This is a genomic window from Microbacterium sp. 70-16 (assembly GCF_001898315.1).
GTDB lineage: Bacteria > Actinomycetota > Actinomycetes > Actinomycetales > Microbacteriaceae > Microbacterium.
On sequence record NZ_MKTQ01000011.1, the window covers coordinates 1 to 56986 of the forward strand.

General features: G+C 69.2%; 51 protein-coding genes (1 of these 51 cut by a window edge). 33 read left to right on the forward strand and 18 right to left on the reverse strand.

The genetic code is table 11. The annotated features are described in order from the left end of the window. Positions 1–794 precede the first annotated feature (794 nt). The 6 genes from BGO46_RS04180 to BGO46_RS04205 form a co-directional block, all read right to left on the reverse strand. The gene (locus BGO46_RS04180; protein ID WP_292675448.1) at positions 795–1109 is read right to left on the reverse strand and encodes a hypothetical protein; all 315 of its coding nucleotides are present in this window, start codon (positions 1107–1109) and stop codon (positions 795–797) included. A gap of 180 nt (positions 1110–1289) precedes the next feature. Next, positions 1290–1565, reverse strand: coding sequence for a metal-sensitive transcriptional regulator (locus BGO46_RS04185; protein WP_292675450.1), 276 nt, complete (start codon positions 1563–1565; stop codon positions 1290–1292). Between the two features lie 13 nt (positions 1566–1578). Further along, positions 1579–1800, reverse strand: a complete 222-nt coding sequence (locus tag BGO46_RS04190) for a hypothetical protein (RefSeq protein ID WP_292675453.1) — start codon at positions 1798–1800, stop codon at positions 1579–1581. Between the two features lie 46 nt (positions 1801–1846). Then, positions 1847–3538 carry an FAD-dependent oxidoreductase gene (locus BGO46_RS04195; RefSeq protein ID WP_292675456.1) on the reverse strand — a complete coding sequence of 564 codons (1692 nt, stop codon included), beginning with the start codon at positions 3536–3538 and terminating at the stop codon, positions 1847–1849. Then, entirely contained in the window at positions 3535–3915 is a 381-nt protein-coding gene (gene trxA / locus BGO46_RS04200; RefSeq protein ID WP_292675458.1) for a thioredoxin, read from the reverse strand. The genes BGO46_RS04195 and trxA overlap by 4 nt, the downstream gene beginning before the upstream one ends. An 82-nt stretch (positions 3916–3997) precedes the next feature. After that, positions 3998–4132, reverse strand: coding sequence for a hypothetical protein (locus BGO46_RS04205; protein WP_292675462.1), 135 nt, complete (start codon positions 4130–4132; stop codon positions 3998–4000). A gap of 123 nt (positions 4133–4255) precedes the next feature. On the opposite strand from BGO46_RS04205, the gene BGO46_RS04210 reads away from it, so the two are divergent. Next, the gene (locus tag BGO46_RS04210) at positions 4256–4834 is read left to right on the forward strand and encodes a hypothetical protein (protein ID WP_292675464.1); all 579 of its coding nucleotides are present in this window, start codon (positions 4256–4258) and stop codon (positions 4832–4834) included. Here the strand turns inward: BGO46_RS04210 and BGO46_RS04215 are convergent. The 3 genes from BGO46_RS04215 to BGO46_RS04225 form a co-directional block, all read right to left on the reverse strand. Further along, positions 4831–5388, reverse strand: a complete 558-nt coding sequence (locus BGO46_RS04215) for an SRPBCC domain-containing protein (RefSeq protein WP_292675467.1) — start codon at positions 5386–5388, stop codon at positions 4831–4833. The genes BGO46_RS04210 and BGO46_RS04215 overlap by 4 nt on opposite strands. Next, positions 5385–5948 carry a TetR/AcrR family transcriptional regulator gene (locus tag BGO46_RS04220; RefSeq protein WP_292675470.1) on the reverse strand — a complete coding sequence of 188 codons (564 nt, stop codon included), beginning with the start codon at positions 5946–5948 and terminating at the stop codon, positions 5385–5387. The genes BGO46_RS04215 and BGO46_RS04220 overlap by 4 nt, the downstream gene beginning before the upstream one ends. A 91-nt stretch (positions 5949–6039) precedes the next feature. Next, entirely contained in the window at positions 6040–6300 is a 261-nt protein-coding gene (locus tag BGO46_RS04225; RefSeq protein WP_292675473.1) for a hypothetical protein, read from the reverse strand. A 281-nt stretch (positions 6301–6581) separates the two neighbouring features. Here BGO46_RS04225 and BGO46_RS04230 point away from each other — a divergent pair, with 281 nt between their 5' ends. From BGO46_RS04230 to BGO46_RS04250, 5 genes are all read left to right on the forward strand, one after another. After that, a complete protein-coding gene (locus tag BGO46_RS04230) occupies positions 6582–8468 on the forward strand; it encodes a heavy metal translocating P-type ATPase (protein ID WP_292675475.1) in 1887 nt (628 codons plus the stop codon). Positions 8469–8620: 152 nt separating this feature from the next. Next, positions 8621–9571, forward strand: coding sequence for an ABC transporter ATP-binding protein (locus BGO46_RS04235; RefSeq protein ID WP_292675477.1), 951 nt, complete (start codon positions 8621–8623; stop codon positions 9569–9571). A 4-nt stretch (positions 9572–9575) separates the two neighbouring features. Beyond that, on the forward strand, positions 9576–10355 hold the full coding sequence (locus BGO46_RS04240; protein WP_292675479.1) for an ABC transporter permease: 780 nt from the start codon (positions 9576–9578) through the stop codon (positions 10353–10355). Between the two features lie 10 nt (positions 10356–10365). After that, positions 10366–11658 carry a histidine kinase gene (locus tag BGO46_RS04245; RefSeq protein ID WP_292675482.1) on the forward strand — a complete coding sequence of 431 codons (1293 nt, stop codon included), beginning with the start codon at positions 10366–10368 and terminating at the stop codon, positions 11656–11658. Beyond that, the gene (locus BGO46_RS04250) at positions 11655–12299 is read left to right on the forward strand and encodes a response regulator transcription factor (protein ID WP_292675485.1); all 645 of its coding nucleotides are present in this window, start codon (positions 11655–11657) and stop codon (positions 12297–12299) included. The genes BGO46_RS04245 and BGO46_RS04250 overlap by 4 nt, the downstream gene beginning before the upstream one ends. A gap of 542 nt (positions 12300–12841) precedes the next feature. On the opposite strand, the gene BGO46_RS04255 is transcribed toward BGO46_RS04250, so the two are convergent. Next, complete coding sequence (locus tag BGO46_RS04255; protein ID WP_292675488.1) at positions 12842–13795, reverse strand: WYL domain-containing protein; 954 nt, start codon at positions 13793–13795, stop codon at positions 12842–12844. Positions 13796–13900: 105 nt separating this feature from the next. On the opposite strand from BGO46_RS04255, the gene BGO46_RS04260 reads away from it, so the two are divergent. Further along, the gene (locus BGO46_RS04260; protein WP_292675491.1) at positions 13901–14368 is read left to right on the forward strand and encodes a VOC family protein; all 468 of its coding nucleotides are present in this window, start codon (positions 13901–13903) and stop codon (positions 14366–14368) included. 434 nt (positions 14369–14802) lie between these two features. On the opposite strand, the gene BGO46_RS04265 is transcribed toward BGO46_RS04260, so the two are convergent. Beyond that, a complete protein-coding gene (locus BGO46_RS04265; protein ID WP_292675494.1) occupies positions 14803–15489 on the reverse strand; it encodes a type 1 glutamine amidotransferase domain-containing protein in 687 nt (228 codons plus the stop codon). Positions 15490–15600: 111 nt separating this feature from the next. Between BGO46_RS04265 and BGO46_RS04270 the strand changes: the two genes are divergently transcribed. Next, positions 15601–16500 (forward strand): LysR family transcriptional regulator, encoded by a 900-nt coding sequence (locus tag BGO46_RS04270; protein WP_292675497.1) that lies wholly within the window; start codon positions 15601–15603, stop codon positions 16498–16500. Positions 16501–16635: 135 nt separating this feature from the next. Here the strand turns inward: BGO46_RS04270 and BGO46_RS04275 are convergent, their stop codons facing one another. After that, positions 16636–17058 (reverse strand): GNAT family N-acetyltransferase, encoded by a 423-nt coding sequence (locus tag BGO46_RS04275; RefSeq protein WP_292675499.1) that lies wholly within the window; start codon positions 17056–17058, stop codon positions 16636–16638. A gap of 479 nt (positions 17059–17537) precedes the next feature. Between BGO46_RS04275 and BGO46_RS04280 the strand changes: the two genes are divergently transcribed. From BGO46_RS04280 to BGO46_RS04290, 3 genes are read left to right on the forward strand one after another with little or no spacing between them, the layout of a single operon-like run. Further along, the gene (locus BGO46_RS04280) at positions 17538–17957 is read left to right on the forward strand and encodes a hypothetical protein (RefSeq protein WP_292675502.1); all 420 of its coding nucleotides are present in this window, start codon (positions 17538–17540) and stop codon (positions 17955–17957) included. Next, positions 17957–18178 (forward strand): helix-turn-helix transcriptional regulator, encoded by a 222-nt coding sequence (locus BGO46_RS04285; protein ID WP_292675504.1) that lies wholly within the window; start codon positions 17957–17959, stop codon positions 18176–18178. The genes BGO46_RS04280 and BGO46_RS04285 overlap by 1 nt, the downstream gene beginning before the upstream one ends. Next, a complete protein-coding gene (locus BGO46_RS04290; protein ID WP_292675507.1) occupies positions 18175–19134 on the forward strand; it encodes an NAD(P)-dependent alcohol dehydrogenase in 960 nt (319 codons plus the stop codon). The genes BGO46_RS04285 and BGO46_RS04290 overlap by 4 nt, the downstream gene beginning before the upstream one ends. A gap of 188 nt (positions 19135–19322) precedes the next feature. Here the strand turns inward: BGO46_RS04290 and BGO46_RS04295 are convergent, their stop codons facing one another. Continuing rightward, positions 19323–21011, reverse strand: coding sequence for an acyl-CoA dehydrogenase family protein (locus BGO46_RS04295; RefSeq protein WP_292675509.1), 1689 nt, complete (start codon positions 21009–21011; stop codon positions 19323–19325). A gap of 136 nt (positions 21012–21147) precedes the next feature. Between BGO46_RS04295 and BGO46_RS04300 the strand changes: the two genes are divergently transcribed. From BGO46_RS04300 to BGO46_RS04315, 4 genes are all read left to right on the forward strand, one after another. Next, the gene (locus tag BGO46_RS04300; protein ID WP_292675511.1) at positions 21148–21534 is read left to right on the forward strand and encodes a DUF1304 domain-containing protein; all 387 of its coding nucleotides are present in this window, start codon (positions 21148–21150) and stop codon (positions 21532–21534) included. A 128-nt stretch (positions 21535–21662) separates the two neighbouring features. Then, on the forward strand, positions 21663–24623 hold the full coding sequence (locus BGO46_RS04305; protein ID WP_292675514.1) for a YhgE/Pip domain-containing protein: 2961 nt from the start codon (positions 21663–21665) through the stop codon (positions 24621–24623). Next, entirely contained in the window at positions 24620–26806 is a 2187-nt protein-coding gene (locus BGO46_RS04310; RefSeq protein ID WP_292675517.1) for a YhgE/Pip domain-containing protein, read from the forward strand. The genes BGO46_RS04305 and BGO46_RS04310 overlap by 4 nt, the downstream gene beginning before the upstream one ends. A 1-nt stretch (position 26807) precedes the next feature. Next, positions 26808–27476 (forward strand): TetR/AcrR family transcriptional regulator, encoded by a 669-nt coding sequence (locus tag BGO46_RS04315; protein ID WP_292675520.1) that lies wholly within the window; start codon positions 26808–26810, stop codon positions 27474–27476. Positions 27477–27683: 207 nt separating this feature from the next. Here the strand turns inward: BGO46_RS04315 and BGO46_RS04320 are convergent, their stop codons facing one another. Both BGO46_RS04320 and BGO46_RS04325 read right to left on the reverse strand, forming a co-directional pair. Further along, the gene (locus BGO46_RS04320) at positions 27684–29081 is read right to left on the reverse strand and encodes an NAD(P)/FAD-dependent oxidoreductase (protein WP_292675525.1); all 1398 of its coding nucleotides are present in this window, start codon (positions 29079–29081) and stop codon (positions 27684–27686) included. Between the two features lie 32 nt (positions 29082–29113). Continuing rightward, positions 29114–30364: an alpha/beta fold hydrolase gene (locus BGO46_RS04325; RefSeq protein WP_292675528.1), complete on the reverse strand. Its 1251-nt coding sequence runs from the start codon at positions 30362–30364 to the stop codon at positions 29114–29116. 232 nt (positions 30365–30596) lie between these two features. Here BGO46_RS04325 and BGO46_RS04330 point away from each other — a divergent pair, with 232 nt between their 5' ends. Beyond that, positions 30597–31499 (forward strand): hypothetical protein, encoded by a 903-nt coding sequence (locus BGO46_RS04330; RefSeq protein WP_292675531.1) that lies wholly within the window; start codon positions 30597–30599, stop codon positions 31497–31499. A 90-nt stretch (positions 31500–31589) separates the two neighbouring features. On the opposite strand, the gene nrdI is transcribed toward BGO46_RS04330, so the two are convergent. Then, positions 31590–32042, reverse strand: coding sequence for a class Ib ribonucleoside-diphosphate reductase assembly flavoprotein NrdI (gene nrdI, locus BGO46_RS04335; RefSeq protein ID WP_292675533.1), 453 nt, complete (start codon positions 32040–32042; stop codon positions 31590–31592). A gap of 206 nt (positions 32043–32248) precedes the next feature. Here nrdI and adhE point away from each other — a divergent pair, with 206 nt between their 5' ends. The 15 genes from adhE to BGO46_RS04410 all read left to right on the forward strand — a co-directional run bounded on the left by adhE (position 32249) and on the right by BGO46_RS04410 (position 52665). Next, positions 32249–34966: a bifunctional acetaldehyde-CoA/alcohol dehydrogenase gene (adhE, locus tag BGO46_RS04340; RefSeq protein ID WP_292675536.1), complete on the forward strand. Its 2718-nt coding sequence runs from the start codon at positions 32249–32251 to the stop codon at positions 34964–34966. Positions 34967–35040: 74 nt separating this feature from the next. Then, positions 35041–35337, forward strand: coding sequence for a DUF1905 domain-containing protein (locus BGO46_RS04345; protein ID WP_292675539.1), 297 nt, complete (start codon positions 35041–35043; stop codon positions 35335–35337). A 365-nt stretch (positions 35338–35702) separates the two neighbouring features. Beyond that, positions 35703–37808 (forward strand): GspE/PulE family protein, encoded by a 2106-nt coding sequence (locus tag BGO46_RS04350; protein WP_292675542.1) that lies wholly within the window; start codon positions 35703–35705, stop codon positions 37806–37808. A gap of 43 nt (positions 37809–37851) precedes the next feature. After that, positions 37852–39588 (forward strand): type IV pilus twitching motility protein PilT, encoded by a 1737-nt coding sequence (locus BGO46_RS04355; protein ID WP_292675546.1) that lies wholly within the window; start codon positions 37852–37854, stop codon positions 39586–39588. Continuing rightward, positions 39585–40832, forward strand: coding sequence for a type II secretion system F family protein (locus BGO46_RS04360; protein WP_292675549.1), 1248 nt, complete (start codon positions 39585–39587; stop codon positions 40830–40832). Before BGO46_RS04355 ends, BGO46_RS04360 begins: the two co-directional genes overlap by 4 nt. A 134-nt stretch (positions 40833–40966) precedes the next feature. Next, the gene (locus BGO46_RS04365) at positions 40967–41437 is read left to right on the forward strand and encodes a prepilin-type N-terminal cleavage/methylation domain-containing protein (protein WP_292675552.1); all 471 of its coding nucleotides are present in this window, start codon (positions 40967–40969) and stop codon (positions 41435–41437) included. Between the two features lie 98 nt (positions 41438–41535). Next, entirely contained in the window at positions 41536–42891 is a 1356-nt protein-coding gene (locus tag BGO46_RS04370; RefSeq protein ID WP_292675554.1) for a carboxypeptidase regulatory-like domain-containing protein, read from the forward strand. Positions 42892–42899: 8 nt separating this feature from the next. Next, positions 42900–43586 carry a type II secretion system protein gene (locus BGO46_RS04375; RefSeq protein WP_292675557.1) on the forward strand — a complete coding sequence of 229 codons (687 nt, stop codon included), beginning with the start codon at positions 42900–42902 and terminating at the stop codon, positions 43584–43586. A gap of 3 nt (positions 43587–43589) precedes the next feature. Continuing rightward, positions 43590–45467 (forward strand): hypothetical protein, encoded by a 1878-nt coding sequence (locus BGO46_RS04380; protein WP_292675560.1) that lies wholly within the window; start codon positions 43590–43592, stop codon positions 45465–45467. Continuing rightward, a complete protein-coding gene (locus tag BGO46_RS04385; RefSeq protein WP_292675563.1) occupies positions 45464–46279 on the forward strand; it encodes an A24 family peptidase in 816 nt (271 codons plus the stop codon). Before BGO46_RS04380 ends, BGO46_RS04385 begins: the two co-directional genes overlap by 4 nt. 55 nt (positions 46280–46334) lie before the next feature. Beyond that, on the forward strand, positions 46335–47519 hold the full coding sequence (pilM, locus tag BGO46_RS04390; RefSeq protein ID WP_292675566.1) for a pilus assembly protein PilM: 1185 nt from the start codon (positions 46335–46337) through the stop codon (positions 47517–47519). Then, positions 47516–48373, forward strand: coding sequence for a hypothetical protein (locus tag BGO46_RS04395; RefSeq protein WP_292675570.1), 858 nt, complete (start codon positions 47516–47518; stop codon positions 48371–48373). The genes pilM and BGO46_RS04395 overlap by 4 nt, the downstream gene beginning before the upstream one ends. A 1-nt stretch (position 48374) precedes the next feature. After that, positions 48375–48941 carry a type 4a pilus biogenesis protein PilO gene (gene pilO / locus BGO46_RS04400; RefSeq protein ID WP_292675573.1) on the forward strand — a complete coding sequence of 189 codons (567 nt, stop codon included), beginning with the start codon at positions 48375–48377 and terminating at the stop codon, positions 48939–48941. Positions 48942–49029: 88 nt separating this feature from the next. Next, complete coding sequence (locus tag BGO46_RS04405; RefSeq protein ID WP_292675576.1) at positions 49030–50073, forward strand: YihY/virulence factor BrkB family protein; 1044 nt, start codon at positions 49030–49032, stop codon at positions 50071–50073. Between the two features lie 147 nt (positions 50074–50220). Further along, entirely contained in the window at positions 50221–52665 is a 2445-nt protein-coding gene (locus BGO46_RS04410) for a glycogen/starch/alpha-glucan phosphorylase (RefSeq protein WP_292675761.1), read from the forward strand. Between the two features lie 23 nt (positions 52666–52688). On the opposite strand, the gene BGO46_RS04415 is transcribed toward BGO46_RS04410, so the two are convergent. Further along, on the reverse strand, positions 52689–53423 hold the full coding sequence (locus BGO46_RS04415; RefSeq protein WP_292675579.1) for a glutamine amidotransferase: 735 nt from the start codon (positions 53421–53423) through the stop codon (positions 52689–52691). Beyond that, positions 53420–54388, reverse strand: coding sequence for a LysR family transcriptional regulator (locus BGO46_RS04420; protein ID WP_366246792.1), 969 nt, complete (start codon positions 54386–54388; stop codon positions 53420–53422). Before BGO46_RS04420 ends, BGO46_RS04415 begins: the two co-directional genes overlap by 4 nt. Positions 54389–54536: 148 nt before the next feature. Between BGO46_RS04420 and BGO46_RS04425 the strand changes: the two genes are divergently transcribed. Together BGO46_RS04425 and BGO46_RS04430 are read left to right on the forward strand one after the other, a co-directional pair. Next, positions 54537–55475 (forward strand): NAD(P)-binding domain-containing protein, encoded by a 939-nt coding sequence (locus BGO46_RS04425; RefSeq protein WP_292675581.1) that lies wholly within the window; start codon positions 54537–54539, stop codon positions 55473–55475. Between the two features lie 35 nt (positions 55476–55510). Further along, a protein-coding gene (locus BGO46_RS04430) for a CoA-acylating methylmalonate-semialdehyde dehydrogenase (protein ID WP_292675584.1) crosses the window boundary here: on the forward strand, positions 55511–56986 show its 5' portion. Its footprint extends 45 nt past the window's final position; the window shows 1476 of its 1521 coding nt (coding positions 1–1476); the start codon lies at positions 55511–55513; the stop codon falls past the right edge of the window.

The following is a 56986-nucleotide window of genomic DNA, read 5'->3' on the forward strand; positions in this document are numbered from 1 at the left end:
AGATGGGCAGTGTGAGAACTTCCATCCTGGAAGACCTCGACGTCTATCCGCGAACCAGCCGCCGACCCTCGACTACACCCTCAACTGCGAAGAGCCATAAAACCAGTGTGGCGTGTGGCAGCGACGTTCAAACTGCGCCAGTTGCTGGCCGAAATTCCACCCCAGCCTTGATGATCGCCGTTCGCATGGTCTCCTGATCCGCGTTGAGGGGCTCGGACACCTCTGAGAGCGAGCGACCGGATTCGTAGAGCGTGCTTGCCTGGCCCACCTGTTCGGGAACCATCGGCTGTTGGCTTACGACGGCATTATTGGTGCGGGGATACCAAGATCGTGGATTCGGCGACACCGAACTCGGCGGAAAGGGCGGTCGTCGTCTCGCCGACTGCATACCCCGCAATCGCCAAGTCTCGGGCTTTGTCGTTCAATCGAGTTCGCTTGCGGCGGGCGCGCGGAGTATCGCGAGGGGGCTTAGTGCGCAACGAGCCTCAGGTTTACCCTGCCGGCGGCGTGAGATGACATCAGGGCAGCCGGGCACGCAACGTTCCTAGAGGGGACCAAAAGGGGACCAGAATCATGCAAACCATGCATCTCGTGACGTGCCCTGCATGATCTGATCCGCGGAACTACGCGGTTTTCCGCTCGAACGGAGCCGTTTGGACGCCTGGGGGTCAAGGGGTCGCAGGTTCAAATCCTGTCATCCCGACTGGGAGAGGAGGACAATAGGGAAGTTCAAACCTATTGTCCTCCTCTAGGTTGTGCGCCAGGTGGCGAGAACCCCGTTGCCTCTGGGGCCGTCAGATGCGGATGTACGCGGCGCCTTCGAACTGGGCTTCGACGAGCACGGTGGCGGCGGAGGGGATGACCTCGACTACTGCGCGTAGTGAGGCGGCGTCGATGCCGCGGCGTTGGAGGCCGATCGCGCAGGCCTCGACGCCGGGCGGTGCCTGGCCTTCGCGGAGTCCGTCGAGGGCTGGGCCGTTGACGATCACGCGCACCTCGGCGTCAGGGAACGCGTCGCGCAGTGATTGAGCTGTGGAGACTGCGCGGTCGAGGTCGCCTGGGTCGTCGCTGACGTGTACGACGACGCGGCGGGATCCGTCGGCGTTCATCGTCCGAACAGTTTCGCGAAGAAGCCTGTGCCCTTTTCGCTTTGGTGGCCCTGGCAGCGCTGCGACGCGGGTACTCCACGCATGACTTGGTCGACGTGTTGTCCGCATCCGGACCAGGTGGTCTTGCCGCACTTTCGGCAGGTAACGGCGTAACACATGGGTTGCTCCTTCTTCGTGTGATCAGGCGAGCATGAGGAAGAGCTTCTCGAGCTCTTCGGTGGTCAGACCCTGTTGATCGCGGGCGGCATCCGGGTCGGCGATACAGTCCTTCATCGCGGTCGCGACGATCGCGAAGCCGGCGCGATCGAGCGCGCTCGACACGGCCGAGAGCTGTGTCACGACCTCACGGCACGGGCGTTCGCTCTCGACCGCTGCGATAACGGCGTCGAGTTGGCCGCGGGCGCGGCGGAGGCGGTTGATGATGCGTTTGTGCGCTTCGGCATCGGTCGTGCTCATGAGAGGTGTCCCTTCAGGGTCGGGAGTGATTGTTGATGGGCTGGCGGGCCTCGTCGTCGCCGAGCGTATTCGCCGGCGCCTGCGCATCCCGGCGCACGAGCAACTGCGTCGGGCACCAGCCGGCCACCGCGCCGACCGTGAGGAATGTCGCACACGCGCCGGCGGGGAGGGCGCACCACGGCCGGTCGAGCGAGCTCAGCGAGAACGCTCCGAGAAAGACCGCGGTGAGGGCCATCAGTATGCGCTCCGACCTGCTCCGAGAGCAGGATGTCGCAGCGAGCCTACGCATCCGCGAGCACTCCGGGTTGCTCGAGCACCTCGGCCTGGCGCTCGCCGAGCCAGGCACGCAGTGTCAGCATGCCGCCCGACAGCGAGGCGGAGTCGAAGCCCGCCTGGGCCACCACGCGGTGGGCGATCGCCGACCGCACGCCCGACTGGCACATGACGCGCACCGGCCGGCCGGCCGCGGCGTCGTGCACCTCGCCGAGGCGCTCCCGCAGCTCGGTGTGCGGGATGTTGAGCGAGCCGGGGACGGCGCCGGTGGCGTACTCGGACCGTGTGCGCACGTCGAGGATCAGCGCGTTCTCCCGCGCTGCGTCGAGCTCCTCCGGGTACCAGAGCCGCAGCGTGCCGGTCAGTACGTTCTCGCCGACCATGCCCGTGAGGTTGATCGGATCCTTCGCCTGCCCGTAGGGCGGGGAATAGGCGAGATCCAGGTCGATGAGGTCGTCGACGCGCAGGCCCGCGCGGATCGCGGTCGCCAGCACGTCGATGCGCTTGTCGACGCCTTCGGTGCCGGCCGCCTGGGCGCCGAGCAGCAGGCCGTCGGCGGTGCGGATCTGCACGACGAGGTGCACCTGGGCGGCGCCTGGGAAATAGCCCGCGTGCTGATTCGGGTGCAGATGCAGGGTTCGGTAGTCGATGCCCGCGGCATCCAGCGCCGCACGGTTCGCGCCGGTGAGCGCGGCGGTGAGCTCGCCGACCCGCACGATCGCCGTGCCGATCGGGCGGGGGACGGCCCGCGCCTCGTCGGGGCGCAGGATGTCGTCGGCTACCAAACGCCCGGCGCGGTTCGCGGGACCCGCGAGGGCCACCGGACGACGGATGCCGGTGACCGAGTCGACCGAGACGGTGGCGTCGCCTACCGCCCATACGCCCGGGGCGGAGGTGTGGCCGTGCGCGTCGACGACGATCGCGCCGCGCTCGCAGGCGATGCCCGCCGCCTCGAAGGGCGCTGTGTCGGGGCGCACGCCGACCGAGAGCACGACGATGTCGGCCGCGAGTCGGGTGCCGTCGGCGAGCACAACCGTGTCGGCATCCGCCGCGTGCTCGACGCTCGCGGCCGCGATTCCGGTGCGCACCTCGATCCCGAGCTCGCCGAGCTGTTGCGTGATGAGCCAGGCCAGCTCCGCCTCGAGCGGCGGGAGCGGGTGTGGGGCGAGCTCGACGACGGAGACCTCCAAGCCTTGTCGGGCCAGCGCCTCCGCGGCCTCGATCCCGATGAAGCCGGCGCCGAGCACGACGGCCCGCCGAGCCCCCGCGTGCACCTCGTCACGGAGGGCGACAGCATCCTCCACGGTGCGCAACGTCCGCACTCGGGGGGAGTTGAGGCCCGGCAGTGGGGGGCGGAGGGCGGAGGCACCTGGCGAGAGCACGAGCGCGTCGTAGGACAGCTCGTAGGCGCCCTCCTCCGTGTGCACCGACACGGTCTTCGCGGCCGTGTCGAGGGCCGTGACCTCGCTGCAGGTGCGCACGTCGAGGTCGAGAGCCGCCCGCAACGACGCAGGGGTTTGCACCAGTAGCGACCGCTCGTCGGGGATCTCCCCGCCCACGAAGTACGGCAGACCGCAGTTTGCAAATGATACGTGCGCCCCGCGTTCAAGCACGACGATCTCGGCGGTCTCGTCGAGTCGGCGGGCGCGGGCGGCGCAGCTCATGCCTCCGGCGACGCCGCCGACGATCACGATCCTCATCGCATGGCCTCCTGCTCCGACTTCTGCGCGGCGACCTGTGCGCGCACGGCGTCCATGTTCAGGCCGCGCACGCCCGCGATCAACTGGTCGAGCTGCGGCGCGCCGAGAGCGCCGGGCTGCGAGAAGACCAGCACGCCCTCGCGGAACACCATGAGCGTGGGGATCGAGGAGATGCGGAAGGCGGCCGAGAGCTCGCGTTGATCCTCGGTGTCGACTTTGCCGAAAACGATGTCGGGATGCTGCTCGGAGGCCTTCTCAAGAACGGGCGCGAACATCCGGCAGGGGCCGCACCACGCGGCCCAGAAGTCGAGGAACACGATGTCGTTCTGGTCTACGACGTCGTGGAACCCCTGGATGGTGATCTCTTGGGTGGCCATGTCGGGTCTTTCGTTTCGTGTTGTCAGTCGAAGACGGTGAGTCCGGTCGCCGTCGCCGCGTCGGACGTGCCGCGTGTCCTGCTCACGCGGCACCCGCGCCGTTGTGTCCCGGGCAACGGTCCGCCTCGGGCACGCCCCACAGCGCCTCTTCGACGTGCTGTCCGCAGCCCGTCCACGTCGCCTTGCCGCACTCCGCGCAGGTCACTCTGCTGCACATCTCCCACTCCTTCGCTGCAAAACCCCTAAACCCCCGGGGGTATGCAAACGATACCCCCGGGGGTTTACTGATTGCAAGTTCGGTTGGGTGATTCGTCGGGGCCAGGGGTGGGAAACTGGTCGCGTGACGTCACGAGCGGACTATCGACGGGACTTCGGCGAGCGGTTCCTGCCCCGAATCGCCGCCGCTGCCGAGGAGGCAGGGTTCACCGCGTCGGCGCCCGCGGGTGCCCGGCGATGGGAATGGGTGACGCACACGTCGGAGACGGTGAGGAGTGAGATCCTCCTCTCCGAGATGACGGGCAGAGACGTTCGCGACGGCTTGGACTTTCAGGCGTACGGCGCAATCTCTCTCGGCGAGGTCGAACAGCAGTTGCGCGACGACGGTGAGCGGCACCCGGATGCCGCGACCCTGATGGCGCCACTGCGCGCCTGGGGATCGGCGTTCAGCCGGGACGCGTGGTATCGCTTGCGATGGAACACCGACCCGGAACGCCAGACCGATGCGTTGGTCCGCGACCTGCGCTCCTTCGCTGCGTTCGCGGAGGCGATTCGCGATGTGTCCGATCTGAGAGCCGCGCGCTTGGCGCGCTCTCGCATCCGCCGCCACGTCGTCTCGGGGCTGGCGCCGAACTACACCACGGCGGACGTCGCCACGCTCATCACACGGATGAACGCGAGGGTGGAAGCGAGCGGCGCTTAGGAATCGGTGACGGCTTTCTCGGTGCGCTCCTTAAGTGAGGCATTCATCGCCTCGAACTCGCCCAGCGTGTTCTCGTCGAGCCAGGCCGCCATGAATGGGATGAGGATGCCGCGAAAACTCTCGGACTGAGTGAGTCGTGTGCCACCGCTCGGCAACTCTTCGAGAACGAAGCGATGCTCGCCGTCGAAGAGGCCCACGACGACGAGATGTCCCTCCCAGCGCAGCTCCCTGCCCGGCGTCGCGGCGAGCACCGTCGGCTTGATGTCGAAGCCGTCCTCGGCGGTGCGGAAGCTCAGCACTTCGCCGACGGCGGGAGTGCCACGCATGCCGAGCAGCGACGGGTTCCATTCGGGATAGGCCTCGAAATCGGTCAAGACCGACCAGAGGTCGGCCGGTGAGGCATCCATCTCGATGCTCGCGGAGATCACGTGAGGATGCGCGCGCTGCCACAGCGCGGCGATCACGAGGGTGACGAGAGCGACGCCGGCGATGAGGAGCGCGACCGCGCGCCGGCGTCGCTGGTTCGGACCTGCCTGGGGCGTGGTGACGGTCATGCAGGACCTCCCGTGAGATTCAGGGTCCACAGCACCCGGTCGACGACCGCGGTGACGTACTCGTCGCCCAGTGGGGCATCCGTCACGAGCACGCGGTAGTACAGCGGACCGATGAGGAGGTCGAGGACGACGTCGATGTCGACGTGCTCATCGCCCAACGTGGCGCGGAGGGCGCTCGCCGCCGCCGCCCGACGCGACTGCCACAGTTCCGTCACTTGCGCACGCAGACTCTCGTCGCGCGCCGCAGCCGCGGCGAGCTCGGCGACGACACGCCGCATGGGAGCAGGGTCGAGATCGCGCGCGAGGGGCGTGACAAGGGCGAGAACCCGCGTTCGCAGGTCGCCCTCGGTGAGAATCGGAACCTCGCGTTGCCACGAGACGAGGAGCGCCACGACCACGTGCTCGACGCTCGGGAAGCGTCGGTAGATCGTGGTTTTCGCAACTCCGGTCTTCGCGGCGATCTCCTCCATGCTCAGCGCGTCGTATCCGCGCGCGAGCAGGATCTCCTCTGCGTCACGCAACAGCGCGACGTCGACTTCCGGGTTTCTCGGGCGGGCCATGTCATTACGCTACGTGAGTAGCGGAATTGTCGCAAGGCGCAACGCTGAACCCCGGAACGGCTGGTGGGCCCGGGCGAGCTGTGGGCGCGACTCAACGACTGACCGAGCGGCGCACGTGCGAGACGCCGAGCCGGCCGAAGTGCACGATGGCGAAGATCGCCACGATCGCGGCCCACGCGTAGAGAACCCACGATCCGATGTACAGCATGTTCACACCCGTGTCGTCGACGGTGTCGGTGTGCGTCCAGATCCAGTCGCTGAGCAGAAAGAACGCCGTGGCGACGAGTGCCATGCCCACCGCAATAGCCAGCGTCACCAGGGGTGTACGGATGCCGGCGGATGCCTCGCTCATGGCTGTCACGTTATCGGGGCGAGGCCGTGGCGTCCACGGTCGAGGTGGGTGGCGTCGTCGCGGCTGCCACCCGGCGCATAACTCAGGCAGAATCGCAGTTTCGGCGCTGATTCGGGTTCACACGCGCTGATCTGCCTGAGTTATGCGCCGCGCGCTAGCGAGGCCGGGCGAGACCGGGCGACGCCGGGCGGTGCCGGGCCGCGCGACACGGGCCGGCGCCGCGGCGCCAGGCAAGCCTCACCATCCTGGAAAACCCCCGCTGACCGGGCCAAGCTGAAGGCATGCGCGCACTTCGGCTGCTCTGGCGATACCCCGTCATCACGGCGACGGTGGTCGTGCTCGCGCTCGTGCTCATCCTGCATGCGACGGGCCAGCAGAGTGCCGGGCGCTGGATCGCGACCGCGTACGTCGCGGTCATCGTCGTGTGGACGCTCGTGGGCATGATCCGCGACGTCATCCGCGGCCAGATCGGCCTCGACGTGCTGGCCGTCGTCGCGATGGTCGCGACGATCGCCGTCGGCGAGTACCTCGCGTCGCTGATCATCGTGCTGATGCTGTCGGGCGGTGAAGCGCTCGAAGACTTCGCCGCGCGGCGCGCGAAGCGCGACCTGACTGCCCTGCTCGACCGATCGCCGCGCATCGCACACGTGCTCGTGCACCCGCAGTCCGAGTCGGACGAGGTGCAGGATGCCGCGGTCGATGACGTCGTCATCGGTGACGTGCTGCTGGTGCGCCCCTCCGAGATCGTGCCGGTCGATGGCATCCTGCTCAGTGACACGGGCACCTTCGACGAGTCGTCGCTCACCGGCGAGAGCATGCCCGTGACGCGCGAGGCCGGGGGAGAAGTGCTGTCGGGAGCGATCAACGGCACGCGTGCCGTGCGGATCCGCGCGTTGCGTCGCAGCGCCGACAGCCAGTACCAGCAGATCATCGCGCTCGTGAACGCCGCCCAGGATTCGCGCGCCCCCGTCGTGCGGCTGGCCGACCGGTTCGCCGTCCCCTTCACGGCCGTGTCGCTCGTGCTCGCGGGCACGGCGTGGGCACTGTCGGGCGATTCGACACGCTTCGCCGAGGTGCTCGTGCTCGCCACGCCCTGTCCGCTGCTGATCGCGGCGCCGGTCGCCTTCTTGGGCGGCCTCTCGCGTGCCGCCAAGCGCGGGCTCATCATGAAGGGCGGCGCCGTCATCGAGCAGCTCGCCCGCGTGCGGTCGGCCGCCTTCGACAAGACCGGCACGCTCACCGTCGGCAGGCCCGAACTGGTCGACGTCCGCCCCGCAGAGGGCTTCGACGCCGACGATGTGCTGCAGTTGGCAGCGTCGGCCGAGCAGTACTCGTCGCACGTGCTGGCGGAGGGCATCCGACGCGCAGCGCGCGAGCGCGGCCTGGAGCTGCTGGGCGCCGACAGCGCCAGCGAAGTCGCGACGAACGGCGTGACGGCCGTGATCGAAGGGCGCACGATCGTCGTCGGCAAGCCCGCCTACGTCGCACCGGACGAGCCGCGCCCCCGCATCGACGCGGGCCAGGCCGCCGCGTACGTCAGCGTCGACGGCCGGTTCGCCGGTGTGCTCGTGCTCGCCGACGCGGCGCGTCCGGAGTCGGCCGGGGTCATCTCGTGGCTGCGCGCGCACGGCGTCGAGCGCATAGCGATGCTCACCGGCGACATGCGCACGACCGCGGAATCGATCGCCGGTCAGGTCGGCATCGACGAGATCCACGCCGAGCTGCTCCCGCCCGAAAAGGTGCAGCTCGCAGCGGGACTGCGGCCACGCCCCATGATGATGGTGGGCGACGGAGTCAACGATGCGCCCGTGCTCGCGGCATCCGACATCGGCATCGCGATGGGCGCGAAGGGTGCCACCGCGGCGGGAGAGGCGGCGGATATCGTCGTCCTCGTCGACTCGCTCGATCGGGTCGTCGACGGCGTCGCCATCGGGCGCCACACGGTGCGCGTCGCGCTGACGGCGATCTGGATCGGCATCGCCCTCAGCATCGGCCTCATGATCATCGCGATGACCGGCGTCATCCCCGCCGTCGTCGGCGCGCTCACGCAAGAGCTCGTCGACCTGGCGACGATCCTCTACGCGCTGCGCGCTCTCAGCGGCCCGCCGACGGGCCTGGCCGTTGGGCGCGAGCCGACGCGTGTTGTCGCTGCGCGCGTGGGTGACTGACCGTTTGCGTCGGGTCGGCTGAGGGTGAGAGGGATGCCCGGGCGAAGGCGGGGCGGATGCCCGGGGCATCCGCCGCCCACGTGACACGTATCACGCCGCATCGGTGACACCGGCCTCCTGACCTGCCGCACGGCGGAGGCCAGAGTGGGACCATGATCACCGAAACGGAAGCTCTCACCCCGACGACGTCGGCGGCGACCGACGACGTCATCGTCCTCGACGACCTTCACCGCAGCTACGGCCTCGGCGAACGCACCGTCACCGCCGTCGACGGCGTCGACCTGACGGTGCGCCGCGGCGAGATCGTCGCCCTGCTCGGCCCCAACGGCGCCGGCAAGACGACGACCCTCGACATGCTGCTGGGACTCACCGACCCGAGCTCGGGCAGCGTGCGCGTGTTCGGGCAGAAGGCGGCGCAGGCCGCGGCATCCGGCCGGATCGCCGCTGTGCTGCAGACCGGCGGCCTGCTCTCCGACCTGACCGTCCGCGAGACGGTCGAGGTCATCGCGTCGCTGCACGGCCGCGCCGCGCTCAGCCGCGTGCCCGACGTCTTGGCCCGCGCCGACCTCACACAACTCTCGCGTCGGCGCATCTCGAAGTGCTCGGGCGGAGAGCAGCAGCGCGTCAAGTTCGCGCTCGCGCTTGTCGCCGATCCCGACATCCTGGTGCTCGACGAGCCGACCGCCGGCATGGACGTCACCGCGCGCCGCCACTTCTGGGACGTCATGCGCGCCGATGCAGACGCCGGGCGCACGATCGTCTTCGCGACGCACTACCTCGAAGAGGCCGAGCAGTTCGCCCGCCGCACGGTCGTGATGCACCGCGGAAAGATCGTGGCGGATGCCCCGACCGCGAGCCTGCGCGCAAGCCTCGGCGCGCGCCTGCTCGCCGCAACCCTGCCGGCCACCGGCGCCGACGCGCTCATGGCGACGCTCGGCGCGACCGAGGGCGTCACCGAGTTGCGGGTCGACGCCGAGCGCGTGAGCCTGCGCGCGGCCGACTCGGATGCCGTGGCATCCATCCTTCTGAACGCCGGCGCTCATGATCTCGAGATCGCCGCGCCCACACTCGAAACCGCCTTCACGGCACTGACGGAGGACTGACATCATGTCGAACGCACTCGCGGCTGCCCCGCGGATCTCGCCCACCATGCTGCGCGTCGAGGCGATGCGCCAGCTGCGCAACCCCTACACCCTCGCTTTCACGCTCGGGATGCCCGTCGCGATGTACCTGCTGTTCGGCGCCGGCATGGGCTACGGCTCGCAGTCGGCGGGGCACGGCAACGTCTCGTTCTACGTCATGGTGTCGATGGCCGCCTACGGCACGACCGTCGCGATGAGCTCGATCACCTCGCTCGCTGCGACCGAGGCCAAGCAGGGCTGGGGGCGCCAGCTCGCGATGACGCCGCTCGGCACGATCGGGTACGCGGCGACCAAGCTCATCACCGCCGTGTCGTTCGCAGCGCTCGCGGTGGCCGCGGTGTTCGTCGCGGGACTCATCACCGGTGCCGAGGCCGAGGATGCGTGGCGCTGGTTCGCGTGCGCCGGGATCATCCTCGGCGTCGGGCTCATGTTCGGGCTGTACGGGCTCGGCGTCGGACTGTTCTTCAACTCCGACACGGCCGCGGCCCTGGCATCCATCTCGCTGACGTTCTTCGCGTTCTTCGGCAACGTCTTCATCCCGCTCGACGGCACGATGCTCGACATCGCCCGGTTCACGCCGATGTACGGCTACGTCGCGCTGAGCCGCTGGCCGCTCAATGACGGCCTGCTCACGACCGGGCAGACCGAGTCGCTGTGGGTCGTGCTGCTGAACATCGTCGCGTGGGTCGTCGTCTTCTCGGTGCTCGTCGCCGCGGGTGTCAAGCGGTCACGCTCGCGCCGATAGGGTCGGAGCCATGACCGACGAGGTGGCGCCCGGCCGCGACGACGCGAAGATCGTCGCGGCCGCCGGCGCGCCTCCGGCGGCGTGGGCGGCGCGCGGCGCGCGGGGCTCGCGGGGGTCACGCCGCTGGCGCGGCGGGCGCGGGTCGGGTCATCGCGATGCGGGCCAGGTCTGGGAGAAGTACGGCTGGATGATGGCCGTCGTCTGGCTCGTGTTCCTGATCTACCCGGTGATGGGCCTCGTGCGGTCGACGGCGGATGTCGCCTGGATCGTCACCGGCTGGGTCGGCCTCGTGGCGTTCGCTGTCGTCTACGTCTGCGGGTTCATCAACGGCATGAGCGGGTCGGGTGGGGGACTGACGACGCCGCCCAAGGCAATCCAGTGGACAGCATTCGCCGGGCTCATCGTGTGCGCGGCATGCACCGTTCCGGCCGTCGGCGCGAACGCCCTGAGCTTCGTCCCGTTCATCATGTCGTTCGCCTCGTACGGGCTCACGCGCATCGCGCACTGGGTGACGACGGGCGTCGGCATCGCCATCACCGCCGCCGTGTCGCTGTGGGTGCCCGGCGAGTCGGACTACCTGTCGGTGCTCGCGATCGTCGTGTTGCTGGGCGTCGTGAACACGGTGTCGACGTCGCTGATCATCCGGTCGGACGAGGCCGAGAAACTCGGTCTCGAACTGGCGACGAGCGAGGGACGCGAGGCCGTCGCGCGCGACGTGCACGACCTGATCGGGCATTCGCTCACGGTCGTGCGCATGAAGGCGCAGCTCGCGCGGCGGCTCATCGATGCCGACCCCGAGCGGGCCAAAGCCGAGCTCGCCGACATCGAGGCGCTGACCGCCGAGGCGATCGCGGGAGTGCGCGAGACCGTCGCGGGCGTGCGCAGCGCGACGCTCGCCGACCAACTCGCATCGAGTCGTGACGTGCTGAAGGATGCCGGGGTGACGCTCCGCCTCGAGGGTGACGTCGCGGCGCTGTCGCCCGCGCAGTCGCTGACGGCGAGCTGGATCCTGCGCGAGGCGACGACCAATGTGCTGCGGCACGCGCACGCGACGGCGGTCGTCGTGCGGATCACGCCGGGCGGGCTGTCGGTGACCGACGATGGGGCGGGGATCTTCTCTGGATCTGGTGGTTCGGGTTCTGGTGCCGAGTCTGAGACTGGGTCTGGGTCTGGTGACGCGGCCGTCTCGGGTGTGGAGGGCAATGGCATCCGGGGAATGCGCGAACGCGCCGCGATGGCCGGGGCGGTGCTGTCGATGACGGCGGCGCAGCCGCATGGGACCCGGGTGGCGGTGACGTGGTGAGCGCGGGCGACGCCGCGGCCGGGGGTGGGGCCGGGCCGATCCGGCTCGTGCTCGCCGACGATCAGGCGATGCTGCGCGGTGCGCTCGCGGCGCTGCTCGACCTCGAGCCCGACATGCAGGTGGTCGGCGCCGCAAGTGACGGGGCCGAGGCGGTGCGCGTCGTGACCGAGACCCGGCCGGACGTCTGCCTCATGGACATCCAGATGCCCGGCATGGACGGCATCGAGGCGACCCGTGCCGTGCGCGCGGCGAGTCCCGACACGCGGGTGCTGATCGTGACGACGTTCGCGCGCCCGGGCTATCTGCGTGCGGCGCTGGATGCCGGTGCCGCGGGCTTCGTCGTGAAGGATGCCCCCGTCGACGAGCTCGCCGACGCCGTGCGGCGCATCCACGCGGGGCTGCGGGTCGTCGACCCGGCGCTAGCCGAGGCGAGCCTGTTCGAGGGCGCCAACCCGCTGAGTGACCGCGAGCGGCAGATCCTGCGGCTCGCCGCCGACGGGCGCAGCGCCGCCGCGATCGCCGCCGAGGTGTTCCTGTCGGCCGGAACCGTGCGCAACAACCTGTCGGCCGCCATCGGCAAGGTCGGCGCGAGCAACCGGGCATCCGCCGTGCGCATCGCCCAGGACAACGGCTGGATCTGAGGGCTCCCTGCTCGGGGCGTCGGAGGTCGCGTCTGCTCGCTGTGGGGTGCTGGTCGTGGCATCCTACTGGCGCGGTGATTCTGGTGGCGCGTCCTCATCGCGTGCGTGATTTCGATGGCGCAAATGAGTGCCTCGCGCGGTCTGAGGGGCGCAATTGCGCCATCCATTTCTGGGGCCGCTGACTTGGATGGCGCAAATGCGCGCCTCGGATGCCTCGAGGGGCGCGATCGCGCCAACCATTTGCGGGTTGGGGGGATCGAGGTGGCATCCGCGACTACCTCGGGTGCCTCGAGCTGGTCCGGCGCGACACCCATCTCCGCCGCGGTGAATCGAGGTGGCGCTCGCGCCTAACTCGGACGCCTCGAGGTGGTCCGGCGCTCCACCTCTCCACCCCGGCGAATCCAGGTGGCGCAGCCGACCAGTTGGGATGCCCCGAACTGGTCGCCAGCGCCACCCATCTCCGCCGCGGCAAATCCAGGTGGCGCTCGCGACTACCTCAGGTGCCGCGAGCTGGTCCGGCGCGCCACCTGATTCACGCGGCTTCACGAGGGGGATGCCGCGCTCACGCGGGCGGCGAGCTGGGGGAGGGCGTCGACGAACTCCTGCGGCCCGACGATTGTGAACGGCGCGTCGAACCGCATGATCCACGCGAGCAGCCCCGCCCACGACCACGACCCGACGCGCACGCGCGTCGTGGTATCGGAGACCTGCTCGAGCTCGCCGTCGCCCAGCCACGGTGCGACCTCGGGCACGGGAAGCTCAAGCAGGAACTCACCGGTGCAGGGCCACGCATCCGTGGCATCCGACCCTTTGGAACGCGCCGCGAGGAACGTGCGCGCGTCGCCGGTCGGGATCGGGCGCGGCGTGAACGGCCGGCCGCCAGGGAACTTGGGGGCCAGTCGGTCGAGTCGGAAGATGCGCCACTCGTCTTTGTTGAGGTCCCACGCGATGAGGTACCAGTGGCCGCTGCGGGCGATGACCGCGTGCGGTTCGACGCGTCGCGGTGGGCGGTCGGCGGCGCCGTAGTCAAAGCGGAGCGTCAAGCGGTCGCGCGTTGCGGCGGTGACCGCTTCGAGCACCTTCGGATCGACACGGTCGGAACTGCCGGATGACCCGGCGTCGGTGAAGCGGATGCCGTCGATGCGGTGCCGCAGCCGCGACGGCATCACCTGGCGCACGGTCGTAAGGGCGCGCGCCGCCGCCTCGTCGAGGTCGACTCCCGTCGACGGCGCGCTCTGCAGGGCGATCGCGATCGCGACGGCCTGCTCGTCGTCGAAGAGGAGCGGTGGCAGCTCGGAGCCGGCGGCGAGCCGGTATCCGCCGTCGGGGCCCTTCGTCGCGGCGATCGAGTAGCCCAGCTCGCGCAGCCTGTCGACGTCGCGGCGCACGGTGCGCGTCGTCACCTCGAGCCGATCGGCGAGCACCTGGCCCGGCCAGTCGCGGCGCGACTGCAGCAGCGAGAGCAGCGCGAGCATGCGTGACGAGGTTGCGGGCATACCTCCGAGTATTTCAGGAGTAGAGGACATTTCCTGTCCTCTATGCCGTGCACGCTGGGTTGTGCGGCCAGACGCCGTGACTCTTCCAGAACGAAAGGCACGCTCATGAGCATCACCACGACCACCCACCTGAACTTCCGAGGCACCGCGCGCCAGGCGCTCGAGTTCTACCAGAGCGTATTCGGCGGCACCGTCGTCGCAGCCACGTACGGCGACTTCGGGATGCCACAGGATGCCCGCGGCGCCGACAAGCTCGTCTTCGGTCAGGTCGAGAACGCCGACGGCTTCCGCATCATGGCCTACGACATCCCCGGCCACGACGACCCGGACTCGGCGGCGACGGCCGGCCACACGCACCGCGAGAACGGTGTGACCATCACCGACCGCGCCTTCTTCCAGTCGGTGCGCGGCGCGTCGCTCGACGAAGTATCCGCGATCTGGCAGGGGCTCGCCGCCGGCGCCGAGGTGATCGAGCCGCTCGCTGCCTCGGCGTGGAGCGCCGGCTTCGGCATGCTCACCGACCGCTTCGGCGTCACCTGGGTCATCGACGTGCAGCCCGCGGCTCGCGCCTGAGCGGGAGTTCGGGTCGCTGTTTTTTGGTGGCGCGAATGCGCCCCTCCGGCTGGTGGAGGGGCGCATTCGTGGCATCCATTTGCGGGGCCGGCGTTTTCGCTGGCGCAAATGCATGCCTCGGATGCCTCGAGGGGCGCAATTGCGCCAACCTTTTGCGGAGTGGGAGACCTCTGCGGGTCAGCGATCGCGGTGGCGCTGCGGACCAGGTGGGATGCCTCGAGCTGGTCGGGCGCGCCACCTGCTTCCGCGGTGGCGAATCGAGGTGGCACTGCCGACCAGATGGGATGCCTCGAGCTGGTCGGGCCTGCCACCTGCTTCCGCGGTGGCGAATCGAGGTGGCGCTGCGGACCAGCTCGCGTTTTCTGAGATGGTCCGCAGCGCCACCCATCGAGGAGGCGGGATGTCGCATCAGCCGGGCATCCTGCCCATGACTCTCAGTGAGCGAGCGCGGCGACGATCGCCGCCGCCGTCGCGACCGACGACTGCGGGTTCTGGCCGCTGACGAGGTTGCCGTCGACGACGACCGTGCTGCTCCAGGGTTCGCCGGTCGAGAGGACCGCTCCCAGCTCGGCCAGCCGAGAGGCGACGAGATAGGGCGTGTTGGCGCCGAGTCCGCCCAGGGCTTCTTCCTCGTCGGTGAAGACGGCGAGGCGTCGACCCGTGAAGGCGAAGCCGTCGTCGCTGACGGCCGAGAGCAGTCCCGCGGGGCCATGGCACAGAACGCCGACGACGGCGCCCCGGTTATCGGCGTCGATCAGCAGGCGGCCGAGGTCTGGATCGGCGGCGAGGTCAGCCATCGGGCCGTGTCCGCCGGGCAACACGACGGCGTCGTACGCGCCTGCGGCGATCTCGTCGAGGCGCAGCGGGGCGCCGAGTTCCGGCGCCAGCGCGGCGAGGGCGTCGGCGATCTCGCGCCCCGACTCGGTCGACGTGTCGACGCTGCCAGGATCGACCGTGGGCACGACTCCCTGCGGGGTCGCGATGGCGACGGTGTGGCCGGCGGCGGTCAGGCCCCGGTGCAGTTCGACGAGTTCCTCGGCCCAGAAACCTGTCGGGTGTGAGGTCCCGTCAGCGAGCATGAGGCGGTCGGCACCGGTCACGACCATGAGTACTTCCGACATGAGGCTGTCCTTTCGCGTGCGCGGCCGTCTGCCGCGCGCCTGAGCAGTTCAACACCATGCAATCAGTCAGATTCCATACCAACTGGCATCTGGCATAGATAAATTGATGGAATGCGGAGCCTTGATCTGTTCGCGACATTCCTGGAGGTGTACCGTGCCGGGTCGATCTCGGCCGCGGCATCCCGCCTTGGCCGCAGTCAGCCCTCGGTCAGCGAGCGCATCGCGACGCTCGAGCAGTCACTCGGCACCGTCCTGTTTGAACGCGGCCGGCGCGGTGTGACCCCGACAGCACGTGCCGACGCGCTCGCCGCGCAGGTAGCGGATGCCATCGACGCTCTCGGCACCGTGTGGGATCGCCCCGACCCCGCGCCACGCGGCGTCGTCCGCATCGGTGGTGCGAGCGACGTGATCGCCGCGCGCGTGATCCCGGCGCTGGCGCCCTTGGCGGGTTCGGGTTTGCGTCTCGAGTTCACGCTCGGTCTCGCTGAGCCGCTGCTTGATCAACTCGCCGCCGGTGCGCTCGACCTCGTCGTGTCCTCGATCCGCCCGACAAATGCGGCGCTGCGCTACCGGGGGCTCATCGATGAGGAGTTCGTGCTGATCGGTGCGCCGGCGCTCGTGGATCGCATCAATCCCGAGCGCCTGCGCACCGACCCCGCCTCGGCGCTCGGGAGCATTCCGCTCGTCGCGTACGACGCGCAACCCTCGATCCTGCGGCGCTACTGGCGCAGTCAGTTCGGGGAGCGCCCGACGGGGCCGATCGCGCTGATCGTGCCCGATCTGCGCGGGGTGCTTGCTGCCGTCGTGGCCGGCGTCGGCCTCTCGGTGCTCCCGCGCTACCTCGCTGAGCCGGCCCTGCACGCGGGGCTCGTCCGCAAGGCGCACGACAGCGACGAACTGCCGCTGAACACGCTGTACCTGGCGTTACGTGCTCGGGATGCCCCGTCGGCGGCAACCGCGCACGTTGCGGAGCGCCTGCGCGAGCGGGCGCGAGAGTGGGACGTGTTCTGAGGGGGGTGCGTGCCGGGCATCCGGCGTGAGAAACCAGCTCAGCGCGAGAAACCACGGGAGCGCGTGTTTCCCACGCGGGATGTGGTTTCTCGGGGCGAGCGGGGCCGGGTTGAGCGAGCCGGCGGGGCGGCGAGGTCAGCGGGACTGCAGGTCGCCCGCGACGCGGACCATGGCGCTCGCGTCGGGCTCGGCGAAGCCGAACTTGCGGTAGAGGCCGTGGGCATCCTTCGTGAAGAGCGTCCAGCGGAACGCCGCACCCGGGCCCTCGTCGATCATCGTGCGGACGAGCCCCGTGCCCACGCCCTCGCCGCGTGCCTCGGGAAGCACGAACACATCGGCGAGGTAGGCGAACCCGACTCCGTCTGAGACCGCACGGGCGAACCCGACGAGGGCACCCGTGTCGCCGCGGTAGGCACCGACTACGCGCCACGCGCCATCGATGCACGCGTCGATCTCGGCGTCGCCGCGCCACGTGCCCCAGTAGGCCTCGGTCTTCAACCACTCGCGCACGACCTCGCGCTGCACCCGCGCGGGGTCGTCGTCGTACTCGATCTGCATGGTGCCATCATTCCCGACCTGCGGCTGAAGTTGCTGGCGCAAATGAGGACCTCGGATGCCTCGAAGGGTGAAATTGCGCCACCCTTCCGCCGGTGCGGGCGATCCGGGTGTCGCGGGGGCCAGTTGGGATGCCTCGAGACGGTCCGGCGCGCCACCCGTTTCGGCAGTGGCCCATCGAGGTGGCACTGCGGACTACCTCGGATGCCTCGAGTTGGTCCGGCGCGCCACCCGCTTCGGCAGTGGCCCATCGAGGTGGCACTGCGGACTACCTCGGATGCCTCGAGTTGGTCCGGCGCGCCACCCGCTTCTGTGGCGGCGAATCGAGGTGGCATCCGCGACTACCTCGAATGTCTCGAGCTGGTCCGGCGCGCCACCCGCTTGAGCGGCGCTCATCAGAGCACATGTAAACAATTCTTGACACAAAGTATGCCTCGCTTTACATTGGCTGTGTCAGCAATCTTTTACATGCGGGGGATGGCATGTCTTACGAGGAGAAGGGCGTCTGGGTCTACCTGGTGGTCGTCGTTGGCGCATACCTGGCGTACGTCGGCGTCGTGCTGGGCAGGCTCACGGGAGCGTCGATCGACACCGTCGACTACTTCACACCGCTGTCGTGGTCGATCGGCGGGTCGATCGTCGCGGCGATCGTCGTGCGCATCGTCGTCGAGATGATCCGCCCGAGTGACAGCTCGCGCGCCGACGCGCGCGACCGCGACATCGATCGCACGGGGGAGCGCATCGGTCGCTGGCCGCTCATCGTGGGTGCGCTCGGCGCGCTGATCCTCGCGGTACTCCGGCTCGAGTACTTCTGGATCGCGAACGTCATCTACCTGGGCTTCGTCGCGTCGGCCGTGTTGGCCTCGGTCGTCAAGCTCACGCTCTACCGGCGGGGATTCTGATGGTCAAGCCGACTCGGGTCACGAACCAGATCCGCACGCTGCGTTTTGCGCACGGCGAGATGACGCAGGCCGACCTCGCCGAGCGCATCGGCGTCACGCGCCAGACCGTCATCGCGATCGAGCAGGGCAAGTATTCGCCGACGCTCGAGCTCGCCTTCCAGATCGCCCGGGTCTTCGACGTGCCGCTCGACACCGTTTTCGCCTATCCGGAGCAGTCATGAGAGCGGCGATCTACGAGCGCTACGGCGCTCCGGATGTCGTCCACCTCGCCGGCCGGGCCAAGCCCACGCCAGCGGCTGGTGAGGTGCTGGTGCGCGTCGATGCCGCGAGCGTCGGGGCATCCGACAACGCCGCGCGCAGCGGTGAGCCGGGCCTGGTGCGCCTGTTCTCGGGCATCCGTTCGCCTCGTCTCCCGGTGCTCGGCAGCGAGTACGCCGGCGAGATCGTGGCGGTTGGATCGGGCGTCACAGGCCTCGAAGTCGGCGATCGCGTGTACGGTGCGACGGGCGCCGCACTTGGATGCCACGCGGAGCATATAACCGTCCGAGCCGACAGCGCCCTGGCATCCCTGCCGCCGGAAGTGACACCTTCGCAGGCTGTCGCGTTGGCTGACGGCGCGATGACGGCGCTGCCGTTTCTGCGGGACCACGGGCGGGTGCGGCCAGGCATGCGCGTGCTTGTCAACGGCGCGTCCGGCTCGGTTGGCGCGGCGGGCGTGCAACTCGCGCACCTTGGCGGTGCGCATGTCACGGCCGTGACGAGCACGCCGAATCTCGACCTTGTGCGCGGCCTCGGCGCCGACGAGGCCATCGACTACACCGCTGTGGACTTCACCACCTCGGCCGAGCAGTGGGACATCATCTTCGACGCGGTCGGCATCGTCGGTTTCGCGCGAGCGCGTCACGTGCTCACGCCGCACGGCCGATACCTGTCGACCGTCCCCGGTTCGACGCTGTTCCACACACTGGTCTCGCGCCGCGCCAAGATCGCGTTCACGGGCCTGCGAAAGGATGCCGCGAAGCGCCCGGACCTCGCCGAACTCGCGGGCCTCGCCGTGGCCGGCGACCTCGTGCCGCTGATCGACAGCGAGTATTCCCTGGCGGATGCCGCCGCCGCCCACGCGCGCGTCGCGACCGGCCGCAAGCGCGGGACGGTGGTGCTGCGCCCGCAGGAGTGAGGCAGGGTGCTCGATCCAGGTGGCGCGTGCGACCACGTGGCCGGTGCTGAACCGGTCGCGCGCGCCACCTGATTCTGGCCGTACCGATGTGAGTGGCGCTTGCGACCACCTCGCACGCGGTGAGATGGGTCGTGGCGCCACTCAGTTTGTCACCGCACTGTTCAGCGCCATGCTGCACGCACCGCCCTTCACGCCCGCGCGGCGATCGCCGCGGCATCCACCCCACTCGGCAGCGCTCCATACAGCCCGGCCGCGCCGCCGAGACCCTCACTCAGCCGGCTCGCGACGAACGCGTCGGCGACGGCCGCGGGGGCGAAGCGCACGAGCAGCGACCCCTGCAGCGCAAGCGCGAGCGTCGCAACGAGCTCGCGGGCGCGGGCCTGGGGCTCGGCATCCGCAGCGACCGACGCACCGCCCGACGCCGCGCCCGACGCCCCGACCGACGCACCGCCCGACGCACCGACCGACCGCACGAGGGCCCGCGCATGGTCGGCGAAGGCGTCGAACCTGCGGTCGGCGCCGCGCGCGAGCGACACCTCGGCGTCGAAGGCATCCAGGGTCTCGGGCTCGCGCGCGAGCGCACGCAGCACGTCGAGCGCGATCACGTTGCCCGACCCCTCCCACACGGCCATGACCGGCTGCTCGCGATAGCGCATCGCGAGTGGGAACGCCTCGGTGTACCCGTTGCCGCCGAGACACTCCAGCGCCTCGTACGCATGCCCCGGCCCGCGCTTGCAGATCCAGTACTTCGCGACCGCCGTCGCGAGCCGGCGGAACGCGACCTCGGCATCCGACGCATCGTCGTCGTACGCGCGCGCGAGCCGCATCGCCGTCGCGGTCGCCGCCTCGGTCTCGAGCTGCAGGTCGGCGATCACGCCCGTCATCGCAGGCTGGTCGATCAACAGCGCGCCGAACGCGCGGCGGTGCCGCACATGCCACGCCGCCTCGGCGACCGCCTGACGCATGCCCGCGGTCGTACCCAGCACGCAGTCGAGCCGCGTGCCCGCGACCATGTCGATGATCGTGCGGACGCCCCGCCCCTCCTCGCCGACGAGCGTGCCCACAGCATCCTCGTATTCGACCTCACTCGACGCGTTCGCGCGGTTGCCGAGCTTGTCTTTCAATCGCACGATACGGATGCCATTGCGCACGCCCGACCCTTCGACCACCCGCGGCACGAGGAAGCACGACAGCCCGCCCGGAGCCTGCGCCAGCACGAGGAAGGCGTCCGACATCGGCGCCGAGCAGAACCACTTGTGCCCCGTCAGGGCGTACCGCCCGTCGCCCAGCGGTCGCGCGGCCGTCGTGTTCGCGCGGACGTCCGACCCGCCCTGCTTCTCGGTCATCGCCATGCCGAACAGCGCGCTCGGCTTGCCCGTGCGCAGCGTCGGGTCGTAGGCGGGGCTCAGCACCCGCGGCATCCATTCGCCTGCGACCGTCGGGTGTTGCTGCAGCACCGGCACGACGGCGTGCGTCATCGACACGGGGCACGCGTGGCCGGGCTCGATCTGCGCATACAGCATGAAGGTCGCCGCCCGCGCGACGTTCGCGCCCGGCCGCGGCTCGACGTACGCGCCGGTGTGCGCGCCGTCGGCGACGGCCGCCGCGATGACGCGGTGATAGCTGTCGTCGTATTCGACCTCGTCGATGTGGTGCCCGTGCCGATCGTGCGTGTGCAGCAGTGGTTCGACGCGGTTCGCCCGCGCCGCATCGTGCTGAAAGGATGCCGTGCCCACGCGTTGCCCGGTCAAGTGCAGCCGGTGGTGCGCCCAGTCGGCGTCATGGCGGTCGACGGCCTCGGTGAGGGCGGCGTTCGCGCCGTACTCGTCGAGGCCTTCGCGCGGCGGCGCCTGGTTCACGACATCGTGAGTGTCCATCGCTCCATCGAATCAGGGCGCCCCGGAATGCGCCATAGTTGACCTGTCGGCTCATAGCGCGCTCACGAAGAACGCACGAAGTGCGAACCCAGAGCCCACGACGAACGAAACCCAAGTCCCCGAACGGGAGAAGCGCATGATCATCACCGGACTCGTCTTCGCAGGCCTCGCTGCCCTGCTGCACGTCTACATCTTCTGGATGGAGTCGCTCGCGTGGGACGGCCCGCAGGCGCGCAAGACGTTCGGCGTGCCCGATCACGAGATCGAACCCACCCGCGCGTTCGCCTACAACCAGGGCTTCTACAACCTCTTCCTCGCGATCGCCGCGATCGTCGGCATCATCGTGACGGCGGCGGGGGACCAAGCCGTCGGCCTGACGCTCATCCTTGCCGGCACCGGCTCGATGCTCGCCGCCGCCCTCGTGCTGCTGCTGAGCTCGCCCGACAAGCGTCGCGCCGCGATCACCCAGGGCTTCCTGCCGCTTCTCGCTGTCGTCTTCGTCGTGATCGGCCTGCTCGTCTGAGCAAGACCCGCATCGGCCTACTCGGCTGAGCAAGACCCCGGCAGTCCTGCTCGCCAGAACAAACGACGGGCAAGCCCACTAAAGTGCACACTGCTGTGCATGTTTGACGTATACTCGTCCGAGTGAAAATGAGTTGGCGAGTCTTCTCGCGTGATGTGGGACGTCTGGCGCGCCAGCGCAAGGCGTGGATCATCGTCGTCGGCATCCTCGTCACGCCGGCCCTGTACGCGTGGTTCAACATCAACGCGTTCTGGGACCCGTACTCGAACACCTCGAACATCACGGTCGCCGTCGTCAACCTCGACGAGGGTGCCGAGTCCGATCTCACCGGCCCGCTCGACGTCGGCGCGCAAGTGGTCGATGAGCTGCAGAGTAACGACCAGCTGGGGTGGGAGTTCCTCAGCGAAGACGAGGCACAGGACGCCGTGCGCAGTGGCCGCGCTTATGCCGCGATCGTGATCCCGGCGGACTTCAGCGCTGACCTCATCAGCATCACGACGGGCGAGTTCACCCAGCCCGCGCTGCAGTACTACGTCAACGAGAAGGCCAGCGCGATCGCCCCGAAGATCACGGATGTCGGGGCATCCACTCTCGACAAGCAGATCACGAGCGCGTTCACCGAGCAGGTCGCGGCGTCGGTCACAGACGCCGTGAAGGATGCCGGCGACGACCTCGAGCTGCATCTGCTGAACGAGAAGAGCAACACGCTCGACGCCTTCGACACCGCGACGCAGTCGATCACGACGGCGCGGCAGAACCTCTCCGACCTGTCCGGCGGGCTGTCGTCGTCGCGCGACGCGATCTCGTCGGCGAAGGGCACGCTCGACGACGTCGACGCGACCCTCGCCGACGTGCAGAGCGGCATCGCTCAGGCGCAGGCGATCATCGCCGAAGCGCAGACGCAGGTCATCGCGTTCACCGATGCGGCCACCTCGGCCTACGTCGACGGAGCGACGCACCTCGCCGACGCGTCGGCGGCCGCGAACGTCGCCGTGACGCAGGTCACCCAAGCACTCGACAGCGCCGGCGCGCGCATCGACGGCGCGATCGACGATGTGACCGCCGTCGTACAGAGCAACGAGGCGGCCCTCGAGCAGCTGCAACAGCTCGTCGACGCGGGCGGCCTCGACCCCGACGTGCATCAGCGCCTGACGGATGCCATCACGGCGCTGCAGGAGCGCAATGCCAGCGACCAGCAGCTGCTCGCACAGCTGCAGACGCTGAACACGCAGGCGGGCGAGGCGGTCAACACGCTGCAGGCATCCGCCGACGCGCTCGATGCGGCCGTGCAGAACGCCCAAACCGCGGCGACCGACCTGCGCACCGTGCTCACCAGCTCGGTGCCGGCTCTCAGCCGTGCGATGGCCGAGCTGTCGACGAGCGCCGGGGCGTTCTCTGCGGCGATCGACGCGCAGCGTGCGCAGCTCGATCCCGCGCAGCAGCTGCTCACCGGACTGGATGGCCAGCTGGCGTCGACGATCGATGCGGTCGGCAGTCTGGATGCCAACCTCTCCGGCATCCTCGATTCGCTCGCGGGCGCCCGCACAGATGTCATCGCGCTCAGCGCCGCGTCGGCGTGGGAGACGCTCGGCACGATCACGGGCCTGAACGCGCAGCAGATCGCGCAGTTCGTCGCCTCGCCGGTCGAGGTATCCGAGAACGTGCTGTTCCCGATCGACACGTACGGCTCGGCGATGGCGGCCCTGTTCACGAACCTGTCGCTGTGGATCGGCGCGTTCGTGCTCATGGTGATCTTCAAGATCGAGGTCGACACCGAGGGCCTCGAAGGCATCACGGTGCGCGAGGCATATGTCGGCCGGTTCATGCTGTTTGCGGCATTCGCCGTCGCACAGGCACTCATCGTGTCGATCGGCAACCTCATCATCGGGGTGCAGACGGTCAGCGCGGTCGCCTTCGTCGGCACCGCCGTGCTCATCTCGCTCGCCTACATGAGCATCGTCTACGCGCTGTGTGTCGCGTTCGGACACGTCGGGCGCGGCCTGTGCATCCTGCTCGTGATCATGCAGATCCCCGGAGCGTCGGGCCTGTACCCGATCGAGATGATGCCCGGGTTCTTCCGCGCGATCTACCCGTTCTTGCCGTTCACCTACGGCATCGACGCGATGCGCGAGACGATCGCCGGGTTCTACGGCAGCCACTACTGGCAGTTCCTCGGGATGCTATCGATCTTCGTCGTGCTCGCGTGGGTGCTCGGCCTGGTGCTGCGCAGTCGCCTCGCGAACCTCAACCTCGTCTTCAACCGCGAGATCGCGGCGACCGATCTGCTCATCGGCGAGAAGGTGCAGGTCGTCGGCAGCGGCTACCGGCTGAGCGACGTCTTCCACGCGCTGTCTGACCGTCGCGAGTACCGCGACGATCTGGCCCGCCGCGCCGCGCCGTTCCTGCACCGCTACCCGACGCTGCTGAAGATCGCCGCCCTCACCGGCGCCGGGGGACTGGCCGTGCTCGGCGTGGTCGCCTGGCTCATCCCCGGCGGCAAGGCGACGCTACTGGGCATCTGGGTGCTGTGGATCCTCATCGTGATCGGGTTCCTCGTGTCGCTCGAGTACATCAAGCAGAGCTTCGAGCTCGCGGCCGAAGTTGGCACGCTCGACGACGAGCACCTGCGCCAGCAGGCCCTCGCCGACGGCCCCCGCGGCCGCGGCGGCGCCGTCGCGCTCGCTACCGCCACGCGGGTAGAGGCCGACGCACCGGTCGAGCACGTGCTCGCCGTCGACACCGCGCCCGTCTTCGCCGCCGACGTCGATCCCGAGGACATCCCGACGACGGATGCCCCGCCGGACGACCTCGACGAAGTGATCGAGCTCTTCGGCGAGGAGCCGGGTGACGGGGCGCCGGATGCGCCCGCCGCCGGCGACGCGCCCGCCGCCCCCGCCGCCGACGCGCCCCCCGCCACCGACGCGCCCGTCCCGCCCGCCGCCGACGCGGCGCCCGAGGCGCCCGCCGCCCCCGCCGCCGACGCGCCCCCCGCCACCGACGCGCCCGTCCAGCCCGCCGCCGACGCGGCGCCCGAGGCGCCTGCCGCCCCCGATACCGCCGACGCTCCCGAAGGAGGTGACCGCGCGTGAGTGGCATCCTGCATCTGATCCGTCGCGACCTCCGGCACGCGACCAGCAACGTCATGGCCGTGATCGTCGTATTCGGGCTCGTGGTCATCCCGTCGCTGTTCACGTGGTTCAACGTGATCGCCAGCTGGGACCCGTTCTCGAACACGAAGAACCTCAAGGTCGCCGTCGCGAGCGCTGACGAGGGCTACCAGAGCGACCTCGTGCCGATCCGCGTCAACATCGGCGAGCAGGTGCTGTCGGCGCTGCGCGCGAACGACGACCTCGACTGGATCGTCACGACCGAAGACGACGCGATCGACGGCACGCGCTCGGGCGCGTACTACGCCGCGATCGTGCTGCCGGCCTCGTTCTCTGAAGACATGATGACGTTCTACGCCGACGGCGGGCAGCGCACGCAGCTGGCGTACTACACGAACGAGAAGAAGAACGCTCTCGCCCCCAAGATCACGGGGCAAGGCGCAGAGGCCGTGTCGGCGCAGATCAACGAGGTGTTCACCGAGACGATCAGCGACATCGGGCTGAGCCTCATCTCGTCGCTGTCGGACTACCTCACCTCCGCCGACACACAGGCCGCGATCGCCCGCATCGAAGCGCGTGTCTCGGGCGTCGCGACGCAGCTGCGCGCGGGCGCCGACACCGCCGACATGTTCTCGACGCTGCTCGGATCGAGCCTGCCGCTCGTCGACGGAGCGAGCACGCTGATCACATCGTCCGGCGCCGCCCTGAAGGATGCCTCGGCCGCCGTCGGCAGCGGCGCCGCCGCCGTGAGCGACCTGAAGGCGACCCTCGCGTCGGCGACGCAGGCCCTCGCCGACGCGCTCGAGACGACCACCGCGGGCTACGTAGCCGTCGGCGACCGTATCGACGACCTGTTCACCTCGGTCGGCGGCGTCAGCGATGCGCAGGTCGCGGTGCTGACGACCCTCGCGACCGACGTGCAGCGGCAGATCGACGACTACACGGCGCTGCGCGACACGCTGCAGAACGACGTGCGTTCGCTGCTGCCCACCGACGCGCAGCCGGCCCTCGACACCGTCATCGCGCGCCTCGACCAGGCGATCGCCCGCCAGCAGTCGGTGCACGACCAGATCACCGAGGCCGCGCAGTCCGTCGTCGACGGCAATGCCTCCGCGCAGGCTCAGCACGACCAGATCACGGCCTCGATCGAGGCGGCGAAGCAGGCGATGCAAGATGCCAAGGACGCCTTCACCGGCAGCCTGAAGCCGCTGCTGGATCAGCTCGGCGCGACGCTGTCAACGATCGACGGTGACATCGCTTCGATCGGCAGCGACCTCAACGGGGCATCCGGCCGCCTCTCGGGAGCGGGGGACAGCGTCCGCACGGCGCTGACGCAGGGGCAGGCGGCGACGCAGAGCATCGCGGCGACGCTGCGCGAGACGGCCGACAAGTTCGACGCCGTGCAGCAGGCGCTCGCGACGGCGGCCGAGACGGGCGACCTGTCGGGCCTCAGTGAGGTCATCGGGTCTGACCCGAGTGTGCTCGCGACCTCGCTCGCCGAGCCCGTGCGGGTGGACCGCATTCCCGTGTTCCCCGTGACGAGTTTCGGCGCGGCGATGGCGCCGCTGTACACGATCCTGGCGCTGTGGGTCGGCGCACTGCTGATGACCGTCGCGATCCGCGTCGACGTGAACCGAGACACGCTGCCCGGCGAGCCCGAGCTCAGCCCGACGCAGAAGTACCTGGGTCGCTACGGCCTGTTCGGCCTGGTCGGGCTCGCGCAGAGCACCCTCGTGACGGTCGGCCTCATCGCGTTCATCCAGGTCGAGCCAGCGCATCCGCTGCTGCTGATCCTCGCCGGGTGGGTCACCTCGCTCGTGTTCACGCTGATCATCTACACGTTCGTCGTGGCCTTCGGCAACGCCGGCAAGGCGCTCGCCGTCGTCCTGCTGGTGATCCAGGTGTCGGGCTCGGGCGGAGCGTACCCGCTGCAGCTGCTGCCGACGTGGTTCCAGAACGTCTCGCCGTTCCTGCCGGCGACGCATGCGATCGCCGCGATGCGGTCGGCGATCGCGGGCATCTACGCGGGCGACTACTGGATCTCGCTCGGCTGGCTGGCGCTGTTCATCGTGCCGGCGCTGCTGCTCGGACTCGTGCTGCGCCGGCCCCTGATCTCGTTCAACCGCGGCCTCGTCGAGGCCCTCGAGTCGACGAAGCTGATGTGAGATGACGAGCCTGCATCGCGCACCCCTGGGCTCTGCCCCGCACTCCGCTCGCGCCGCCGTGCCGCGGCCGCGCGCGCGCCGCAGCGACGCGACCGCCAACCGCGAAGCGCTGCTCGTCGCGGCGCAGTCGATGCTGTCGGTCGATCCGCACGCATCGCTGGATGCCATCGCGCAGGCCGCGGGACTCTCGCGCCGCGCGCTCTACGGCCACTTCGCCGACCGTGAGAGCCTGCTGCGCGAAGTCATCGCGATCGGAGCGCAGCGCTTCAACGCGATCGCCGCCGACGTCGACGACCGCGACCCGCGCGTCGCGCTCGCGCGCATGGCGGCGCGGCTGTGGCTCGAGGCATCCGCCGTGCGCGCCTCGGCGAACATCGCGCTGGACGACGCGCACGTCCGCCAGACGCTGCTTGCGCTCGCGCCGCTGCGACGCCGCGTGCGCGAGCTGACGGCGGCGGGGGTTGTGTCGGGGGCCTTCCGCGGCGACATGGAGCCCGCGCTGCTCGCGTTCCTCGTCGAAGAGACGGCGCGCGCGACGCTGCGTGAGCTGCGGCTGACCTCGACCGACGGCGCGACGACGGTCGTGCGGGTCGTGCTCAGCATCGTCGGCGTGCCCTGGGCCGACCAGGCCGCACTGCTCGCCGCCCACCCCGACCTCGTCGCCGCCTGACCCTCCGCCTGCCCGGCCGGCGCGCCTCAGCTACGCCCCGCCCGCCACGCGGCCGATCGGCACCGCGTACCGAAGTCCTGCAGCGTGGGGCTGGAGTGCGCTGCGCGCGCCCGCTGCGTGCACTCCAGCACCACCGAGCAGGACGTCAGCACGCCCACCCCGCGCAATCCGCCCGCGCCCGCCCGACTCCCCGCCAAAGAGCCCCGGCTACGCCTCGCCCCACACGCGGGCGATGGGCACGGCGTGGCCGAGGACGTGCTCGGCGGCGCGGTGGCCCGAGTGCAGCGCCGCCGTGACGGTGGCGGGGTCGTCCGTCCAGGTCGCCTCGCCGGCGAGGTGCAGCACGCCGCCCACCGGCGTCGCGAGGGCGTCGTGATCGGCGGTCGTCGAACCCGGCGTCATGTAGGCGTACGCGCCGCGCGCGAACGGGTCATCCTGCCAATGCGTTCGCTGCATCGCGACCGGATCGGGCACCGACGCGCCGTACAGCCGCCGCAGCTGCGTCATGACTGAGGCGACGACGGTGTCGTCATTCCAGTCGCGCGTCTCGATCGCCGCCAGCCCCGCCGCGAACGTCAACAGCGCGGGCGTTCCATGCAGCGCCGTCAGGTCGTACCACGAGTGCCACCACCGGCCCTCCGGCCCCTGCTGCCGGATCGCGTACACGCCGTCATCCCAGAACTTCCGGTCGAATCGCAGGAAGATCTTCTCGAACGCGTTCATCCGCAGTCGCCCGAGCGCGCCGGCGACCGCCGGTGGCAGCGCGGGCGCGATCTCGAAGGCATCCGACTGCAGCACACCCACCGGCACCGTGACCACACCTGTCGCGCCGCTGAACACACCCCGGTCTGTCGTCACGACGACGCCGTCGGCGCTCCAATCCACCCGCGAGGCGACGTGCGTGAGCCGCACGTCCAGTCCCACAGCGAGGGCGGATGCCAGTCGGTCGTAGCCGTCCGGGAACACCACCTCGTCGCCGTCGACCTGGTCGTCGTCGAGTCCGTGCGCCGCGAGGTCCGAGATCCACACGCCGTACTGCTCCTCGCTGCGGTGCTCGAGGTACTCGCGCACGCGCTGCGCGCGTTCGGCGTCCCATCCCTGCGCCGCGAGCGCGGCCTCGGTGACGTCGCGGTAGGTTGCGTCGGGGTCGGATGCCTCGATGGCGCCCCGCAGCGCGGCATCCACGGCATGGATGTCGGCGACGTACGCGCGCGCGGCGTCGTCGGTGAGGCGGATGCCATCGGGGGAGTAGTGCGCGATCGGCCGGCTGTCGGGCTGATAGCCGCCGACGGTGAACTCGGTCATCGCCATGCCGAACGCGCGTGCCGCGGCTGCGACGGCGCTGTCGTTGATCCCGTGGATCCACGAGGCCCCGCGGTCGGTGACGTACCCGCCCGAGCGGTCAGTCCACACGCGCCCGCCGATCCGGTCACGCGCCTCGAACACGACGGTGCGCCGCCCGGCATCCGTCAGCAGCCGCGCTGCGGTGAGCCCCGCGATCCCCGCCCCGATGACGATCGTGTCGAACTCGGTCATGACCTGACGGTACTCCGCCGCACGTTCAAGGAGCGCAAATGGTCGCGATCGCGGCCGAACGACGACCATTTGCGCTCCTCGAACGGCCGGGTGGGCCCGCGTCAGAGCCCGTGCGCGTCGAGCCAGCTCATCAGCGCGGGCAGGGCGAAGTACGCGATCGTGCCGTGATCGGCGCCGCGGATGCCGTGGAATGAGACGTCGATCCCGAGAGAGCGCTCGTGCGCGGCGAAAGCCTCGGTCGCGGCCGGCAGTACGAGGGTGTCGTCGAGGCCCTGCGCGACGAACAGTGGCGCGTCGAACGATGCCCCGCCGGCCGAGTTCTCGGCCAGCAGTGTCGCCCAGGGCTGCACGGTGCCCGGGTCGGCGGTGACGAACTTTCCGACGACGGGCTGGGCGATCTCGTGCAGCTTGTCCATGCTCGCCAGCAGGCACAACTCGTTCATCTCGGGCAGGATCTGCTGCGCCGCTGGCGTCAGGATGCCCTCGATCGTCGCGCCGCGATCGGCATAGACGTCGGCGTAGGCCGCGAACGCGTATGACCCGATGGTGACTCCGGAGATGTCGTCGATGTGGTCGCTCAACAGGGTCGTGAGGTCGGCTGCGGGAGCGGCGACGGCGACGCCCGTGACGTGCAGCTCGGGCGCGTACTGGGGTGCTCGCTGCGCGGCGAACAGCACCGCCTGGCCGCCCTGCGAGTGCCCCCACAGCACGACGTCATCCGACGCGTGCGCCGCACGGATGTGCTGCGCGGCGCGCACGGCGTCGAGCACCGCGTTGCCGCCGGTGTCGCCGACGAGGTACGAGTCGGGGCCGTCGGTGCCCATGCCGACGTAGTCGGTCGCGACGATCGTGTACCCGCGGTCGAGCAGCAGACGCATGCCCTCGATCAGTTCGTACGGGTCGAAGCTGCGCGAGGGGGCGCAGTCGACGGCGGCTCCCGTCGTCGGATGCCCCCACGACAGCACCGTGCGCCCGCCCGCAGGCGCGGGGCCGAGCGGCGTCACGACGATGCCGGTCGAGACGACGATGTCGCCGTGAACATCGGTCGTGCGGTACATGACCCGCCACGCGCGGGCGTCGAACGGCACGCCGACGAGCTCTTCGCTGCGCACCAGGGTGCCCGCGTCGCCGTCGAGGGCATCCGCGGGCTGCTCGTAGAACGCGGCGAGGTTTCGCTGTTCGATGGCGTCGCCGATCAGTCGCGCTTCGCCCACCGCGACGAAGCCGCCGATCACGGCCAGGGCGGCTGCGAAGAACGCGAGGACGGCCGGATGCCTTCTCTTCGGCCGACGCGGCGGGCGCGGCTCGCGCGTCTCGCGCGCTTCGCGCTTCGTGCTCGGACGACGGGTCACGTCGCTACGCTAACGCCTCGCCGCGCGCCGCGCTGGCGCGCTCCGCGGCAGTGCGCCGCACCTTCGAGGAGCGCAAATGGTCGCGATCGCGGCCGAGAGACGACCATTTGCGCTCCTCGAACCGCCCGCCGCCAGCACGACCAACATAGCCACCGCAGGCCGCGCGCTGGGGCGATCCATAACGCGCGTTCGTAGCGTGGCGCACGTCGCGTGGATCGACGGAAGGACTCAGGTGGCGAAGAAACTTGTGCCGCGTTCGCAGCTGCAGGGCATGACCAAGAAAGAGCGCCAGCGCTTCGTGCGCGAGGTGCGTCGCGCCGAGATGCTGCGGCTGGCTCAACAGCGCCGCCAGCGGCGCATCCTGGGCTGGAGCGTCGCGGGGCTCGCGGTCGTCGCGGTCGGCAGCATCGTCACGATCGGCACGGTGAACGCAGTCGCCTCGGCATCCACGCCAACCGCCACGCCCGCAGTCGTCGTCGGACCCGCGAACATGCTGAGCGACGGTTTGCTCTTCACAGGCGACGGCACGACGGCCACCGCGACGCGCACCGCCGCGCTCACCGACGGTGAAGATCCGGTGGCGACGGTGTCGGATGCCGCGACCACCGGCATCCTCGACGTGCAGGTGTACCTCGACCCGACGAACGCCGATGCGGCGACCCTGTGGTCGACGATCGGCGCGTCACTCGAGGCGGAAGTCGCGGCGGGATCGATCAGCCTCGAGCTGCATCCGGTGGTGGCGCAGAGCGGCGACGTCAACGCGATCTCCGCGGTCGCCGCCTTCAGCTGCGTCGCCGACACCGCTCCCGACGAGGGACTCGCCGCGTGGGACGCGCTGCTGACCCAGACCGCCACGGCCGGACTCACCTCGCTCGAGGTCGCCACGACGGTGCAGGGTGCGTTGTCGGATGCCACGGTCGACGCCGTCACCTCGTGCATGTCGGCAGGGACGTTCACGACATGGGCCGACGACGCGAGCACTCGTGCGGCCACGACGGTCGCCGCAGCCGGCGCCGATCTGACGCAGGGCGTGGTCGTGACGGCTGCCGGCTCGGTGTACACCGGGGCTGTGGATGATGCGACGGCGTTCCAGACGTTCCTGAGCGACGCCTACACCGCCGCGGTCGGGGAGTGAACCCGGCGCGCCGCCGGGCCAACCGCGGCGCCACAGCCGCGCGCCGCTGCCGCACCGCCCCCGCGCTCGCGGCGCGACCCGCCCCGCCCCTCAGGGCAGCGCGTCCGCGTCGCGGGCGGCCGCCGCGATCGCGTCGTCGAGCCGTTTGAGGATCTCGACGCAGCGGTCGACGTCTTCGGGGGTTCCCGACAGCTCGAACTCGAACAGCACGGGCCGTCCCGACACCTGCGCGAGCTCGCGCGCGGCCGCTTGATAGTGGATGCCGAAGTTGCGGTTGCCCGATCCGATGATGCCGATCAGTCGGCGCCGATTCATGGGGGAGCGCAGGAACGCCCGCACGGGTGTCGGCAGCGTCACCTGGTTCGCGTTGCCGGCCTTGTACGACGGCGTGAGCAGCACCCAGGGGCCCTCCGCTTCACGCCCCCGCACTGCGCGATCGGCGAGGTTGAAGACGGGGCGGGCGTTGGTCAGCGCCAGCCGCTCGGCGAACCGCCCGGTCAGGTTGGACACTGACGAGTAGTAGTAGACCGGCACCTTCCGCATGCGCCCCAGTGTGCGCCGACCTGGGGAAAACCGCTCGGCGCATCGGCGTGACAAAAGCCACGGGCATCCGCGTGATTATGCACGGCCCGGCACCTCTTGTGTGGTCAGACCACACGTGTCATACTGGCGTCAGACAGGCCCGAGAGCCCCTCGGACCCGGAAGCGATGACGCGGACAGAGCGTCCGCGCCGGGTAGGAGTCCCACAATGTCCACCTCGATCGATGCTCTGGTCGAAGGCGCACAGACAGCGCTCGCAGAGTACGCATCTTTCACTCAAGAGCAGGTCGACCACATCGTCCGCAAGGCGAGCGTGGCGGCCCTGCACCATCACGGTGACCTCGCCGTCATGGCCGTCGAAGAGACCCACCGGGGCCTTTTCGAAGACAAGGCCGTGAAGAACATGTTCGCGTGCGAGCACGTGACGAACTCGATCATCAACCAGAAGACGGTGGGCGTCATCTCGCACGACGAGATCACCGGCATCACCGAGATCGCCGACCCGGTGGGTGTCATCTGCGCGCTGACCCCGGTCACCAACCCGACCTCGACGGCGATCTTCAAGTCGCTCATCGCGCTGAAGACCCGCAACCCGATCATCTTCGGCTTCCACCCGTCGGCGCAGCAGTGCTCGGTTGCCGCCGCCAAGATCGTGCGTGACGCGGCCGTCGCCGCCGGCGCTCCGGCGAACTGCATCCAGTGGATCGAGGAGCCCTCGATGGAGGCATCCGGCGAACTGATGAACCACCCGGGCGTCGCGCTGATCCTCGCGACGGGCGGCAACGCGATGGTCCGCGCGGCGTACTCGTGCGGCAAGCCCGCCCTCGGCGTGGGCGCCGGCAACGTGCCCGCGTTCATCGAGCGCACCGCCAAGGTCGGCCGCGCCGTCAACGACATCGTGCTGTCGAAGTCGTTCGACATGGGCATGGTGTGCGCCAGCGAGCAGGCCGTCATCCTCGACGAGCCGATCGCCGAAGAGGCGCTCGCCGAGTTCGCCCGCCTGCACGCGTACCGTGCGACCGCCGACGAGAAGCGCATGCTCGAGGAGTTCATCTTCGGTGTCACCGCGAACAGCGAGAACTGTGCCGGCGCGAAGCTCAACCCCACCGTCGTCGGCCAGTCGCCGCAGTGGATCGCCGAGCACGCCGGCTTCACGGTGCCCGAAGACACCTCGATCATCCTCGCCGACGTCACAGGTGTCGGCCCGCACGAGCCGCTGACGCGCGAGAAGCTCGCTCCGGTGCTGGCCGTGCTGCGCGCCGCGACGCCCGCCGAGGGCATCGACCTGGCTCGCCAGATGGTCGACTTCGACGGACTCGGCCACTCAGGTGCCATCCACTCGAACGACCAGGAGGTCATCGCCGAGTTCGGCCGCGTCGTGAAGGCCGTCCGCATCATCGAGAACAGCCCGTCGGCGCTCGGTGGCATCGGCGACATCTACAACGCCTTCATGCCCAGCCTGACCCTCGGCTGCGGCTCGTACGGTCACAACTCTGTCTCCAACAACGTCTCGGCGGTGAACCTTTTGAACGTCAAGCGCATCGGGCGTCGCAACAACAACCTGCAGTGGTTCAAGATCCCCGCGAAGACCTACTTCGAGCCGAACGCGGTCCGCTACCTCGCCGACATGCGTGGCGTCGAGCGCGTCACGATCGTCACCGACGAGACCATGACCAAGCTCGGCTACGTCGACCGCATCATGGACGTGCTGAACCGTCGCGAGAACCGCGTACAGGTGCAGCTGATCAACACCGTCAAGCCCGAGCCGAAGGTCAGCGAGGTGCGCGCCGGCGCCGAGCTGATGCGTCAGTTCCAGCCCGACACGATCATCGCGCTGGGTGGCGGTTCGCCGATGGATGCCTCGAAGGTCATGTGGCTGCTCTACGAGAACCCCGAGGTCGAGTTCTCTGACATGCGCGAGAAGTTCTTCGACGTGCGCAAGCGCGCGTTCAAGTTCCCCGAGCTCGGCAAGAAGGCCAAGCTCGTGTGCATCCCGACGACGTCGGGCACCGGGTCGGAGATGACGCCGTTCGCGGTCATCACCGATGACGAGACGGGCATGAAGTACCCCCTCGCCGACTACGCCCTGACCCCGTCGGTCGCGATCATCGACCCCGTGCTCACGAAGGTGCTGCCCGGCTTCCTCGTCGCCGACGCCGGATTCGACGCCCTGACCCACGCGACCGAGGCGTTCGTGTCGGTGTACGCGAACGACTACACCGACGGTCTGTGTCTGCACGCGATCAAGCTGATCTTCGAGAACATCGAACGCAGCACGAAGGCGCAGCCCAACTCGACCGATGCCGAGGACATCAAGGCCCGCGAGAAGATGCACAACGCGGCATCCATCTCGGGCATGGCGTTCGGCAACGCCTTCCTCGGAATCGTGCACGCCATGGCGCACGTCACGGGTGCGACGTACCACCTGGTGCACGGGCGCACGAACGCGGTGTACCTGCCGCACGTGATCCGCTACAACGGCACCGTGCCGACGAAGCTCACGAGCTGGCCGAAGTACGAGCGCTACGTCGCGCCGGAGCGCTTCCAGGAGATCGCGAAGCACCTGGGTCTGCCGGCGGCGACGCCGGAGGAGGGCGTCGAGAGCTACGCCCGCGCCGTCGAAGATCTGCGTGACCGCGTCGGCATCGAGCGCTCGTTCCGGGCCCAGGGCGTCGACGAGACGACCTTCATCGCGGGTCTGCACGACCTCGCGATGGCCGCCTACGGCGACCAGTGCGCGCCGGCCAACCCGCGCATGCCGATGATCGAGGACATGAAGACCCTCATGGAGGCCGCGTACTACGGCACCTCGTTCGATGAGGTCCGCGCCGCGCGCCGCGGCACCGAGGCTGCCAGTGACGCCGCCACCGGCACCGTGAAGACGGTGGCCGCGAAGGCTGCGAAGCGCTCGAAGGCCACCGCCTGACACGCACCGCAGCCAAGGGGCGCCGGGGGAGCATACCCGGCGCCCCTTCGGCGTGTCGGCGCTAGCCTTGCCGAGTGCGCGTCGAGTTCGAGGGGGAGATCTACCGCTGGGCGGCGCGCACTGACAGCTGGTATTTCGTCAACCTGCCGGCTGACCTCAGTGCCGAGATCCGCGAGATTCCGCGGCCGTACCGGGGGTTCGGGTCGGTGCGCGTGAACGTCCGGATCGGCGGCTCGCGCTGGCGGACGTCCATCTTTCCCGACGCCGGCCAGGGTACGTATGTGCTGCCGCTCAAGCGTGCGGTGCGGGATGCCGAGGGGCTCGTCGACCAGGCCGTTGTCGCGGTCGAACTCGACGTCCTCGATGCGTGATCAGCCGTGCGAAAGCGTCAGGTTCCCTACAACAACTTGTTTCACATCTGTCACACGAACCTCAAGATTCACCAAAGTCACAGATTCACCATTGACACCATCATGAGAGATCTCTCATGATTACTCCGGGAGGCAAGCCTCGCGGCGGGCCTTCTGCAGTTCATTCTCGGTGCTGGAGTCTCCTATCCCCCCGGTAGGCAGTCCTGCGGTGCGCGTGACCCCCCGGCTCGCGTATCGCCCCGAGTGCCACGATCGCAACCCGGAAAGGCGCCGTGCATGAGCACCTACCCTTTGCGCGCTCTGGCAGAGAAGGCCCGCCGCGACGCGGTCATCGACCGCACCGTCCGCGTTCTGAGGACGCACCGATGCTGAGCGAGGGGCGGATGCCCGCCGATCAGACGTCAGGCGGCGGAACCCCCGCTCTGTCGGGCGACGACCTCATCTGGCAGTCGCTGCTCATGGGCTCGGGCATCACGCTCGATCTGCCGACCCCCGTCACTCGCGTCGCCCCCGAGCCGGTGGCCCCCGAGCCAGTCGTGGCCCCCGTCGCGATGCCCGACCCAGAACCGGTTCCGATCGCTGTCGCGGCACCCGAGCCCGCGACGCTCCCCGTCCCGATCGAGCCCGCACCCGAACTCCCGCCCGTCCTCGAGCCGATACCAGAGCCGGCACCCGCACCGCTCCTGGAGGCGCCTGTCGAGGTGGTCGCACCCGCCGAGCCCGCCATCGAGGAGGACTCGCTCGACTGGCTCGACTCGTTCTCTTCGCGCGCACGCCAGGACGACTCGCAAGACCTGCTCGGCTTCGCGATCGACGCGTCGGCCACGGCCGACCCCGAAGCGTCCGCCGACACCGACGTCGACGTCGACGGCTCCGACAATGCCGGCCCTGCGGCGGCCGCCGAGCCCGAACCTGAACCTGAGCCCGCGACACCGCGCGAGCGCGCCGTCGCGCTCGCCGCGCGTCTCGGCCTCGCCTATGTCGACCTCACCGAGTTCTCCGTCGACGCGAGTGTCGTCGGGCTGATCCCCGACACCCTCGCACGACGCCACACGGCGCTGCCGATCGCGCGCGCCGGCGACCGCATCATGGTGGCGCTCGCCGACCCGCAGAACGTCGTCGTGCTCGACGACATCGCCGCCGTGATGCGCGCGTCCGTCGTGTCGGTCGTCGCCGAACCCGAGGCGATCCTCGCCGCAATCGACCGGTATCATCGCGTCGATTCCGAGGTTGAAGAGCTGACCTCGGCCTTCGCTGGGGGAGCGGAGGCCGAGGCAGATCCCTGGAGTCAGGATGTCGGCGACCAGGGCACCGATGAAGCCCCCATCATCCGCTTCGTCAACCTGATCATCAGCCAGGCGATCACCGACCGGGCATCCGACATCCACATCGAACCCATGCGCGACGACCTGCGCGTCCGCTACCGCATCGACGGCGTGCTCACGACGGTGCAGGTCGTGCCGAGGTCGATGATCCCCGGCGTGATCAGCCGTCTCAAGGTCATGGCCGAGCTCGACATCGGCGAGCGGCGCCGTCCGCAGGACGGCCGCATCTCGGTCAGCCACTCGGGCCGCACGGTCGACCTTCGCGTCGCGACCCTGCCGACGGTGTGGGGCGAGAAGGTCGTCGCCCGTGTGCTCGACTCGCCGGTCGCGAGCCTGCAACTCGCTGACCTCGGCATGCTCGACCGCAACATGGAGGTCTTCTCGGGCAGCTTCTCCAAGCCGTACGGGATGATCCTCGTCACCGGCCCGACCGGATCGGGAAAGTCGACGACGCTCTACACGACGCTCGCGACGATCTCGAAGCCGACCGTCAACGTCATCACCGTCGAGGATCCTGTCGAATACCGGATGCCCGGGATCAACCAGGTGCAGGTGAACGTCAAAGCCGGCATGACCTTCGCCGCGGCGCTGCGCTCGATCCTGCGATCTGACCCCGACGTGATCCTCATCGGTGAGATCCGCGACGAGGAGACCGCCAAGATCGCGATCGAATCATCGTTGACCGGCCACCTCGTGCTCTCGACACTGCACACCAACGACGCACCCAGCTCGGTGACGCGTCTCATCGAGATGGGTGTCGAGCCGTTCCTCGTGGGCTCGGCTCTCGACTCGGTCGTCGCGCAGCGCCTCGCGCGCCGGCTCTGCGAGCGCTGCAAGGAGGAGTCGGTCGCGACCGAGACCGAGTTGCGGATCGTCGGCATCCCGCTCGCGGGCGAGCTGCCGCGAGTGTGGCGCCCGGTCGGATGCCCGCAGTGCTCGAAGACCGGCTATCGCGGACGCATCGCGCTGCACGAGGTCATGGGGGTCGACGACGAGATCGAGCGCCTCGCCTCGCGCAACGCGCCGGCCGCCGAGATCTCGGCGCACGCGGAGGCGACCGGCATGACGCGCCTGCGCGGAGACGGCTGGGCGAAGGTGCTGCTGGGGCACACCTCCATCGAAGAAGTCCTGCGGGTGACGATTTGACCGCCGCAGCGCACACCACCGTGGGGAACACAGAAAGAAGGACATGGTGACCAACGACGAGGGTTACTTCAGCCCGAGCCCCACCGCCGCCTCGCGCTTCGACGAGCTGCTGCGCGGAGCGGACAGTGACTCCGACCTGCGTTCTTTCCTCGATGGGATTCCGGGTGTGACGCTGCCTCCCGCCGCACCGGCGGCAGCCGCGCCGGCCGCGTCGGCGGCAGCCGCGCCGGCAGCGCCCACCGCGGCCGCCCCGGTAGCGCCCGCCACCCCCGTGACGCCCGCGGCGTATACCGCGCCGGCGGCACCCGCGCAGCCCGCGCCCGCCGCGGCACCCGTCGCCGCGCCGGCGCCTGCCGCGCAGCCCGTCGCGCGCACGACGTTCGACCTGGATGCCCCGGTGGCACCCGCGGCTCCGGTGACGCGATTGGCAGCATCGCCCGCCGCCGCTCCGACCGCCGCCTACGCAGCTCCGACTACCCACGCCGCCTCAGCGGCTGCGCCGGCGCCGGTCGGCGGCCGCCGCGCCCAGGCCTTCGCTGTGCCCGTCGCGACGCCCGTCACCGAGACGGTCAGCGCTCTCGCCGCCCGCGCGGTCGAGGTCGACCGCGTGCTGCGCGCGCAGATCGGCGATGTCGACAGCGAGTTCGTCACGGCGATCCGCGCCGTGCTGACGCTCGGGGCATCCGACCTGCACCTGGTCGCCGAGTCGACACCCGTCGTCCGCGTCGACGGTGAGCTGAAGTCGGTCGCCGGCACCACGGTGTGGTCGCGCGAGCGCATCCGGCACGTGATCGAAGACTTCGTGCCCGCCGAGATGCTCGAGACCTTCGAGACCGAGCTCGAACTCGACCTCGCCTACGCGGTCGGCGACATCGCCCGCTTCCGTGTCAACGTCTTCCAGGATCAGCGCGGCCTCGGCGTCGCGATGCGCATCATTCCGACCGAGATCAAGTCGGTCGCCCAGCTCGGACTCCCACCCGAGCTCGTCGACCTCGCGCACCTGCCGCGCGGCCTCGTGCTCGTGTGCGGCCCCACCGGTTCGGGCAAGTCGACGACGCTCGCCGCGATCATCGACAAGGCGAACTCGAGTCGCGCGTCGCACATCATCACGGTCGAAGACCCGATCGAGTTCCTGCACCACCACAAGCGCGGCATCATCAACCAGCGCGAAGTGGGTGCCGACACGCACAGCTTCAGCGAAGCGCTCAAGCACGCCCTGCGGCAAGACCCCGACATCATCCTCGTCGGTGAGATGCGTGACCTCGAGACCATCTCGACGGCCATCACGGCGGCCGAGACCGGTCACCTCGTCTTCGCGACGCTGCACACGCAGGATGCCGCGCAGACGATCGACCGCATCATCGACGTCTACCCGTCGCACCAGCAGGCGCAGGTGCGCACGCAGCTCGCAGCGACGCTGCGCGCCGTCGTCGTGCAGACGCTGATCCGCCGGTCGGGTGGCAAGGGGCGCACGGTCGCGACGGAGGTCATGTTCGCGACGCCCGCCATCCAGAGCCTCATCCGCACGGGAAAGACGCACCAGCTGCGCACCGCGCTGCAGGCCGGCAACGCGATCGGCATGCATACGCTCGACCAAGACCTCGCGCGCCTCGTGCTCGCGGGCGAGATCGAGCACTCGCAAGCGCTCGACATCGCGCAGGAGGCTGTGGAGTTCGAACAGCTCGTCCGCAATCGCGGCCTTGGCCGCGGGGCGGCGGGCGAGTCGTTGCCCGAGGGCACGCGTCAGGTCGCCGGTGGTCAGCCCGGGGCGCACTCATGAGCACAACGGCGGCCAAGAGTGCACAGTGGGCCTTCAAGGGCATCGACTCGAGCGGCAAGAAGGTCAAGGGCGTGCTGGATGCCTCCAGTGAGGCTCAGGCGATCCAGCAGCTGAAGAACCGCGCGATCATCCCCGAGAAGCTCGCTGAGAAGGGCGCCGGCACGGGCCTGAATCAAGAGATCAACATCCCCGGGCTCGAGAAGCGACCGTCGCTCAAAGACCTCGCCCTGCTCACTCGCCAGTTGGCGACGATGGTGAGCGCGGGCGTGTCGCTGCTGCGAGCCCTGAACATCGTGCAGGCGCAGATCGACAACACCATGTTGCGGCGCACCGTGGCAGACATCGCGGCCCGCGTCGAGGGCGGCGCGTCGTTCTCGACGGCGCTCGAAGAGTTCCCGCTGATCATCCCGCCGATCATGGTGCACCTCGTGCGTGCCGGTGAGACCGGCGGTTTCCTGGACAGATCGCTCGTCATGGTCGCCGACAACTTCGAGGCCGAGACGAAACTGCGCAGCAAGGTCAAGGCCGCGCTGACGTACCCGATCGTCGTCCTCATCGTCGCGCTGCTCGCGGTGGCTGCGATGCTGATCTTCATCGTGCCGGTGTTCGAGAAGATGTTCGCCGACCTCGGCGGCACGCTACCCGCGCCTACCCAGTTGCTGGTCGACCTCTCGCACGCGATGCCGATCGTGCTGCCGATCCTGCTCGTGCTGGGCGTCGCCTGGGCGATCTGGTGGGGGCGCAACAAGAACACCGAGGCCGTACGGCGCGTCGTCGACCCGCTCAAGCTCAAAGTCCCCGTGTTCGGCAAGCTCAACACGAAGATCGCGCTGACGCGGTTCACGCGCAACTTCGCGACGATGCTCGCCTCGGGTGTGCCGATTCTGCAGGCGCTGTCGATCGTCGGCGCCACGAGCGACAACCACGTGATCAGCTCGTCGCTGCGCAAGGTGCAAGACGGCGTGCGCGAGGGCCGGCCGATCGGGGAGTCACTTGCGCAGGCCGAGATCTTCCCCGACATGCTCGTGCAGATGGTCGGGATCGGTGAGGAGTCGGGCTCGATCGACCAGATGCTCGAGAAGACCGCCGACTTCTACGACGACGAGGTCGAGACGATGAGCTCGCAGCTGACCGCGATGCTCGAGCCGCTCATGATCGTGTTCATGGGTGGACTGCTGGGCTTCATGATCGTCGCGCTGTACATGCCGATGTTCATGATCTTCCAGGAGATCCAGAGTATGTAACTTCTTTCACAATTTTCACATTAGAGTCTTCTCATTTTCCCAGCGAACCGCTACTCTCACCAATGTCGACCACACCCCGGAGCCGACATTTCCGTCCTGCAGTATCACCATCCCCCTGAATAGAAGGAATCCTCATGAACAAGCTTGTCGCTCAGGCGCTGGCCAAGAAGGAGAACGGCGAGAAGGGCTTCACCCTGATCGAGCTCCTGGTCGTCGTCATCATCATCGGCATCCTCGCCGCGATCGCGATCCCCGTCTTCCTCAACATGCGCGAGGGAGCGTGGAAGTCGTCGGTCGAGACAGACCTCACGAACGCGGCACTCGCTATCGAGTCTGCGACCACTCAGAACAACGGATCGCTCGACGGTCTGACGTTCACGGGATCTGGCGCCCCTGGCAACATCTCGATCACGGACGCTTCCTCGGCCGTTCTGGGCACGATCACCGTGTCCGATGGCAACACGCTCACGGTGACGCCCGTCGCGAACGCGTACAACATCGAGGGCACGAACGAGAACCTGACGGGAACTACGGACTTCGAGTTCTACGACAGCTCCACGGGCGGTTTGCTTGGATGGGGCACGGCCCTGCCGACGGCGCCGTAACGCTACAGGGCTCGCAGCCTAACCAACGTTGTGCCTGCGCGGACGATTCCGCGCAGGCACAACGTCTACCCGGTGCCCACACCTGAGGGGAGGCTCTCGTGCACCGACAGTTCTCGGCCCGAAACGAGGACGCTGGCTTCACCCTCATCGAGGTGATCGTCGCGATGGTCGTCTTCGCGATCATCGTCACGGGCTTCCTCTATGTCATGACCTCGGGCCTCGTGCAGAACCGCGACACCCGCGCGCGCGTCGTCGCCGCCAACCTCGCCGCGCAGCAGATCGACCTCGCTCGCGCCGCGGAGAGTGTGCTCGATGTGCGCAACGAGACGCACACCACGACGCTCAACGGCGACACGTTCCACGTCACCACGTCGTGGTCGTGGGCCACCAGCACAGGCGGCAGCGCGACGTGCGAGGCGGGCGCTGCCACGGGCGCCCTCACCTACAAGCGCGTGACCGTCGAGGTCACGTGGGACAACATGCCTGCCGGCGCGCGTCCGGTCTACAGCGATACCTCGTTCGCGCCGCGCTCCAAGCTCAACGACCCCGAACGCGGCACGATCCTCGTCGGCGTCGTCGATTCCGCCGGCGTCGGCGTCAGTGGCGTCACGGTCAGCCTGCCGTCATCGAGCGGCGTCGCCGCGGTGACGACCGACAGCGACGGCTGCGCCTACCTGCTGAAGGTGCCCCCGGCCGAGGACTACACCGTCACGGCATCCAAATCGGGCTACATCAGCGACCAGCAGGTGACCGCGCCGACTGCCGTCGTGCCGGTCACGGCGGGCACGACATCGCGCGCGAGCTTCAGCCTCGACAAGCCCACGACGTTCTCGCTGACCTATGCCGACAACGTCGCCGGCGCGAAGTCGCTGCCGAACAACCTCACGACGACGTTCATCTCGACGTACGGCAACTTCCAGCAGGCCACGGCCACGACGGCGAACCCCAAATCGTTCACGCGCTTCCCGATCCCATCCGGCTACAGCATCGTCGCCGGCGCCTACGCGGAAGCCCCTGAGAATCCCACGACGAGCTGTCTCGCCCCTGACCCCGGGCAATGGCTGGCGACCGCAACACTCGCCGGTGCGCGACCCGCACCCGTCGCGGGCCTTGCCGGCGGGTCGGCGCCCGCGACATCCGTGCCGATGGGCGTCGTGCAGCTCGCCGGCGCCAACGGCACCGGCACCTACCTCAAGGCCGTGTACGCCGGCAGCGTGACCGGCGACGCGACGACGGGCGACCCCGGCTGCGGCACGGGAATGACCTACACCTTCGGTAGCATCGTCAGCTCGAACGCCGCGACGATCGCCCTGCCCTACGGCACGTGGCAGCTCTATCGCGGCACGTCGACGTCGCAGACCTCGGCAGTGACGAGCGGCGTCACCGCCGTGACCGCCGGCAGCGTCGCGGCGGGCGTCATCGTGCTCGACCCCCGCACGGCGGTGACGCCGTGATCCGCGCGATGCGTGGTCGCCTCCGCGGTGCAAAGGATGAGGGCCTGACTCTCATCGAACTGGTCGTCGCGATGGGCATCTCCAGCATCCTCATCGCGCTCGTCGTCACGATGTTCACGACGACATCACGCGCCATCAACGACCAGGATGCGGAGGTAACGAATACGCGCCTGGCATCCACCGCCATGAACGAGGTCACCCGCATCCTGCGCGCCGGCACCGAGATTCCGGTGTACGGTTCGGCGACGAACGATCCCGTCTTCGTCTACGCCGGCGCCGAGCGCATCGTCATGAACTCGTTCATCGACGCCACGTCATCGACCGATCCGGCACCGCTCAAGGTCGAGTTCAGCCGCAACGCCGACAACGAGCTCGTCGAGACGCGATGGGATGCCTACCACGTGTACGGGACCTACTGGAAGTTCCAGACCACCTCGACCTACGCGCGTACGATCGCGCGCTCGCTGCTGCCGCCCGACAGCAGCGTCCCGTTGTTCGTCTACAAAGACAAAGACGGCGCGGTGCTGACTCCCGCGAGCGGAGCGAGCCTGTCGACGACGCAGATCCGCAACATCGCGAGCGTGCAGGTGACGATGCAGGTACAGGGGGATGAGAGCGGGCGCGTGTCCCCCGTCGTCCTCCAGAACCTGGTGGGGCTGCCGAACCTCGGCGTCGCCCGAGTGGAGGTGCACTGACTTATGTCGAACGTCGAGTCGAACGCCGCGCCGACACTCCGCAAGCGCCGGCGCGCCGGGGTGTTCCTGCGCCTGCAGCGCAGCAGAGCCGCTGAGGACAGCGGCGCAGCGCTCATCCTCGTCGTCGCCGTCGGGGCGGTGCTGTCGATGCTGATGACGCTGCTGGTCGTCGTCACCGTCAACGGCATGCGGCAGGCCACCGACGATGCCGACTGGAACGCCGCCCTCGCGGCCGCCTATGCCGGTATCGACGAGTACCAGAGCAGGCTCTCGGCCGACACGAGCTACTACCGGTACGGCAACGCAGCGTCGACGTTCAGCGCGAGCAGTGCGATCACCCCCGACGACACCAACCCCGCCTTCGGCGTCGGGGCCAGCGGCACCTGGGCGCAGCTGTCGGGCGCCGACGGCACCGCGCGCGGCGAGTTCCGCTACGAAGTCGACAACTCGACCTACGGCACGACGGGGCGCATCCGACTGCGCTCGACCGGCAAGGTGGGTGATGCGACTCGCACGCTGATCGCCGATCTCAAGCAGCAGGGCTTCATCGACTTCCTCTACTTCACTGACCTCGAGGTCACCGACCCCGCCGTCGCCTCCAGTGCTCCGGCATCGTCCTGCTACGACGCAGGCACGCCACCGGCGCTGCGGTACGGCTGGAACTCGCGGCCGAGCGGCAGCACGAACCCGTGCAATGACATCTCCTTCGGTGCGTTCGACACTATCGACGGACCGCTGCACAGCAACGACACCATCCGCGCCTGCGGGACGGTCTTCAAGGGAATGGTCACGACCGGCAAGCCGTCAGCACCGTACTACCTGAACCAGTCGGCGAACGGCGGCACCTGCGCGACGCCGACGTTCGAGGTCGTCGGGTCTCCGGCGTACGCGGGCGTGAGCGGCATGCCGGCGACCAACTCCGAGCTCAAGAAAGAGACACGCTCCGACCTCACCGCGACCGACGTGCCGCGCCCCGGATGCCTCTACACCGGCCCGACGCAATTCACCTTCTACGCCGACGGCACCGTCAACATCAAGTCGCCGTTCACCAAGGCGACGCGTATCGCCAACGCCGGCTCCACGTCAGGGTCGGCACCGAGCGAATGCGGTGCGATCTCGGCGCTGCAGTCCGTCGCCGGCGCGACGATCACGGTGCCCGAGAACAACGTCATGTACGTGCAGAACGTCCCCGCCGTCACGAGCGACGTGAACTACTGGGCAGCCTCGAACGACCCCGCGAACTTCACCTGCACGAGCACCGGTTCGACGGGCCAGCGCGGCTGGCGGTTCGGCACCGGGTCGAACGCGCCCGGCTACCCGCTGCGCACGTCAAGCACTTCTACGACCGAGGTCGCCACGACGACGAGCCCCTACGGATGCCGCACCGGTGACGCGTTCGTCAAGGGCGAGTTCAACGGTGCCTCGACGATCGCCGCCGAGAACTCGATCTTCATCGTCGGCGACCTCACCTACGTCGATCAGAACGACGACATCCTCGGCCTCGTCGGCAACAACGCCGTGTGGGTCTACAACCCGGTCAACAGCTCGAACACGTTCCTGCTTTCGAAGAACCGCACGATCCACGCGGCCATCCTCTCGGTCGCACACACCTTCCAGGTGCAGAACTACGCCGTCTCCGGTTCCGGTGCGCGAGGCACGCTGACCGTCCTGGGCGCCATCGCGCAGAAGTACCGCGGGCCCGTCGCCACGGCCACATCGGGCGGGTCGATCGTCTCGGGTTACGCGAAGAACTACATCTACGACAACCGCTTCAAGTTCAAGGCGCCGCCCAAGTTCCTCAATCCCGTGACCACCACCTACGGCGTCACCTCGTGGGTCGAGACGTCGGCGGTCTTCGCGGCAGACGGGTCGGCGCGATGATCGCAGACCTGATTCCCGCAGGGTGGATCGTGGCGATCGCCGCGGTGTTCGGCGCGCTCATCGGATCGTTCCTCAACGTCGTGATCTGGCGGGTGCCGCAGGGCATGAGCATTGTTCGCCCGCCCAGCGCGTGCCCCTCGTGCGGCAAGCCCATCGCCTGGTACGACAACATCCCGGTCGTCTCGTACCTGGTGCTGCGTGGCCGCTGCCGCCACTGCGGCACCCACATCTCCGCACGTTATCCCTTCGTCGAGGCGCTCACCGCCGTGCTGTTCGGACTCGCGGCGTGGGGCGGCGTCGACGGCGCGTACGCGTTCGCGCTGCTGCCGCTCATGCTCTACTGGGCGGCGATCGCGGTGGCACTCACGTTCATCGACCTCGACCACCACCGCCTGCCCAACGTCATCGTGCTGCCGTCGTACGTCGTGACAGCCGTACTGCTTGTCGTGGCATCCATCGTCACCGGCGAGTACGGAAGGCTGCTGTCGGCCGCGATCGGCGCCGTCACCCTCGGCGGCTTCTATTTCATCCTTGCGATCGCGCGACCTGGCGGCATGGGACTCGGCGACGTCAAGCTCGCCGGCGCGCTCGGCATGCTGCTGGCGTGGCTCGGCTGGGCGACGCTGATCGTCGGTGCGTTCTCCGCTTTCGTCTTCGGCGGCATCTTCGGCGTCGCGCTCATGATCGGCCGCAAGGCCACGCGAAAGACGGCGGTGCCGTTCGGCCCGTTCATGCTGCTCGGCGCGGCCTTCGGCATCTGGCTCGGCCAGCCGCTGGCCGATTGGTATCTCGCGATGACCGGACTCACCTGATGACCGCACCCGAACAGACCCCTTTGGCATCCCCAGCGAACACGGAGGAACATCCATGGCAGCAGTAGTCGCGCTCGATCTGAGCCGCAGCGGCCTGCGCGGCGTGCAGATCGAGTCTCCCTACACCGCGCGTCCGACGATCAGTCGGTTCGCGGCCCTCGCGATCGAAGACGGCACGGTCTTCGACGGCGAGATCGTCGATCAGCGTCGTGCCATCGCCGCGCTCAAAGAACTGTGGAAGCGAGGCGGATTCACGACGAAGAACGTCGTCCTCGGCATCAGCAACCGCAAGGTCGTCGTCCGCGAGGTGACGCTGCCCGCGCTGACCGGGCCGAACCGCAGCACGAGCCTGCGCTTCGCCGTCGAGGGGCAGGTGCCGATCGATCTCGACGACGCGATCCTCGACTTCCTGCCGCTGCGCGACGTCGAGACGCCGCACGGCCCGCAGCAAGAGGGACTGCTCGTCGCGACGGTGCGCAGCAGCCTCGAGGCGACCGTCAACGCGATCGAGCGCTCTGGGCACTCGATCGACGCGGTCGACTTCTCCGGATTTTCGCTGCTGCGGCTCATGCCCGGCCCGCAACGCGGCACGCAGGCGATCATCAACGTCGGTGGCTCGAGCACGACCATCGTGATCTCCACGGCGGGCACACCGAGGTTCGTCCGCATCGTGCCGAGCGGCGGCGACGACGTCACGCGCAGCATCGAGCGTGCCCTCGGTGTCAGCTTCGCCGAGGCCGAGCAGGACAAGATCGCCCGCGGCCTGCAGGGCGGCGCCGCGACGCCGCGCGACGTCGACGCCGAGACCGTGCTGCGCGAGAACATCGCCGGCCTCATCGACAGCATCCGCAACACGTTCAGCTTCTGGGCGAACGCGCACCCCGACGCACCGGTGTCGTTCGTCACGCTCACCGGCGGCGGCAGCAGGCTCAACGGCCTGACCCTCGTGCTGTCGCGCGCGCTCGGCGTCGAGACTGCGTACGGAAACCCGCTGGGCAGCTTCAGCGTCAGCCAGAAGGCGCGCAACGCGGGGATCGAGCCGTGGGGCCTCGAGCTCGCGTCGTCGCTCGGCGTTGCGGTCGGGGCGAAGGTCAGCACCAAGCCTGCACGCGGCGCCAGCAAGGCCAGTGCCAAGTCGTCCGCGAAGGCGGCGGCTGCCGGTGCGAAGCAGGCAGAGAAGGATGCCAAGGCCGCTGCGAAGGCAGACGCCAAGGCGGCAGCGAAGGGAGCCCGCAAATGACCGCGGAAGTCACCGAGCGCCGGCAGCGCCAGCGCTCCTCGTCGCAGCCGAGCCCCTTCGACGAGCTCCAAGAGGTCGAGACCAGCACGCCGGCTCGTGCCATCGCGCGCGTCGACCTCGTGCCGCCGATCGTCGGGATCCGCCGCAAGAATCGCGCGACCATCTCGCGTCTCATGATCGGGCTGCTGGGTCTCGTGCTGATCATCGCCGCGGCATCCGTCGGCGTCGCGTTTCTGGCCGGGCGCGCCGAGAGTGCGCTCGACACCGAGCGCGCCCGCACGCTGACACTCCTCCAAGAGCAGCAGAGCTACTCTGAGGTCTCGTCGGTCATCGCCCAGCTCGGTGGCTACGACGGCGCCGAGATCTCCGCCCTCTACTCCGAGGCCGACTGGGCACGCCTGCAGGGCGAACTCGACACCGTGCTCCCCGACGACATCACGCTGGCGACCGAGACGGTCGTGATCAAGGGCCTGGATGCCGGTGCATCGGCGATCGAGGCCACCGGCCTCGACGCGCCCGGTGTCATCGAGATCTCGTTCACCGCGAACGCCGCGCGCTTCGACTCGCCGACGCCGCTGCTGAACGCGCTCAGCCAGCTCACCGGATACGTCAGCGCGACGGTGAGCGCCGTCGCCGAGTCGGGAGAGAGCGGCTACACGATCACCGGTGTCGTGCAGTTGGGCGCCGACGCGCTCGGTGGCACCGCGCGCGTCGGCGAGCTCGACGCAGACACGATCGCGCAGCTGCACGAGCAGCTCGAACTGAAGGCGACGACGATTCCGGGCTCGGGCACAACTGATGCCGGTGCGGATACCGCAACCGAGGGTGACACGACGTCCGGGACGGGGGAGTGACATGGACAAGCACAGACTGAGCCTCATCGTCATCGGCATCCTCGCCGTGGCGATCGTCGCGGGCGGCTGGTTCGTCGGCATCCAGCCGCAACTGGACCGTATGAGCACCGCGAACTCGCAGACCCAATCCATCGCACAGTTGAACGACGTGCAACAGCTCGCGATCGATGCACTCGCCGCCGAGAACGAGCATCTCGACCAGTACAAGGCCGACCTCTCCGAAGAGCACAAGCGCATCCCCGCGTCGCGCTCGCAGCAAGAGCTCATCAACCAGATCGACGCCGCCGCGACGGCGGCGGGCGTGACGGTGCGAACGCTCCGCTTCGACGCGGCGACCGAGTATGTCGCACCCGAAGGCGTCGATGTCACCCCGCCCTCCAGTGGCCGACTCGTCGCCATCCCGATGACGCTGACGGCGGACGGTGATCGTGCGCAACTGGAGGCGTTCGTCGGCAGTCTGCAGCAGTCCGACCGCATCGTCACCATCTCGGGCAGCCGGTACAGCTCCGGCGATGTCGACTCGATCGAGCTCACCGGCACGACCTGGGTGCTGATCCCGACGGCGTAGACGGTCTGCCGGTCTGCCGGTCTGCCGGTCTGCCGGGCGCGCGGGTGGCACGTCGCTGCCCGCGCGCCGCCGACCTATCCTGGCTCGCATGAGCATCGCGCGCATCACCGCCTGGGCCCTGTCGCTGACCGCCGTCCGCGCGTTCCTCAGGTACAGCGAGCGCCGCGGAGCGATGCTCGCCGACGCCGTCACCTACCGCGCGCTGTTCAGCGTGTTCGCGGGCGTGCTGCTCGGCTTCTCGGTCGCGGGGCTGTGGCTCGCGGGCGACCCCGCCGCCTGGCAGGCCCTCATCGACGCCGTCGACCGCGCCGTACCGGGACTCGTCGGCGACGGGGGACTGATCGACCCCGACTCCATCGCGATCCCCGCCGGGCTCTCGATCGCCGGCATCGTCTCGCTCGTCGGCCTCGTCGGCGCCGCGATCGGCGCGATCGGGTCGCTGCGCACCGCAATGCGCACCATTTGCGACCGCGGAACGGTCGACCTCCCGTTCTGGCTCGTGCTGCTGCGCAACCTCGCGCTTGCGATCGGAGCCGGTGGCGCGCTGCTGGCATCCGCCGCCGCGACGATGCTCGGCACGGCGGGCCTCGGCGCGGTCGCCGGCTGGCTCGGCGTCGGCACCGGCGACGCGATCGTCGTGTGGGGCAGTCGGTGGCTGGCGATCGGCGTGACGTTCGTGCTGGATGCCCTCGCGATCGCCGTCCTGTTCCGCGTGCTCTCGGGCGTGAAAGCCCCCGCCCGCGCGTTGTGGACCGGCGCGCTGCTGGGTGGGGTCGGGCTCACGGTGCTGCAGCAGCTGTCAGGGCTGTTCGTCGGGGGAGCGGATGCCAACCCGCTGCTCGTCTCGTTCGCCGCCCTCATCGCGCTGCTGCTGTGGTTCAACCTCTCGGCGCAGGTGATCCTCATTGCGACGGCCTACATCTACACGCGCGTGCGCGAGCGCGACGACCGCGTGCGCGAGCGTTTCGGCGCCCCCACGTCCGCGCTGCGGCGCGTGCAGCAGGCCGAGGACGCCGTGGCCCTGGCATCCGCCGAACTCAGTGCCGCCCGCGCCGCGCTGCCGACAGGCGGCGCCGGCGGCGCGCTGGCGACCGGCGGCAGCGACCTCACAAATCAGGCAACCTCGTCGTGACAGCTGTGTAAATTCTGCGGTTGGCCCGGCTGGGAACGGTCACGGGCCGCGCCCACACTGTGTACCTTCGTTATCGTGACCGCATCTGACAACACCGCCGCCACGACCCACCCGCTCGGCGCGACGCACCCGCTCGCGCTTGCTCCCGTGACGGGGCCCGCGAGCTCGGTCGACGGGTTCGTGCGCCAGTTCCTGCGCAACCTCAACTACGAGCGCGGCGTGCCGCTGTCGGGCTCGAGCGACAACGACCGCTACTTCGCGTTCGCGATGACGGTGCGCGACTACCTCATGGCGCGCTGGCTCGAAGACCAGCGCCGCCAGTACGAGTCGCAAGCCAAGGGCGTCGCGTACCTGTCCGCCGAGTACCTGCTCGGCCCGCAGCTCGACAACAACCTGCTCGCGTCGGGCCTCACCGACATCGCGACCGAGGCGATGGCCGCGTGCGGCATCGACATCAACGACCTGCGCGCGCAGGAGATCGAACCGGGCCTCGGCAACGGCGGTCTCGGCCGCCTCGCGGCGTGCTTCATCGACTCGCTCGCCACGATGAGCGTCCCCAACACGGGCTACGGCATCCGCTACGAGTACGGCATCTTCCGCCAGACCTTCGTCGAGGGCCAGCAGGTCGAGCAGCCCGACTCGTGGCTCGAGCTCGGCTCGCCGTGGGAGTTCCCGCACCCCGAGGCATCCCGCACGATCCCCTTCGGCGGTCACACCGAGCAGTACACCGACGACGACGGCGTCGAGCGCACGCGCTGGGTGCCGGCCTGGAACGTGCAGGCCGTTCCCTTCAACTACATGGTGCCCGGCTACCTCAACGGCCGCGTCAACACGCTGCGCCTGTGGAGCGCGAAGGCCACCAACTCGTTCGACCTGCGCGTCTTCAACTCGGGCGACTACGAAGAGGCCGTGCGCGCGCAGACGTTCGCCGAGAACATCTCCAAGGTGCTCTACCCCGAAGACTCCACGCCGCAGGGCAAAGAGCTGCGCCTGCAGCAGCAGTACTTCTTCGTCGCGGCATCCATCGGTGACTTCCTCGACAACATGCTGTCGGACGGCTTCGACCTCAGCGCCCTGCCCGACCGCGTCATCTTCCAGCTCAACGACACCCACCCCGTGATCGGCGTGCCCGAGCTCATGCGCGTGCTCGTCGACGAGCGGGGCATCGAATGGGATGCCGCGTGGCAGATCACCCAGAAGTGCTTCGCCTACACGTGCCACACGCTGCTGCCCGAAGCGCTCGAGGTCTGGTCGGTCGACCTGCTCGGCCGCCTGCTGCCGCGCCACCTCGAGATCATCTACCGCATCAACGAGGAGTTCCTCGAGGCGGTGCGCGAGCGCTTCGGTGACGACGAGATGCGCATCCGCAACATGTCGATCATCAGCGACTTCCCGAACCGCTCGGTGCGCATGGCGTACCTCGCGACGGTCGCGGGTGCGAAGGTCAACGGCGTCGCCGAGCTGCACTCGCAGCTGCTGCGCGACAAGGTGCTGCCCGACTTCAACGAGTTCTACCCGTGCAAGTTCACGAACGTGACGAACGGCGTCACGCCGCGGCGCTTCCTGCGGCTCGCGAACCCGGGGCTGTCGGCGCTCATCACCGAGGCGATCGGCACGGGCTGGGTCACCGACCTCGAGCGCCTGCGCGAGCTCGAGACCTACGCCGAAGATCCGGTGTTCCGGGCGGCGTTCGCCGAGGTCAAGGCATCCAACAAGCGCCGCCTGAGCGACGTGCTGCGCGCGCGCGACGGGTTCGAGATCAGCGACGGGCACATGCTCGACGTGATGGTCAAGCGCCTGCACGAGTACAAGCGCCAGATGCTGAACCTGCTGCATATCGTGACGCTGTACGAGCAGATCACGTCGGGACGGGTCGCGGCATCCGACATCCAGCCGCGCACGTTCATCTTCGGTGCGAAGGCGGCGCCGGGCTACGCGATGGCCAAGCGGATCATTCACCTGATCAACGCCGTGGGATCGGTCGTCAACGCTGACCCGCGCGTCGAGGGGCGCCTGAAGGTGCTGTTCCCCGAGAACTACAACGTGACGCTCGCCGAGCGCCTGATCCCGGCGGCCGATCTGTCAGAGCAGATCTCGCTCGCCGGCAAGGAGGCATCCGGCACCGGAAACATGAAGTTCGCCCTCAACGGCGCGCTCACGATCGGCACCGACGACGGCGCGAACGTCGAGATCCGCGAGCTCGTCGGCGACGACAACTTCTTCCTGTTCGGAATGAGCGAGCCCGAGGTCGAGGCGCTGTGGGCGGCCGGATACAAGCCGGCCGAGTTCTACCAGCGCGACGAGAACCTGCGCCGCGCGATGGACCTCATCGCGTCGGGCGCGTTCTCGGGCGGCGACAAGAGCGTCTTCGAGCCGATCGTCTCGAACCTGCTCTACGACGACCGGTTCATGGTGCTCGCGGATTACTCGTCGTACCTCGCGGCGCAGAAGCGCGTGGATGCCGCGTACGCGGACCAGGATGCCTGGACCCACGCCGCGATCCTCAACGTCGCCCGCACGGGCTTCTTCTCGTCAGACCGCTCGATGCGCGACTACATCGAGCGCATCTGGCACACCCCGCCCGTCCTCTGACCTGAGCCCCAAGCTCGCGGGGGTCAGGGGCGGGCGTAGCGCTGCGCGAAAGCGCGCAGGATGGCTCCGGTGTGCACCACGGGCAGGCGCTGCACCGCGGCGAGCGTGAGGTCGAGCTCGTCCGCGGCGAAGTACCCGTGCCCGGCGTAGGCGCGGATGCGCGTCGAGATCCCGTCGACGTCGAGTTCGGGGTGAAACTGCGTCGCGTACACGTTGTGCCCCACCCGGAACATCTGCACGGGGCACGCGTCGCCGCGCACGAGCAGCGTCGCCGACGGCGGCAGCACGCTGATCGCCTCCTTGTGCCCGACGAACGCGGTGAACGCGTCGGGCAGTTCGCGCAGGAGTGGGTCTGCGCGTCCGGCATCCGTCTTGCGCACCTCGATCACGCTGATCGGCTCACGGTGGATGCCATCGATGACAGCACCCTGGTGCGCGCCGACCGTGCCGATGCCGTAGCAGGCGCCGAAGAACGGGAAGTCGCGGGCGACGACCTCGTCCAGCAGCGCCGAGATCTCGGCCTCGACGCGCTGCTGCACGGCGGATTTCTTCTCGATCGGGTCGGACGCGTTGAACGGCCCGCCGCCGACGAGGATCCCCGAGTAGTCGTCCAGGTCGACCCCTCCGAGGGGGCCGGCCTCCATCCGCACCCGCACGAGGTCGCGCTCGTCGAGCCCCGTGAAGCGCAGGAACAGCGCGTACTCCTCGTCGGCGGGCACATCCTCGGCGCGCGTCGCGAGCAGCAGGAACGGCTTCATGCGTCACGCCCCGACCGGGCAGCGGCAGAGAGCGCAGCGGGCGAGGTCTCATCGCCCGGCCGTGCAACCCCCGAGGCATCCTGCACCCGCTCGATGTACGAGGTCAGCGCCCCCAGCGTCGCCGCCACGACCGGATTGCGGGGGCCTTCGTCGCGGGCGACCGCCCAGTACGCGAGCGGGTGCGCGTAGCGGCCGTCGAGCACGCGCACGAAGCGCGGGTCGGGGTCGCCGAGGAAGTCGGGCAGGATGCCGATTCCCGCGCCCGCCGCGGTCGCTTCGACGTGCGCATAGACGCTCGTCGAGCGCACCGACGGGGGAGAGTCGGGCAGTTCCTGCAGCGCGCGGTCGAGCTCATCGACCTGCAGTGAGCTCTCGACGTAGTACACGAGCGGATGCCCGGCCAGCTGTGCGACCGTCTCGGGAATCCCGTGCTCGGCGAGGTACTCCGGTGTCGCATACAGGCGCAGCGAATACGCGCACACGGGCGTCGCATACGCGCGCAGCACCTGCGGCCGGCCGACGACGATCTCGAGATCCACGCCTGACCGGTTCTGCCGCACGCGCTGCGTCGCCGACAGCAGCTCGACCGCGAGGTTGGGGTGCTCGCGGCGCAGCTCGGTCATCGCAGGCGCGAGGAAGACCGCGGTGAAGGCATCCGGCGCCGAGATGCGCACCATGCCGTGCACGATGCCGTCTTCGTCGCCCTCGACGAGTTCGCGCAGTGACCCCTCGATGCGCTCGGCGATCGAGACGGCGCGGCGGCCCAGGTCGGTCACCTCCCACCCGCCGGTCGTGCGCACGAGCACGCGCCCGCTCATCGCACCCTCGAGCGCGGCGATGCGCCGTGAGACGGTCGAGTGGTTGACGCCGAGCACTTCGGCCGCCGCCGTGTACCGGCCCAGTCGCGCGACGGACAGGAACGTCATGAGAGCGTCGAGGGGTGGCTCGCCGGCCGGTGCGGTCATGCCGACAGTGTGCACCAGCGCACAGTCGCGGTGCAAGTTTGTCGTCACCGTGTGCATTGATTCGCAGAGACCGGATGCCTAGCCTGGCATCAGAGCCGCAGTCACCGACGACCGCGGCGGCACGCCTTCGACGACGCAGGGAGCCGTCATGTCCACCATCGCCTTCATCGGACTCGGAAGGATGGGCGCCCCCATGGCCGCCCACCTGATCGCCGCGGGACACACCGTCCGCGGCGTCGAGATCAACCCCACCGCGGCCGCCATCGCAGCCGAGCACGGCGTCGAACTCGTCGACACCGTCGCTGCAGCCCTCGCCGGCGCCGACGCCGTCCTCACCTCGCTGCCCAAGCCCGAGCACGTGCGCAGCGTCTACGGCGGCCCGGACGGCATCTTCGCGCACGCGCCGGCATCCGCTCTGCTCATGGACACCTCGACGGTCGACGTCGCGACGTCGCGCTGGTGTCACGACGAAGCCGCCGCGCGCGGACTCACGTTCGTGGATGCCCCGATCTCGGGCGGCACGGCAGGAGCCGCCGCGGGCAGCCTGACCTTCATGCTCGGCGGCCGGCCGGACGACGTAGAGCGCGCCCGCGCTGTCGTCGAGCCGATGGCCGGCAACATCATCGCGTGCGGCGACGCCGGCGCCGGGATCGCGGCGAAGCTCGTCAACAACATGATGCTGTTCATCTCGGTCATGGCGATGTCGGAGGGCTCGCAGCTGGCCGAAGAGCTGGGCCTCGACGCGCGGACATTCTGGGAGGTCGCGCGTGTCTCGTCCGGTGACTCGTGGGCGCTGCGCACGTGGTACCCCGTGCCCGGCGTGGTCGAGCGCTCGGCCGCGAACAACAACTTCGACCCGACGTTCTCGGTCGACCTGGCCCGTAAGGACTGCGGTCTGGCGGTGCAGGCCGGCGACGTCACCGGCGTGCACCTGCCTGCCGCGCGCCTCGCGCTGTCGCAGCTCGACGAACTGATCGCGCAAGGCCTCGGCGGTAAGGACTGCACGCTCGTCGCCACCTTCGCCAGCCCCGACGGCACGCTGCGCGGCTACGACCCCGCACGCGACGCCGCACCGGCCCACGTCTGAACCCGCCGCCTGAGACTGACTTCAAAGGACACATCATGAGCTCTTCCGTTCTCGCCGCAGATCCCGCCGGCACCACCACCCTGATCCCGCACGTCGTCGGCGGCGCACGCGTCGACGGCGACGGCCGCACGGGGCCCATCTTCAACCCCGCCACCGGCGAGCAGACCGGCGCCGTCAGCCTGGCATCCGCTGATTTCGTGCACGAAGCCGCGCGCATCGCGCAGGCCGCGCAGCCCGCGTGGCGCGCGACGGGTCTCGGCAAGCGGCAGCAGGTGATGTTCCGCCTGCGCGAGATCGTCTCGCAGCGCGCCGAGGAACTCGCCCGCGTCATCACCGCCGAGCACGGCAAGACGGTTCCGGATGCCCTCGGTGAAGTCGCCCGGGGCCTCGAGAACGTCGAGTTCTGCACGTCGCTCATGCACCACCTCAAGGGCGACTACTCCGAGCAGGTCGCCGGCGGCGTCGACGTGCACCAGGTGCGCCAGCCGATCGGGGTCGTCGCGTGCATCACGCCGTTCAACTTCCCCGCGATGGTGCCTCTGTGGATGGTCACGACGGCGATCGCGGCGGGCAACGCCGTCATCCTCAAGCCCAGCGAGCGCGACCCCTCGGCCGCCGTCTGGCTCGCCGAGGCCTTCGCCGAGGCGGGGCTGCCGGCAGGCATCCTGAACGTCGTGCACGGTGACAAGGAGGCCGTCGACGCGATCCTCGACGACCCGATCATCCGCGCCGTCTCGTTCGTCGGGTCGACGCCGATCGCGAAGTACATCTACACGCGTGCCGCCGAGAACGGCAAGCGCGTGCAGGCACTCGGCGGGGCGAAGAACCACATGATCGTCATGCCCGACGCCGACCTCGACTCGGCGGCGGATGCCGCGATCTCGGCCGGCTACGGATCGGCGGGCGAGCGCTGCATGGCCGTCTCAGTCGTCGTCGCCGTCGGCGGCGTCGCCGACGAACTGGTCGCCAAGATCGCGGAGCGGATCCCGGCTGTCACCGTCGGCGACGGCACACAGCCCGGCGTTGAGATGGGCCCGCTCATCACGCGTGACGCGCTCGATCGCGTCACGGGCTTCGTCGCGGGCGCCGAGGGTGAGGGCGCGCGCGTCGTCGTCGACGGGCGAGCCTTGGAGGTCGGTGGCGACGGGTTCTTCATCGGGCCGTCGCTCGTCGACGACGTCGCCCCCGGCATGCGCGTGTACGACGAGGAGATCTTCGGACCGGTGCTGTCGGTCGTGCGGGTCGGCACGTACGACGAGGCGGTGGCGCTGATCAACAGCAATCGGTACGCCAACGGGACGGCCGTCTTCACCCGCGACGGCAAGACCGCGCGGCAGTTCGAGTTCGACATCGAGGTCGGGATGGTCGGCATCAACGTGCCGATCCCCGTGCCGGTGGGCGCGTTCTCGTTCGGCGGGTGGAAGGACTCGCTGTTCGGCGACACGCACATGTACGGCCCCGAGGCGTTCAACTTCTACACGCGCCGCAAGGTCGTGACCACCCGCTGGCCC

What these genes read in the sequence shown, in the direction of transcription:
- BGO46_RS04215 (WP_292675467.1), bottom strand. Translation starts at nt 5,388, where the DNA reads ATGACCGTCACCACGCCCCAGGCAGGTCCGAACCAGCGACGCCGGCGC.
- BGO46_RS04255 (WP_292675488.1), bottom strand. Translation starts at nt 13,795, where the DNA reads ATGCCCGCAACCTCGTCACGCATGCTCGCGCTGCTCTCGCTGCTGCAG.
- BGO46_RS04220 (WP_292675470.1), bottom strand. Translation starts at nt 5,948, where the DNA reads ATGGCCCGCCCGAGAAACCCGGAAGTCGACGTCGCGCTGTTGCGTGAC.
- BGO46_RS04275 (WP_292675499.1), bottom strand. Translation starts at nt 17,058, where the DNA reads ATGCAGATCGAGTACGACGACGACCCCGCGCGGGTGCAGCGCGAGGTC.
- BGO46_RS04180 (WP_292675448.1), bottom strand. Translation starts at nt 1,109, where the DNA reads ATGAACGCCGACGGATCCCGCCGCGTCGTCGTACACGTCAGCGACGAC.
- pilM (WP_292675566.1), top strand. Translation starts at nt 46,335, where the DNA reads ATGGCAGCAGTAGTCGCGCTCGATCTGAGCCGCAGCGGCCTGCGCGGC.
- BGO46_RS04185 (WP_292675450.1), bottom strand. Translation starts at nt 1,565, where the DNA reads ATGAGCACGACCGATGCCGAAGCGCACAAACGCATCATCAACCGCCTC.
- BGO46_RS04350 (WP_292675542.1), top strand. Translation starts at nt 35,703, where the DNA reads ATGCTGAGCGAGGGGCGGATGCCCGCCGATCAGACGTCAGGCGGCGGA.
- BGO46_RS04380 (WP_292675560.1), top strand. Translation starts at nt 43,590, where the DNA reads ATGTCGAACGTCGAGTCGAACGCCGCGCCGACACTCCGCAAGCGCCGG.
- BGO46_RS04355 (WP_292675546.1), top strand. Translation starts at nt 37,852, where the DNA reads ATGGTGACCAACGACGAGGGTTACTTCAGCCCGAGCCCCACCGCCGCC.
- trxA (WP_292675458.1), bottom strand. Translation starts at nt 3,915, where the DNA reads ATGGCCACCCAAGAGATCACCATCCAGGGGTTCCACGACGTCGTAGAC.
- BGO46_RS04425 (WP_292675581.1), top strand. Translation starts at nt 54,537, where the DNA reads ATGTCCACCATCGCCTTCATCGGACTCGGAAGGATGGGCGCCCCCATG.
- BGO46_RS04315 (WP_292675520.1), top strand. Translation starts at nt 26,808, where the DNA reads ATGACGAGCCTGCATCGCGCACCCCTGGGCTCTGCCCCGCACTCCGCT.
- BGO46_RS04405 (WP_292675576.1), top strand. Translation starts at nt 49,030, where the DNA reads ATGAGCATCGCGCGCATCACCGCCTGGGCCCTGTCGCTGACCGCCGTC.
- pilO (WP_292675573.1), top strand. Translation starts at nt 48,375, where the DNA reads ATGGACAAGCACAGACTGAGCCTCATCGTCATCGGCATCCTCGCCGTG.
- BGO46_RS04300 (WP_292675511.1), top strand. Translation starts at nt 21,148, where the DNA reads ATGATCATCACCGGACTCGTCTTCGCAGGCCTCGCTGCCCTGCTGCAC.
- BGO46_RS04190 (WP_292675453.1), bottom strand. Translation starts at nt 1,800, where the DNA reads ATGGCCCTCACCGCGGTCTTTCTCGGAGCGTTCTCGCTGAGCTCGCTC.
- BGO46_RS04225 (WP_292675473.1), bottom strand. Translation starts at nt 6,300, where the DNA reads ATGAGCGAGGCATCCGCCGGCATCCGTACACCCCTGGTGACGCTGGCT.
- BGO46_RS04245 (WP_292675482.1), top strand. Translation starts at nt 10,366, where the DNA reads ATGACCGACGAGGTGGCGCCCGGCCGCGACGACGCGAAGATCGTCGCG.
- BGO46_RS04265 (WP_292675494.1), bottom strand. Translation starts at nt 15,489, where the DNA reads ATGTCGGAAGTACTCATGGTCGTGACCGGTGCCGACCGCCTCATGCTC.
- BGO46_RS04205 (WP_292675462.1), bottom strand. Translation starts at nt 4,132, where the DNA reads ATGTGCAGCAGAGTGACCTGCGCGGAGTGCGGCAAGGCGACGTGGACG.
- BGO46_RS04395 (WP_292675570.1), top strand. Translation starts at nt 47,516, where the DNA reads ATGACCGCGGAAGTCACCGAGCGCCGGCAGCGCCAGCGCTCCTCGTCG.
- BGO46_RS04375 (WP_292675557.1), top strand. Translation starts at nt 42,900, where the DNA reads ATGCGTGGTCGCCTCCGCGGTGCAAAGGATGAGGGCCTGACTCTCATC.
- BGO46_RS04320 (WP_292675525.1), bottom strand. Translation starts at nt 29,081, where the DNA reads ATGGTCGTCGTTCGGCCGCGATCGCGACCATTTGCGCTCCTTGAACGT.
- BGO46_RS04195 (WP_292675456.1), bottom strand. Translation starts at nt 3,538, where the DNA reads ATGAGGATCGTGATCGTCGGCGGCGTCGCCGGAGGCATGAGCTGCGCC.
- BGO46_RS04235 (WP_292675477.1), top strand. Translation starts at nt 8,621, where the DNA reads ATGATCACCGAAACGGAAGCTCTCACCCCGACGACGTCGGCGGCGACC.
- BGO46_RS04260 (WP_292675491.1), top strand. Translation starts at nt 13,901, where the DNA reads ATGAGCATCACCACGACCACCCACCTGAACTTCCGAGGCACCGCGCGC.
- BGO46_RS04290 (WP_292675507.1), top strand. Translation starts at nt 18,175, where the DNA reads ATGAGAGCGGCGATCTACGAGCGCTACGGCGCTCCGGATGTCGTCCAC.
- BGO46_RS04385 (WP_292675563.1), top strand. Translation starts at nt 45,464, where the DNA reads ATGATCGCAGACCTGATTCCCGCAGGGTGGATCGTGGCGATCGCCGCG.
- BGO46_RS04270 (WP_292675497.1), top strand. Translation starts at nt 15,601, where the DNA reads ATGCGGAGCCTTGATCTGTTCGCGACATTCCTGGAGGTGTACCGTGCC.
- BGO46_RS04365 (WP_292675552.1), top strand. Translation starts at nt 40,967, where the DNA reads ATGAACAAGCTTGTCGCTCAGGCGCTGGCCAAGAAGGAGAACGGCGAG.
- BGO46_RS04230 (WP_292675475.1), top strand. Translation starts at nt 6,582, where the DNA reads ATGCGCGCACTTCGGCTGCTCTGGCGATACCCCGTCATCACGGCGACG.
- BGO46_RS04305 (WP_292675514.1), top strand. Translation starts at nt 21,663, where the DNA reads ATGAGTTGGCGAGTCTTCTCGCGTGATGTGGGACGTCTGGCGCGCCAG.
- BGO46_RS04285 (WP_292675504.1), top strand. Translation starts at nt 17,957, where the DNA reads ATGGTCAAGCCGACTCGGGTCACGAACCAGATCCGCACGCTGCGTTTT.
- adhE (WP_292675536.1), top strand. Translation starts at nt 32,249, where the DNA reads ATGTCCACCTCGATCGATGCTCTGGTCGAAGGCGCACAGACAGCGCTC.
- BGO46_RS04240 (WP_292675479.1), top strand. Translation starts at nt 9,576, where the DNA reads ATGTCGAACGCACTCGCGGCTGCCCCGCGGATCTCGCCCACCATGCTG.
- BGO46_RS04280 (WP_292675502.1), top strand. Translation starts at nt 17,538, where the DNA reads ATGTCTTACGAGGAGAAGGGCGTCTGGGTCTACCTGGTGGTCGTCGTT.
- BGO46_RS04295 (WP_292675509.1), bottom strand. Translation starts at nt 21,011, where the DNA reads ATGGACACTCACGATGTCGTGAACCAGGCGCCGCCGCGCGAAGGCCTC.
- BGO46_RS04420 (WP_366246792.1), bottom strand. Translation starts at nt 54,388, where the DNA reads ATGACCGCACCGGCCGGCGAGCCACCCCTCGACGCTCTCATGACGTTC.
- nrdI (WP_292675533.1), bottom strand. Translation starts at nt 32,042, where the DNA reads ATGCGGAAGGTGCCGGTCTACTACTACTCGTCAGTGTCCAACCTGACC.
- BGO46_RS04360 (WP_292675549.1), top strand. Translation starts at nt 39,585, where the DNA reads ATGAGCACAACGGCGGCCAAGAGTGCACAGTGGGCCTTCAAGGGCATC.
- BGO46_RS04415 (WP_292675579.1), bottom strand. Translation starts at nt 53,423, where the DNA reads ATGAAGCCGTTCCTGCTGCTCGCGACGCGCGCCGAGGATGTGCCCGCC.